A 56,107-nucleotide genomic window follows, 5' to 3' on the forward strand; every position below is an offset into this window, starting at 1 on the left:
GCACGAGGAACACGTAGATGGATCCGTTTTGCGCCATCCAGAACCCGAGGTCGGCGCCGCCGACGTGGATCCCCTTGAGCGCGGGCCGCAGAATGATGCCAAGGCCGAACGAACAGAAGAACCAGATCGCAAGCGATATCAAGATCACCCGCACGTTCGCTGCCCAGTAGGCGTTGGACGAAGATTTGTCCGCCATTTCCTTACTCCCTGAACTCCCTCGTTCACGTCCGGCACCCCGGGATGGGGAACCGGCCTCCCCTTACGCCGAGACGCGCCCGACGATGGTGCCAAGCCCTTCGGCGATCGACTCGATGGGACCCATCGCGTCGATTGTCTCCAGCACCCCCATCGCCCTGTAGTGCGCGATCAGCGGAGCCGTCTGGGCGTGGTAGGCCTGAAGCCGCGCACGCACCGTCTCGGCGTTGTCGTCGGCGCGGCGCTTGAACGCCGTGCCGCCGCATTTGTCGCAAGTGCCCGCCGTGGCGGGCAGCTTGAATTCGTCGTGGTAGCCTTCGCCGCATCCGGCGCAGGTGTAGCGGCCCGAAACCCGGCCCACCATCGCCGCGTCGTCGACCTCAAGGCTGATCGCCGCAGTGACACGTCCGCCAGCTTCGGCCAGAAGCCGGTCGAGCGCCTCGGCCTGTCCGGCCGTGCGCGGAAAACCGTCGAGGATGACGCCGCGCGCCGTGTCAGGCTCGGCCATGCGGTCCTTCAGGATGGCAAGAACGATCTCGTCGCTGACAAGGCCGCCCGCCTCCATCACCGTCTTCGCGGCAAGCCCCGCGGGTGTGCCGGCCGCGACCGCGGCCCGCAGCAGATCGCCGGTGGACAACTGCACGAGGCCGAACCGGTCCTCGAGCATTCGCGCCTGCGTGCCCTTGCCGGCCCCCGGGGGGCCGAGCAGGATCAGGACGGCGGGAACATTCGCGCCGCTCATTCCGTCAGGCCCGGTTCATGCGGTTGCCGATCAGATCGTCGACCACCGACGGATCGGCGAGCGTCGAGGTGTCGCCCAGCGCGCCAAAGTCGTTCTCGGCGATCTTGCGCAGGATGCGGCGCATGATCTTGCCCGAGCGGGTCTTGGGCAGGCCCGGCGCCCACTGGATCAGGTCGGGGCTGGCGATCGGCCCGATCTCGTTGCGGACCCACTTCACAAGCTCCTTGCGCAGGTCCTCGGTCGGTTCCACCCCGTTCATCAGCGTGACATAGGCATAGATGCCCTGGCCCTTGATCTCGTGCGGGTAGCCGACCACGGCGGCCTCGGCGACCTTTTCATGCGCGACGAGCGCGGATTCCACCTCGGCCGTACCCATGCGGTGGCCGGAGACGTTGATCACGTCATCGACGCGGCCGGTGATCCAGTAATAGCCGTCCTCGTCCCGGCGGCAGCCGTCGCCGGTGAAGTAATAGCCCTTGTACTGCTGGAAATAGGTTTCCTGGAACCGCTGGTGATCGCCCCAGACGGTGCGCATCTGCCCCGGCCAGCTGTCGGCGATGCAGAGCACGCCTTCGGCCGGGTTGCCTTCCTGCACGACACCGCTTTCGGCGTTCAGCACGACCGGCTTGATGCCGAAGAAGGGCAGTGTCGCCGATCCCGGCTTGGTCTCGGTGGCGCCCGGAAGCGGGGTGATCAGGTGGCCGCCGGTTTCGGTCTGCCACCAGGTGTCGACGATGGGGCATTTGCCCTTGCCCACATGCTTGTCATACCAGACCCAGGCTTCGGGGTTGATCGGCTCGCCGACCGTGCCCAGCACGCGCAGCGACGACAGGTCATGCTTCTCGACCCACTCGGCACCCTGCCCCATCAGGGCGCGGATCGCGGTCGGGGCGGTGTAGAACTGGTTGACCTTGTGCTTGGCGCAGACCTCCCAGAAGCGGCCCGCATCGGGGAAGGTCGGCACGCCCTCGAACATCACGGTCGTCGCGCCGTTGGCGAGCGGCCCGTAGACGATGTAGCTGTGGCCGGTGACCCAGCCCACGTCCGCCGTGCACCAGAAGATGTCGCCGTCCTTGTAGTCGAAGGTCAGCTGGTGGGTCATCGCGGCATAGACGAGGTAGCCGCCCGAGGTGTGCACGACGCCCTTCGGCTTGCCGGTCGACCCCGAGGTGTAGAGAACGAAGAGCGGGTCTTCCGCGTTCACCGGCTCTGCCGGGCAGTCGGCGCTGGCCGCGCGCATCTCGGCCAGGATGTCGATGTCGCGGCCGTCGACCCAGGTGGTCTGGTCGCCGGTATGCTTCACCACCATGCACTTCACCTTGTCGTCGCAGTGCAGCAGCGCCGCGTCCGCGTTGGACTTGAGCGGCGTGCGGCGGCCGCCCCGCGGCGCGGTGTCGGCGGTGATGACGATCTTCGCCTCGCTGTCGTTGACGCGGTTGGCCAGCGCATCGGGCGAGAAGCCGCCGAAGACGACGGAATGGATGGCCCCGATCCGGGCGCAGGCCAGCATGGCATAGGCGGCTTCGGGGATCATCGGCAGGTAGAGGACGACACGATCCCCCTTCGCGGCCCCATGCGCCTTGAGCACATTGGCCATCCGGCAGACGTTCTCGTGCAGTTCGGCATAGCTGATGTGGCGGGCCGGGGTCTTCGGATCATCGGGTTCCCAGATGATCGCGGTCTGGCTGCCGCGCCTGGCCAGATGACGGTCGGTGCAGTTCGCCGCGACGTTCAGCACGCCATCCTCGAACCAGTTGATCGACACCTGCCCGAAGGTGAAATCGGTGTTCTTGACGCGGGTGTAGGGCTTGATCCAGTCGATCCGCTTGCCCTGCTCGCCCCAGAAGGCGTCGGGATCGGCGATCGAGGCCGCATACATGGCGCTGTAGCTTTCGGGCGTGACCAGCGCACCCGCGAAGCCCGGCGGAACCGGATGCTTTGAGGTTGCCTCGGCTGAACCCTGATCTCTACCGGCCATCGTCTGCTCCTCCGCTTGTCGCATGCGCCCCTGCAGACACCCCGTCCGGGCCGCCCGATGCAGCCCCAGGATCGGGTGTCACACGTGCATTGTAAACCAATCGACGGTTTTTGCGTATCTTATTTTGCACGTTACGTTTTTTTGTAAACTTGTTCACAGGAATTGCAATTTACTTGTTAATTTTATCTGATATCGGCAAAAACCCGCTTGCTTTACCGCAGCATGGGTGTAGCGCCCGCAGCCTTGCCAAAGCGGGGCGCCGCCCGCCTTCCGCAAGCGTAACCTCGAAGCGCGGACAGGGCCCGGGAAGCGGGCGGATTCACCCGATCGAGCCTGCAAAACCTGTTAGCGATCACGCGATTCGGATGATTCGCCCATGTACGGCACGGGACATTTGACGGGCTTGCCGCAAGCGCGGCCTCCGTGCGATACCCCGTGGGGGAGGAGACGCGCAGCATGATCGAACGACCCTCTCCGATCCGCGAAACGGACGACCAGGCCCGCGAAATCGCCGCGTCCCTGATGCGGGCCGCGCGCTTCGCCGCCCTCGCGGTCATCCACCCCGAAACCGCCGGACCGCATGTCACGCGGGTGGGGTTCGGGATGTCGCCCGACGGCCGGCCGGTTACCCTGATATCAGACCTGGCCCTGCATACCCGTGCGCTTCGCAACCGGCCGCAGGCCTCGCTCCTCGTCGGCGAACCCGGACCGCGCGGCGACCCGCTGACGCATCCGCGCCTGACGCTTGCGGTTCAGGCCCGCTTTCTTCCGCGCGCGGACGCGAGCCATGCGGCCGTACGGGACCGCTGGCTGACCGATCATCCGAAGGCCGGCCTCTATGCCGATTTCGCGGACTTCAGCTTTGTCGTCTTCGACGTGACCGGCGGCGACCTGAACGCCGGTTTCGGCAAAGCCTTTCATCTTCTGCCAGAAGACCTTAGACTTGCCTGAAGGGCGGCGGCGCCGTGGCGGACTGAGGCCTGACGCGGTGGTCGGGTGCGTTTCGGGCGGATGGGGATGAGCAATCAGGCGATCTGGCAGGACGCCGTGCTGCGCCAGAAGGATCGTGTCTTTCGTGATCTGCCTGCGCGGCAGGCCGGGATCGCGTCGGCCTGCATCCTGTTCGGATTTTTCCTGCCCGGCGAGAGCGTCCTTTGGGTCTTTGCGGCTTGCCTGTTGTCCGAGGTCGCCCAGATCTGGCTGTTTCGCCTGTTCACCCGGCGCCCGATCCGCGCCGTGCAGGCGGCCATCCTGGGCAATACCTTCCTTGGGGTCAGTGCCTTCTGTACGATGCCCTACTGGGCCTGGCAGATCGACATGGCCTCCGCCAACACGATCGCGATCCTGGCGCTGATCGGCGCGCTTCTGAATGCGGCGACGGTGCGCACGATCGACATCACGCATGGGATCGCCGCGGCGATGCCGTCGGCGGGCGTGCTTCTGTGGCTGGCGCTTCAGGACTACGCCCGGAGCGGCAACCTCGCAGCGACCGCCATCACGACGATCAGCGTGCTGGTTCTGCTGGCCTATTTCCTTTACGCGATGCTTCAGAGCCACCACGCGGAAAAGGTACTGGCCGACGCGCGTAGGTCGGCCGAGGAGGCGAGCCGTGCCAAGACCCGGTTCCTTTCTGCAATGAGCCACGAGATGCGCACGCCCTTGAACACGATCCTGGGCCTCAGCCAGCTTCTGCGGGCCGAACCCTCGGTCGAGGCCGCGCGCGGTCATGCCTCCGACGTCGAGGAAGCGGGTCGCCGCCTGCACATGCTGATCAACGATGCGCTCGACCTCGCGGCCACGGCGGAGGGCGAGTTGAAGTACCGCCCGGTGACATCTTCGCTCCGACGCGAGCTGGAGGAGGCGCTGGCGCTCTCTGCGGCGCAGAGGCGCAATCCCGATGCGCGCGCGGTTGTCGAAATCGGGGATGATGTGCCCGAACTTGCGCGCATCGATCCGAACCTGCTGCGAAAATGCCTGGGCGGCCTGTCGGTCGCGGTTGCAGGGGCAAGTCTGGCACCGCAGATGCATCTTGACTGCCGCGCCGTGAAGGGCGCCCGCAACCGCCTTGTCCTGCGCTTGACGGCGACGACGCCGGGGCCGGTGGCCGCGGCCTCACCCTTCGTCGACACCGTGGGCCTGGACCTGGCACTCGCGTTTGTCGAGCGGATTGCCCGCACGATGGGCGGTCGCGTGCGCTTCGCCGCCGAAGCCGGCGCCCCCGCCGCGGCCGAGATCGAACTTCCCTACGGCCCGGTTGCGGAGCCGTCGGAGGGCGCGGGAACGGGTCGGCACGCGCTGGTCGTGGACGACATATCGACCAACCGCTTCGTGATCATCCAGTTGCTGCGCAGCCTGGGCATGAACGCGACCGAAGCGGACAGCGGCCCCGCGGCCCTGGCATTCCTGGCGGAAAAGTCAGTCGATGTCGTGCTTCTGGACATGAACATGCCGGGGATGGACGGGGTGGAAACCTTCCGCCGGATCCGCGCCACGGCGGGCTCCGGCGCGATCGTCCCGGTGATCGCCCTGACGGCCGATTTCCTCAGCGAGCAGCGCGACCGGTTGATGGACATGGGGCTTGACGGTTATGTCCCCAAGCCCATCGACCGGCGCGTGCTCTGGGCAGAGATCGAGGCCGCGGTGACACGGCCCCAGGTCGATCAGTTCGGATTGTCCATACGCACCCGGACGTGAACGCGACCCTTGGAAACGGCGGCCCAGTTCAACGTGACCTGCTGCTTTGCTGCCCCTTGCTCCACATTCACGAAAGGCATGTCCGACCGGCGCTCGCCCGAGTTGCCGGTGATCATGCCTTCGGCGACGATCGCCTCGACATTGCGGGCCCACCCGCCGAACGGCAGGAATGCCGAGGGGTTGACCGTCCAGGTGGTCGCGGCGGTGGCCTGGTTGTGCTCTATCGTGACCGGGTTCGCGATCGGCTGCCCCACCGACCGGAAGGTGTTGCCCTGGACAAGGACATTCACCATGCGGGAATTGTCCAGCGCGGCAAAGGTCGTGTCGACCTTGTCGACGCGGTCGATGGAACCGTTGAAGACCTTGAAGCTGTTGCCGGTGATACTCAGCCCGTCGATGAAATGCCCCGCACCGAAAGGCTTGAACACGATCCAGCTGAACCAGCTTGCCACGTCGGAGGCAACGAAGGTGTTGCCGGTGATCGTCAGACCGCCGAACGAGAACTGGTTGGCAAAGCCCGGATCGGCCTCATACTCGTTCGTCATCTCCAGAAAGCAGTTGTCGATGTAGTTGCCGGTCAAAGTCGTCGACAGGTTGCTGCCCGCAAGCACAAGTCCCGCCAGCCGGACGCCGTTCGACTGGTTGTCCCCCTGGAAGAAGTGATTGCCGATGAACAGGTTGTTGTTGCCGCCGATCACGCCGAAGTGCCGAAACCGCACCGCGCGGCATTCGCGCACCTTCACATCGTTGGCGTTGGTGTTGAACAGGATCGAAACGCGATCCTGCGCCGGCACCGAAACCTCGGCGGACAGGAACTGGCAGCGGTCGATCTCCATCCCCTGGCATCCATCCCCGTGCGAGGTGATGCCGCGGTTACGCGGCTGGTTGATGGCGCAGTCGCGGATCAGGAAGTTCTTTCCCGAGGGCGGAAGGAGAATTCCGCTCGCCAGGCCATTGCACTGGATTTCGACCTCGGCCAGAGACATCTTGTCCAGCGCGGAAAAGCCCGAGAAGTCGAGCACATACTTGAAGCGGGTGAAGGTGAAGGTCTGCGTCCCCGCCGCGTCATACAGGGGCTTGCTCAGCGTCAGTGTGCCCGCGCCGATGTTGACGGCGGTCACATAGACCTCGCGCCCCACGCCGTTGCCTTCGACCAGAGAGCCCGGCGCGATGTTGGCGATGTTGGCGACGGCCGTCAGCTGCGTATCGTTCGAGACGCTGTAGGTCGCGAGCGAGGTGACAACCACCGGATCCCAGGCCGGCCCGGCCTCGACCTCGAACTGGCCGTTGCGGATGACGCGGCGGGTGAAGAAGGTGGTCTTGTTGCTGACCGCCGCCTGCATGTCAATCGGAGCGGTCACGTTCACACGCCGCCCGCCCATGTCGAGCGAGTCATGGTCGGTGAAATTGATCAGTGCCTGAAAGGCCTTGCGGAACCCTTGCTCCTCATCCCCGAAGGCGTCGACATAGGCGTCGAGCGTGTAGTTCCGGGTGATCGCCAGCCGCCTGTTGACGGGCATGGACAGCTTCCCCTCGAACCGGACCGGCGCTTCGAGCGTCACATCGGCGTCCAGAAGGTAGGTTCCGGCAGACACCAGGAGCGAGCGGCCGGCGGCAAAGGCGGAGGCGTCGGCCGCCTCGAACGCGGCGGCATCGTTGGTGACGCCGTCACCCTTCGCGCCGTAGTCGCGCACATCCACCCAGTCCATCATCGTGCGCAGGAATGCCGAGGTGATGTCCTCGACCTCGATGTCGTCGATCCGCACCACCCCGCCATTCGTCCCGGTCAGATCAAGGCCGACATGGCCAAAGATCGCGGCGGTGCCCCAGGCCATGTCGACGCCCTGCCGCGCGCCGGTCCCGATGATCGCCTGCACGGTCTCGACCTTGCCATAGGCGGTCAGCGCCAGGCTCGCGCCGGTTTCGACGACGCCCGCCAGATGCGCGTTCCCCGCCGCCCCGGCCCAGGCCGCGATCCGCACGGAGGGCAGGTTGCCGCTGATCGCCTTCACGCGCGCGGTCACGCGCAGGTAGCAGCCCGGCAGTATCGGCGTTTCCCCCATGTAGCGCAGCTTCTGCGTCGCGGCGGTCTTGACCATCTCGATGCAACTGCCGAAGTCCTGATCCGCCAGGACCAGGGCGGCATTCGGCGCGCCCTCGTAGGTGGGCGAACCGGGCGTGCCATCCTCGCTAGACCAGACGCCAAGCCCGTTCTCGAAAGCGGGCGGCATCAGCACCAGCCCGTCGGTAATCGCCTTGTTCATTCCCAGAACCCCTTGTCGTTGCCAGGCCCCGGCCACACCATCGCCCGCCCCGAAAGCGGGGCTTCGCGCCCGTGGGCGGCGAATGGAATGCTCATGCCGGGGAAACGGGGCCATCGGCCCTCGGGGAACAGTGCTATCATCAAACGTCTGAGCGGGCGGTGAAGCCAGCGCGCGCTGAACTAGACCGAAGGCGCGGGCATCTGCACCGGGTAGACGCCGTTGATCCGCCACTCTCCGTCGACCACGACCATCTCGTAGTCGAACAGAAACGCCTCTCCCGCGCCATCCTGCACGCGGACCCGCTGGAAACGGCGCCCGTCAGCGTCGCGCAGATCGAGGAAATCGACCGCCCGCGGCCTCCAGATCATCGGGTAGCCGTTCGCGACCATGCGTCCGAAATTCTCGGGCGTCCCGAAGATCGTCCGGATCGTGGGAGAGGCGAAGCCGAAGGCGGTCCGGACGTCGTCTGCCAGAAAGGCATCGACCTGCGCGCGGATCACGCCCCGGATGTCCTCGGCCTCGCCGGCCAAGGCGGGCAGCGAGAGAAGCACGCCGAATATCGCCCCCATCCACGCTCCGCGCATTCCGCCCTCCTGTCATCAGCGCGTTACCGAAGTGTTGTTGAGTCGCCTCCTGCCGGCGCATCGCCTCATGACAGGTATCCTATGCCATTCGCATTCCCCGACAAGGACCGATCCGTCGCGAAATCGGTCCGCAAACTGGCCCGAAACCGCATCGAGGCGTCGCTCGCCCTGCTGGAGGACGACGCCCGCCCGCGCGCCGAGCGCGTGCGGGAGTTGCGCAAGAACATCAAGAAGATCCGCGCCCTGATCCGGCTTGTCCGCCCGAACTTCAAGGCCTTCGACCGCGAGGATGCCGCGCTGAAGGACGCCGGCCGGATCATCGCCGACCTGCGCGACAACGACGCGCTGGCCGAAAGCTTCGATACCCTGTCACGCCGTCTATATACCCCGCTCGCCGCGCGCGAGACCCTGCGCGAGGCGATCCTCCACCCCCGCGCAGCGCTCGTCGAGGAAGAGGCCGCCGACCGCCTTGCCGAGCATAGACGCCTGATTGCCGCGATCTTGGAGCGGCTTTCCGGGTGGAATATCTCCGGCACCGGCTTCGGCGCGCTTTCCCCCGGGCTGGAGCGGACCTGGTCGGCGGCCCAGAAGGCGATGACGGCGGCAATCTCTGACCCGAGCGGCGAGGCGCTTCACCAGTGGCGCAAGCGCGCCAAGGATCACTGGTACCATGCCCGCCTGCTCGCCCCGATCTGGCCGGAGATGATGGTGCATCACATCGCCGCGGCAGACGCGCTTGGCGAACGCCTGGGTGAGGCGCGCGATCTGGCCTTCCTGATCGAGGCGCTCGCCGGGGTCGAGGGCGGCGAGGAGTTTCGCGCCGCCGCCGCGGAGGAGGAGGCTCGCCTGCTCGCGGACGCGCGCCGACTTGGCGCGCGCTTCTTCAGCGAACCCGCGGGCGGGCTGTCGCGCAGGTGGCGGGGCTGGTGGCAGATCTGGCGTGACTAGCCGGTCAGTTCGCCGGCCAGCGCACGCTCGATCAGGGCGATCGTTTCCGCGACACCGTAAAGCGCGATGAAGCCGCCGAAGCGCGGCCCTTGCGACGCACCCAGCAGCACCTCGTAAAGCGCGGTGAACCAGTCGCGCAGCGGCTCGAACCCATGCTCCTTGCCGACCGCGAAGACCATCGACTGCAACGCCTCGGCGTCCAGCCCGCCGTCCCAGGTCCTGAGCCGGGAGACCAGATCCTCCATCGCCGCGCGTTCCGTGTCGGACGGCGCCCGGAAACTCCGCGATGGCGCAACGAAATCGTTGAAGTAGCGCACCGCAAACTCCGCCGCCTGATCAAGCTGCGGGTTCGCGTCGGGCGTCGCATTTGGCGCGTAGCGACGGATGAACCCCCACAGCCCCGACTTGTCCTTGGCACCGGCGACGCTCGCAAGGTTCAGAAGCATCGCGAACGGCACCACCATGTCCGAGGCGGGCGGCTGGCCGTTGTGGATGTGCCAGACCGGGTTCGCAAGCCTTGCGTCGATGTCCTGGTCGGGGAAGGCACGCAGTTGCTGGTGATATTCGTCGACCGCCTTCGGGATCACGTCCCACCAGAGCCGCTTGGCCGTCTTGGGCTTCTGGTACATGAAGTAGCCAAGGCTTTCCGTCGCGGCATAGGTCAGCCATTCATCGATGGTCAGGCCATTGCCCTTCGACTTGGAAATCTTCTGCCCGTGCTCGTCGAGGAAAAGCTCGTAAGTGAAATGTTCCGGCGCCCTGGCGCCCAGCGCCTCGCAGATGCCGTCGTAGATCGGCGTGTTGGTCGAATGGTCCTTGCCATACATCTCGAAGTCGACGCCGAGTGCTGCCCATCGCGCGCCGAAATCGGGCTTCCATTGCAGCTTTACCCGGCCGCCGGTGACCGGCAGCGTCCACTCGCGGCCCGTCTCGTCGTCGAAGGTGATCTCGCCCTTCGCCGCATCGACGTTCTTCATCGGGACATAGAGCACGCGGCCGGTTTCCGGGTGGATCGGCAGGAAGCAGGAATAGGTCTGCTGCCGTTCCTCGCGCAGCGAGGCGAGCATGATCTCCATGATCGCGTCATAGCGTTCGCAGCACCGCACCAGCGTTTCGTCGAAACGGCCAGACCTGTAGAAATCCGTCGCGCTGATGAACTCGTACTCGAACCCGAAGGTGTCGAGGAACCGGCGCAGCATCGCGTTGTTGTGGTGGCCGAAGCTTTCATGCTCGCCGAACGGATCGGGGACCGACGTCAGCGGCCGCTGAAGGTTCGCCTTCAGCATCTCCTGCTGCGGCACGTTGTCGGGCACCTTGCGCATCCCGTCCAGGTCATCCGAGAAACAGATGAGCTTGGTCGGAATGTCGCTGATGATCTCGAAGGCGCGGCGGATCATCGTCGTCCGCTGCACTTCCCCGAAGGTGCCGATATGCGGCAGGCCCGAAGGGCCGTAGCCGGTCTCGAACAGCACATACCCCTTCTCGGGCGCCTTCTTCTCATAGCGTTTGAGAACGCGGCGCGCTTCCTCGAAAGGCCAGGCTTTGGAGTTCATCGCGGCATCGCGCAAGGAGGACATGACAGAAATTCCCGAAAGGACGGCACCCCGTGTGCCGCAAGGTCCGTCTCCTATTGAACGGGGGGCGGATCGTCAATAATTTGCCCCGCACCACAGCGAGGACCCGAACGTGACCCACACCCTGCCCGCCTTCACCGCGCAAGACGCCCTTGTCGCCATCATGGTCACTGTCTCGGTCTCGGATGAATCGATCCGCACGTCCGAGCTTGTCGCCATCGAACGCCAGGTAAACCATCTTCCGGTCTTCGCCGATTACGATATCGACGCCATCAAGGAGGTCGCCCAGACCGTCTATCGTCTGATGGAAGACGACGACGGGCTCGACACGCTTTTCGCCATGGTCCGCGATGCGCTCCCGGAACGTCTTTGGGAAACCGCCTACGCGCTGGCCTGTGATGTTGCCGCGGCCGACGGCTCGCTCGGTCAGGATGAGTTGCGGCTTCTGGCCGAGGTTCGCCACGAGCTGAACATCGACCGGCTGCACGCCGCAGCCATCGAACGCGGCGCCAGGGCGCGGCACCTGACGCTCTGATCCCTCCTGGGGGAAGACCAGCCCCGGCCGCCGCAGAGGTCCGGCCACGGCGCTCGATTGCCGCGGCACTTCTGCTATGCTAGCGGCGCGCGAAACGTGAACGGGACATGCAGATGAAGATCGTCGTGATGGGCGCCGGAGTTATCGGCGTGACCACAGCCTACTATCTCGCGAAATCCGGCGCCGAGGTCACTGTGCTTGACCGCCAGCCGGGGCCGGGGCTCGAGACGAGCTATGCCAACGCCGGAGAACTCAGCTACGGCATGACCTCGCCCTGGGCCGCGCCGGGTGTGCCGATGAAGGCGCTCAAGTGGCTTTTCATGAAGCGACGGCCGCTGTTTATCTGGCCGCTCATCAGCCCACGGATGTGGAAGTGGGGGGCGCAGATGCTGATGAACTGCAACGACGCGTCCTATGCGATCAACAAGTCGCGCATGGTCCGGATTTCGAACTATTCCCGTGACGTTCTGCCGGACCTTATCGCCGAGACCGGGATCGAATACGACGGCCGCGCGCAGGGCACGCTCCAGCTTTTCCGAACGGAAAAGCAGCTCAAGGCCTCAAAGGCCGATCAGGATATCCTGGCCGAGTTCGACAGCCCGTTCGAGGTGCTCGACCCGGACGGCTGCATCGCCGTCGAACCCGCTCTGGCCCATGTGCGCGACAAGTTCGTCGGCGGGCTGCGCCTGACGGCGGACCGCACCGGCGACTGCCGCATGTTCACCATGGCACTCGCCGAGAAAACGGCGGCGCTCGGCGCGCGCTTCCACTATGGGCAGAAGATCGAGATGATCCGGGTCGAGGGCGACCGCGTTCTGGGCGTGCAGACGGACAGGCTCGGGCTCGTCCGGGCCGATGCCTATGTCTGCGCGCTGGGCAGCTACGCGCCCAACCTGCTCGACCCGATCGACCTCAGGCTGCCGGTCTATCCGGTCAAGGGTTACTCGGTCACGCTGCCGGTGACCGACGACGCGGGCGCGCCGCAATCCACGATCATGGACGAGACTCACAAGGTCGCCATTACCCGGCTTGGCGATCGCATCCGCGTTGCGGGCACCGCAGAGATCGCGGGCTATTCGAACCGGCTGGGCCCGAACGCGACCGCCACCGTGCGCCATGTGATCGGCGATCTGTTCCCGAACGGCGGCGATCTCGACAAGGCCGAGGGCTGGACGGGCCTGCGCCCGATGACGCCCGATGGCACGCCCATCCTCGGCCCGACGCGCTATCCGAACCTTTATCTCAACACCGGGCACGGCACGCTGGGCTGGACCATGGCGGCGGGCTCGGGCCGCGCGGTGGCCGACCTTGTGCTCGGGCGCAAACCGGACATCAGCTTTGAGGGGCTGACGGCGGCGCGCTACGGGCTCTAACCCACCGCCCTGCCGGAAAAGAAACACTACCCGGCGTGAACGTGCGACCAGCGCGCGATCAGGTCGTGCTGCAGACCACGCGCCCGCTTGACCCAGGCCTTGCCACCCTTGGGCCGCTCGCGTTCCGCCTCGCTCAGGGCGTCGCGCCGCGCGACATCGGCCGAGAAGATCGCGAAGGCCAATTCGCGCCCCTGCGGGGTGGTGAAGTATCCCGCCAGCGCCGAGACGAAATTCAGCGTCCCGGTTTTCGCGCGCACGGTCGCGGGCAACCTGACGCCGTCCTCCTCGACGCCGATCTCTTTCATCAGGGGGCCTAGCCGGGCACCCGGACCCAGCCGCACAAGGGCCGTTGCCATGGCCTCTGCCGAGATCCGCGATGCCCCGCCAAGACCGGAATGGTCCACGAAACGCGCGCCCTGTACCCCGGCGCGCGCGCCGACCCAGGCCGACATCGCCGGCCCCGAAGCCGCATGGCGCGCGACCCCGCGCCGCAGCGAGGCCGCCATCCCGACCGCCTCGGCTGTCATGTTGGTGGAATAGCGCATCATCTGGCGAAGGATCTCGTCGAGATCGTCACTGCCGCGCTCGGCCAGAACCTGTCCTTCCGGCGCGCGCTGCATCACTTCCGGGGCCGGCAATTTCAGCCCGGCAGCCGCCGCCAGCGTGCGGAACACATCGCCGGCATAAAGATCGGGGTGGCGCACCGGCAGCCAGCGGCTTCCCCCGCCGCCCAGCGCCTGACGCGACACGCTCCAGTCCTCGAACCCGCCCTTCTCGTCATAGGCATAGACCGGCAGGTCTCGCTCGGCGAGCCGGACACGCGCGACGGAGACCTCGGGCACATTGCGCCTGTCCTCGGCGTTCATGCCGACCGTGTAGCCCTGCCCCTCGCGCTTCCAGGTGAAGTTCACGCGGTTGAAGTTCAGGTTCAGGCCCGCCACGGCGGGGTTGTAGCCCAGCCACTCCGGCTGATCGGGGTCAATCTCGCGGATGTAGGGCAGGGCGCCGCCCCAGACGCGGAAACGCCCCTCGACCCCACGAACACCCAGCGCGGCAAGGGTGGCTGCCAGTTCCGCCAGCCCGTCCGTGGTCAGCGTGGGGTCGCCGCCGCCGACCAGCACCAGATCGCCCGCCACGCTCCCGTTCTGCACCGGGCCGGTCGCCACGACCTTTGTGACAAAGCGATAGCCCGCGCCCAGGTGTTCGAGCGCGTAAAGCGTGGTGATCGCCTTGGCCGTGCTGGCCGGCGGCATGGGCTCGCCAGGGTCGAGCGCCTCGATCATCCGTCCTGACTTCACGTCGAAAAGGGCGTAGGAGGTGCGCCCCGAAAGCTGCGCCGCAGCGACCAGGTCGAATGCGACACCTGCCGGGGCCGGACCCGCCGAGGCGACAGCGGGCCGGGCAACCGGTCGCGCCGAGGTCAAGGGCGCCTCGGCCCAGGCGCGGGTCACAAGACCCGACGCCAGCGTCCCCAGAAACAACCGCCGATCCATGCGCGACTGCCCCTCCCCGGCCCTGCGCCCGTCCTCTGCCGTCTCCCGACTATCCCCAAGCCGGGCGGGCCGATCAAGCCCCCGCGCGCCATTCCCCCCGCGCGCGGATCGCGCTTGAGGAGATGTCGACCATCGGCACGTCGAGAAAGCACCAGGCTGGCGCCTTGCGGAAGGGCAGCAGCCGCGCAGAAGGGCCCGGCAGGCGAAAGCGCGCGTATTCCTCGGCCGCGCGCGCGCCCAGCGCCGCCAGACGCGAGCCGGGGCGGGCGAAGACGCCGATCGGCACGTTCCGCATGATCCATTCCCAGTCCTGCCAGCGGTCGAACTGAACCAGGTTGTCCGCCCCCATCAGCCAGACGAAGCGCACGCCGGGATAAAGCGCCGTCAGGCGCCGCAGCGTCTGCGCGGTAAAGCGCGTGCCCAGCCGCGCCTCCAGATCGCTGACGACGACACGGGGATCGTCCATCACCGCCCGCGCCCGAGCCATCCGCTCTGCCATCGGCGCGGGCTGGCGTGCCTTCAGGGGATTGCCGGGGCTGACCAGCCACCAGACCCGGTCCAGCCCGATCCGCTTCAAGGCCTCGCCGGTGATGTGGGCATGGCCCTGATGGGCAGGGTCGAACGACCCGCCGAGAAGGCCGATGCTCATGCCGGGACAGGCGAAGGGAAAACCCTGCAAATCGCGCTCCTTGCTGCCCGCCCTTTGTTCCCGCCACCTGTGCCGCTGTCAACGCGGACTTCTGCGGGTGATGGCGCAGGACCCTGCGGCACAAATCGCCCCAGCCCGGTAGTTGCCTCGTCTCGGGCCGGCCAATCCGATGACTTCCGTCGCGGGCGTGGCCGACACGCAGTTGCCCCGGATTGCCCTTTGCCCCGCGCTTGTCTAGATGAAGCTCAAACCCGCACACACGAGGACTTCACCCATGGCTTCCTACCAGTTCGTCTATCACATGGATGGCGTCTCCAAGACCTATCCCGGCGGCAAGAAGTGCTTCGAGAACATCCGCCTGAACTTCCTGCCGGGCGTCAAGATCGGCGTCGTCGGCGTCAACGGCTCGGGCAAGTCCACGCTCCTGCGCATCATGGCCGGGATCGACAAGGACTTTGCCGGCGAGGCCTGGGCCGCCAAGGGCGCGACGGTGGGCTACCTCCCGCAGGAGCCGGAACTGGATCCCGCGCTCAACGTCCGTGGCAACGTGATGGAAGGCGTCAAGGCCAAGCAGGCCAAGCTCGACCGCTACAACGAATTGGCGATGAACTATTCCGACGAGACGGCGGACGAGATGGCCCGCCTGCAGGACGAGATCGACGCCGAAAACCTCTGGGACCTCGACAGCCAGATCGACGTCGCGATGGAGGCGCTGCGCTGCCCGCCCGACGACGCGCAGATCGACAGCCTGTCCGGCGGCGAAAAGCGCCGGGTCGCACTCTGCAAGCTGCTGCTCGAGGCGCCCGACATGCTGCTTCTCGACGAACCGACCAACCACCTCGACGCCGAAACCATCGCCTGGCTGCAAAAGCACCTGATCGAGTACAAGGGCACGATCCTGATCGTCACCCACGACCGCTATTTCCTCGACGACATCACCGGCTGGATCCTCGAACTCGACCGCGGCCGCGGCATTCCGTATGAGGGCAACTATTCCGCCTGGCTCGAACAGAAGGCCAAGCGGCTGGAGCAGGAAGCGCGCGAGGACAAGGCGCGCCAGAAGGTTCTGGAGAAGGAACTCGAATGGATCCGCGCCGGCGCCAAGGCCCGGCAGGCGAAGCAAAAGGCCCGGATCAACGCCTACGAGGAAATGGCCTCGAAGTCCGAGCGGGAAAAGATCACGTCGGCCCAGATCGTCATCCCGAACGGCCCGCGCCTTGGCGGCAAGGTGATCGAGGTCGAGGGGCTGAAGAAGCACATGGGCGACAAGCAGCTGATCGAGGACCTGACCTTCGCGCTGCCCCCCGGCGGCATCGTCGGCGTCATCGGCCCGAACGGCGCCGGCAAGACCACGCTCTTCCGCATGCTGACCGGGCAGGAGACGCCAGACGCCGGCACCGTCAGCTACGGCGACACGGTGAAGCTGTCCTACGTCGATCAGTCGCGCGACGCGCTCGACGCGGGCAAGACCGTGTGGGAGGAAATCTCCGGCGGGGCCGAGCAGATCGAACTGGGCGACATCACCGTCAACTCGCGCGCCTACTGCTCCTCGTTCAACTTCAAGGGCGGCGACCAGCAGAAGAAGGTCGGCCTCCTCTCCGGCGGTGAACGCAACCGCGTCCACATGGCGAAACTGCTGAAATCGGGCGGCAACGTCCTTCTCCTCGACGAACCGACCAACGATCTCGACGTGGAGACCCTGCAGGCACTCGAAGCCGCGCTCGACGACTTCGCCGGCTGCGCCGTCATCATCTCCCACGACCGCTTCTTCCTCGACCGCCTCTGCACACATATCCTGGCGTTCGAGGGCGACGCGCATGTGGAATGGTTCGAGGGCAACTTCGAGGCCTACGAGGAAGACAAGATCCGCCGCCTTGGGCCGGATTCGGTCGAGCCGAAGCGGGTGAAGTACAAGAAGTTCACGAGGTGAGGGTTCGTTCTCAAACGTTGAGCAGACGATGGCGATTGATCAGATCGAACTAGTAAGGCGACTTCTGGGGACTGCCACACAGCTATTCTTAGATGACGCCGATCCGTTGTCGGTTCATTGCTTAGCGTCTTCCGCGATTGAGCACGCTGAGCACATCGCCGAGACATACTCGGATAGAAGCTTCAAATCGCATGTAATGGGCACATTCCCGGACATGACGAAAATCGACTTCAAGCGCCTCCGAAACCGCCACTGGAAAGTCATCAAGCACAGTCACGATTTGAGTGGTAAGCCGTTTGAGGTGACCAAGGAGCTTGACGACTTCGACGACGCAGCAAACGACGCAGTCCTTTTTGCGGGCTGGTATGATTTTATGAAGTGCGGTCAACCAATTCCAATTGCCGCGCAGGTTTTTCAGCTCTGGTTTTTTCGCATGTACCCGAAAAGCCTGAATCAATCGAAAGAGTTTGAGTATCAGTATTTTTCTCAACTCGATAGCCTTGAAAGGCACGAGCAAAAACGGCGACTTCGGGCGGCAATTAAGAAAGAAAGCTTTTCAGACGAGCTTTTGAACCACCCAATGACAGATTCTCGACCACTAATTCTGCCTTTATTCTAACTGACCCTCCCCCACCGGCATTCCTCGTTCGTAATGAGAGTATGCTCGTTTGATTTTGTTAGCCGTCGGCTTCGTGTTGGGCAGGTGCGCTGGACGCGCAGCCCTACCCCTCCTCCCGCCCCGTCCCCTCGCGGTTGCGCTCATAGCTCCGATTGACCGGAAACGGCGGCAGCCAGCTTTCGCGGCGGATGGTCCAGAGCTCGTAGGTCGGGGTGAACCCATCGGGCGCGTCGAGCGTGCCGAGGTTCACCTCCACCTCGTCGCCGCTCCGGCCGAAGACGGACGATCCGCAGCGCGGGCAGAAGTGCCGCCCGGCAAAGGCCTGCGTCCGGCCCGTCACCGTCACCCGGTCCGCCGGAAAGATCGCCGAGGCGTGGAAGAGCGCGCCGTGGTGCTTGCGGCAGTCGAGGCAATGGCACAGTCCCACCCGCCAGGGCCGCCCCCGCGCCTCGATGCGGACATCGCCGCACAGGCACCCGCCGGTAACCGTTTCCATGCCGCGCCCCCTTCGATCCGACCGTCCGGGCCAGTCTATCCCCGCGCCCCTGCATTGCAACCGCGCCCCTGTCCCCCGCCCATTCCGGCCGCGCCAGCCCGGCCTTTTTTGCCGGATCGGCAGATTTTCCTTGCATTTTTGCCCGTTTCCCCCCATTTGGGTGCCGCGACGTTATTCATCTCGACCTGCTGTCTCCTTCTCGGCCACAGTCACTCGATCTTGCTCTGACTTAGCCGGGCGGCCGCGCTCCGTGGGCCGCAAACACGACAGGAGATACCACGATGGCCAATGGCACCGTGAAATGGTTCAACGCAACGAAGGGCTTCGGCTTCATCGAGCCCGAAGGCGGCCGCAAGGACGTGTTCGTCCACATCTCGGCGGTCGAGCGCTCGGGTCTGAGCACGCTCAAGGATGGCGCGAAGGTCACCTTCGACATCGAATCCGGCCGTGACGGCCGCGAAAGCGCGACCAACCTGAGCCTCGTCTGAGACGAAGCGCTGGAATTCATGGAACAGGGCGGGACATCTCCCGCCCTGTTTCATTTCAAGCCCCTCGCGACCGGGGGAAGCGCCGCCCGTTGATCCCAGTCAATGACATCGCGGGCGACTCGGCGCAGACTGCCGCCGTTCCATGAAACGGAGGGCAAACCATGCCGGACGATGACAGCACACCCGAAACCGGGGCCCAGAAGAAGCGCAACTGGACCGAAGAGATCGAGGTTGCGGGAGAGGAACTGGTGGCGCGGGTCAAGGAACTTGCCGCCGACGCGCAGGTCAAGCGGATCCGCATCACCGAACCCGATGGCGATCTCGTCCTCGAGGTGCCGCTGACGATCGGCGCGATCGCCGGGGGCGCGGTCGTTCTCGCCGCGCCGCTGCTTGCCGTGATCGGCGCGCTCGCCGCCTTCGTCACCAAGGTGAAGATCGAGGTCGTGCGGACCGACCCCGACGACCGGGACTGAAGGGCGAAAGGGGGGCGAGGCCAGATCCCGCCCCGTCCGCCTCAGCGCTCCGCCTCAGCGGGCCACCGTCACCGTGCAATGCGCCCGGGCCGCGACATCCGCCGCGACGGAGCCGAGGACCAGTCGCGAGACGCCGCGCTTGTCGCCAGTGCCCATCACGATGTGATCGATACCGTTCTGCTCGGCATAGGCGACGATGCCCGCCGCGGGTTCACGGCTGACGACATCCACGATCCTTGCATTGCCCGCGCCATGTTCGGCGGCCACGGCCTTGGCCCCGTCCAGGATCGCGGCAAGATCGGCGTCCGACCAGTGCGGGATGAGCGGGCCGCGCGCCCCGCCATGGGCGACGTTGACGGCACAGATCGTCAGTTCCGCCCCGAACTTCGCCGCCATTTCTGCAGCCGCAATGACGGCGACCTTCGAATGGTCGGCACCGTCGGTCGCGCAAAGTATCTTCCGTGTCATGGTTTCCTCCATCTGAGTCCATGAAACAAATTCCACTTTAATGAAATAGCGTCCTTGACCTGTGTCAACCGCCTTCACTTCCCGCGTCGGAAAAACCGGGCGCGCGCGTAAAGTTCCTCAAGCCGCTTCATCCGCGCCTGCGTCTCTTCCCAGGTCAGGCTCTGGATCGCGGCCATCAGCGTCTCGATCAGCACCTGGATCGCCACGGTGGAGTCCCAGGCGGAAGGCACCTCGATATGCGCCGAAAGCCGGTAGCGCGCGCGCTCGGCCGCGGGCGAAACCCACTGGTCGGTGATCAGAACAACCTCTGCCCCCTGGTCGGCGGCCATCTCGACCAGGCTCAGGACGTTGTTCTCATAGCGGCGGATGTCGAAGGCCAGCAGGACGTCCCCCGGCACCATGTCGATCAGCGCCGGCGGCCAGGCGTTCGACATGTCGGAGATCAGCGTCACGTTCTGGCGGATCACCTTCATGTGGGTGACGAAGTAATCGGCCATCGCATGGGTGATGCGCCCGCCCATGGCAAAGATCTTGCGGTTGCTGTCGGCCATGAGGCCCGCCACGGCATCGAAATCGGCGTGGTCGATCTGGCCGAGCGTCGCCTGGAGGTTGCCGACGACCGCATCGGCAAACCGGTTCAGGATATGCGTATCCGGCACCCCGCCGGCCCAGCGGTCGTGCTTGGCGATGGGCGAGATCAGGCGCTCCTCGACCTCCAGCCTGACCACGGCCTGAAAGTCGGGATAGCCCTTGTATCCCAGCTTCTGGACCAGCCGCACCACCGTGGGGGTGGAGACCTCGGCCTCCTTCGCAAGCGCGGTGATCGAGCCCAGGACCGAGACCGGATAGTGCCGCGTGATATGCGATGCAAGTTGCCGCTCGCTGCGTGTGAGCGCATCGAACCGAGCACGGATCTGCTGTTCCACCGTCAGCGCCGAAGCTGGCATGATTGTCATCCTCCCCACACGGCCCGCGGCATCATGGAATCCGAACAAAGGCAACGGATCGACGCTCTTGGAAAAGATTGTAACAGAAATTTCATTCAGGAAAATATCTTGACAGAAACGCGCTCCTCGGAGGAGCCTTCGGGTAATGAATCAGGGGGGCGCCGGACAATGACGGCAACGGAGGCGGCTTTGCCAGTCGTGTCGATCGAGAACCGCGACGGGCGCGGCCCGTTCCTGATCGTCTGCGAGCATGCCTCGAATCACTTCCCCGCGGCGTTCGGCACCCTCGGACTTTCGGCCGAGGCGCGGAGCGCGCACATCGCCTGGGACCCAGGCGCGCTTGGGCTTGCGCGCGGGCTGTCGCGCGCCCTTGACGCCCCGCTGGTCGCGGCAGGGATCTCGCGCCTCATCTATGACCTCAACCGGCCTCCACATTCCGCCGGCGCGATGGCCGCCGAAAGCGAGATCTATGACATCCCCGGCAATGCCGCGATCGGCCCGGCCGAACGCCTGCGCCGGACCGAGCAGATATACCTGCCTTTCCACGGTGCGCTTCACGCCGAAATCGCGCGGCGGCTCGCGGCCGGGCATCCTCCGGTCGTGGTGACGGTCCATAGCTTCGCGCCGGTCTACTTCGGCAAGCGGCGCGATGTCAAACTGGGGGTCATCCACGATGGCGACCCGACCTTCGCCAACGCCGTCCTGGCCGAGGCATCCGCGCGCACGGGCCTTGTCTGCCGCCTGAACGAGCCGTACTCGGCCGCCGACGGCGTCACCCACACACTCAGGCTGCAAGTCTCGCCCTACGGGCTGCATCACGTAATGCTGGAAGTTCGGAACGATCTGATCGCCGGTGCCGACGCGGAAGAGGCGATGGCCGCGTCGCTCGCGCCCGTTCTCAAGGCGGCGCTCGCCGCAATTGCACCGCCAGTCAAGCAGAAGGCAACGGGCTGAGATGCCGAACTGGATCAAGACCTACGTGAAATTTGTGGACGCACTGAACTACCGGGTCGGGCGGTTCGCGATGTATCTTCTCTACCTGCTGATGGGAGTCCTGCTCTATTCGGTCGTCAGCAAGGGCGTCGGGACGCCGGCGAACTGGCCGATTGAGATGGCTCAGTTCACCATGGTCGCCTACTACATGCTGGGTGGACCCTACTCGCTGCAGCTTGACAGCAACGTGCGGATGGACCTGCTGTACGGCCGCTGGTCGGATCGCACGAAGGCCTGGGTGGACGCCTTCTCTATCTTTGCGATGATCTTCTACCTCGTGATCCTTCTGTGGGGCGCCTACGATTCCACCGTCTATTCGCTCGGCTTGAAATGGGTCGACAAGGAGGTCCTCGGCGTCACGCTCCCCTGGCCGCAGACCGGGTTCCTAGAGCGTAACCCGTCACTCTGGCGGCCGGTCATCTGGCCGATCAAAGTGATCATGATTGTCGGCATCTTCCTGATGCTCCTTCAAGCAATCGCGTTCTTCTTCAAGGACGTAGCACGTGTTCGCGGGGAAGAACTCTGATGTCCTACGACATGATCGCCATCATGATGTTTTCGACCATGATGGTCATGATGATCACCGGCCAGCGCGTCTTTGGCGCGATCGGTTTTGTCGCCGTGCTGGCCGCGGTGCTCCTGTGGGGGGACGGCGGCTCTAACCTTGGTTTCTCGGCGACGATCAAGCTGATGAACTGGTACCCGCTGCTGACCCTGCCGATGTTCATCTTCATGGGTTATGTGCTGAGCGAGGCACGGCTGGCCGACGATCTCTACCGGATGTTCCACGTCTGGTTCGGACCGGTTCCGGGCGGCCTTGCCATTGGCACCATCGGGCTGATGATCATCATCTCGGCGATGAACGGTCTGTCCGTGGCTGGTATGGCAATCGGCGCGACCATCGCCCTGCCCGAGCTGATCAAGCGTGGCTACGACAAGCAGATGATATCCGGGGTGATCCAGGCGGGATCGTCCCTTGGGATCCTGATCCCGCCCTCGGTCGTGCTGGTTCTCTACGCGATGATCGCGCGCCAGCCGGTCGGCCAGCTCTGGCTGGCCGGCGTTTTCCCGGGCCTCCTGATGGCGACGCTTTTCATCCTATACATCTGGATCCGATGCCGGCTGCAGCCGCACCTGGGACCAGTCATCTCGGCCGAGGAACGGGCCTCGATCCCGCGGTCCGAGAAGATCCGGCTGCTCTCGGCCGGTTTGCTGCCGCTGGGGATCTTCCTCATCATGATGGGGCCCTTCGTCACTGGATACACCTCGCTCGTCGAAAGTTCGGTGGTGGGGGCGCTGGCCTCGGTGCTTGCCGCGATCATCAAGGGACGTTTCACCCGCGCGGTGTTCGAAGAATCGACCCGACAGACGCTGGCGATCTCGTGCATGTTCATGTGGATCATCCTCGCGGCGCTGGCGTTCGGCGCGGTGTTCGACGGGCTGGGCGCGGTGAAGTCGATCCAGGGCCTCTTTATCGAGGACATGGGTCTGAATCGGTGGCAGATCCTCATACTGATGCAGCTTTCTTTCCTGATCATGGGCACCTTCCTGGACGATACCGCCATGCTGGTGATCGTCGCGCCGCTTTATGTGCCGCTGGTGAAGGCGCTGGAATTCGACCTCATCTGGTATGGTGTTCTTTACACCATCACCTGCCAGATTGCCTACATGACGCCGCCCTTCGGCTACAACCTGTTCCTGATGAGGGCGATGGCGCCAAAGGACTATTCCATCGTCGATATCTACCGCTCGATCATTCCCTTCGTCGGGGTGATGATCGTGGCGCTCGTGCTGGTCGCGGCCTTCCCCGAGATCGCGCTCTGGCTGCCCAACCATGTGTACAACAAGTAACCAAGAAGCCAGCCAACAAGGAGAAGAAGCCATGACATCAAGACGCAAGTTCCTTGCCGCCGCCGGACTAGGGGCTGCCGGCTCACTGGCAGCGCCCTCGATCGTCCGCGCGCAATCGGGCATCAAGTGGCGGATGCAGACCTATGCCGGCAGCGCCATCGGCCAGTTCGTGTCCAAGCCGATCGTCGACATGGTTAACAACGCCTCTAACGGGGAGCTCGAGATCGAGCTGTTCTACTCCGACCAACTCGTGCCCACGGGCGAGTTGTTCAGGGCGCTGCAGGACGGCACAATCCAGGCCGTCCATTCCGACGACGACTCGATGGCCGCTCCGGTCGATATCGCCATCTTCGGCGGCTACTTCCCGCTGGCGACCAAATACGCGCTCGATGTCCCGGTTCTGTTCAACCAGTACGGCCTCGCCGATATCTGGCGCGAGGCCTACCAGGAGGCCGGCGGCGTGGTCTGGCTGTCCTCGGCCGGCCAGGATCCCTGCAACTTCAACACCAAGAAGGAAGTGAAATCGCTTGCAGACCTCGATGGCCTCAAGCTCTACACCTTCCCGACGGCCGGCCGCTTCCTTTCCCAATTCGGGGTGGTGCCGGTGACGATCCCTTACGCGGACGCCGAGGTCGCGGTGCAGACTGGCGAGCTCGACGGCATGGCCTGGTCGGGCATCACCGAGGATTACACGGTCGGCTGGGCCAACGTCACCAACTACTTCCTGACCAACAATATCTCGGGCGCCTGGATCGGAAGCCACTTTGTGAACGAGAAGGCCTGGGCCGACCTGCCCGATCACCTCAAGAACGTCTATATGTCCTGCCTCGAAGCCAGCCACACCTTCCGCAACCAGTGGTACTGGGGCGGCGAGGCCAAGCTGCGCGCCACAGGCGACAAGCTGCAACTCCGCACGATCCCGGCGGCGGAATGGCAGGCGGTCGAGGACGCCGCCTTGTCGTTCTGGGACGAGATGGCCCAACAGTCGGAACGGTCGGCGAAGGTCGTCAAGATCTTCAAGGAATACAATGAGGTTCTGAGGAAAGCCGGTCCTCCGTACAGCTTCGGCTGACCGCATCAATGGGGCGGTGAGTCTTTCGCCGCCCCTTCCAATTTCGGAAAAATTTGATCAAATATACAGCAGAACGGTAGAGGGCCCGATTCCGGGCCTGCAAGAGAAACGAGGAGTGGCTCAATGCCCGCCAATCTGACATTCGACGCGCTGAAGAAGGCCGTCGCTTCCGGTGAAATCGACACGGTTCTTGTCTGCATCGTGGACATGCAGGGCCGCCTGATGGGCAAGCGGTTCGTCGCGCGGCACTTCGTCGATGGCGGATGGGAAGAAACCCACTGCTGCAACTATCTCCTGGCGGTCGACGTGGAGATGTTCACCGTTCCGGGCTACAAGTCGGCCAGCTGGTCGAAGGGCTACGGCGACTACACGGTGAAGCCGGACCTGTCGACGCTGCGCCGCGTGCCGTGGCTGCCCGGTACCGCGATGGTCATGTCCGACCTGCTCGACCACCACACGCACGAAGAGGTTGCCGTGTCGCCGCGCGCCATCCTCAAGCGTCAGGTCGCGCGCGCGAAGGCCATGGGCTTTGACGCCATGATGGCGACCGAGCTGGAATTCTACCTGTTCGCAAACAGCTATGATGCGATCACCGACTCCGGCTATCGCAACATCCAGACGCTGGGCCGCCACAACGTCGACTACGCGATCTTCGGCACCACCAAGGAAGAAGGCGTGATGCGCGCGATTCGCAACGGCCTTTGGGACGCGGGCGTGCCGATCGAATGCTCCAAGGGCGAGGCCGAGGTCGGGCAGGAAGAGGTCAACGCGAAGTATTCTGACGCCCTCGACACCTGCGACAACCACGCGATCATCAAGAACGGCGTCAAGGAAATCTGCCACCAGCACGGCCACGCCGCGACCTTCATGGCCAAGTACCACCACGAACGCGCCGGATCGTCGAGCCATGTGCACCAGTCGCTCTGGAAGGACGGCAAGCCCGCCTTCCTCGACAAGAACGCGCCGCACGGCATGTCCGACCTGATGAAGCACTACGTCGCGGGACAGCTTGCCTACGCGCGCGAGATCACGCCCCTGCTTGCCCCCTACATCAACAGCTACAAGCGCTATGTCGTCGGCATGTTCGCGCCCACCAAGGCGGTCTGGAGCCTCGATAACCGCACGGCAGGCTTCCGGGTCTGCGGAGAGGGTACGAAAGGCATCCGGGTCGAATGCCGGATCGGCGGCGCCGACCTCAACCCCTACATGGCCTGCGCCGGACTTCTTGCCGCCGGCCTTGCGGGGATCGAGCAGAAGATGGACCTGGAGCCCGCAATCTCCGGCGACATCTACAGCGCCCGCCGGGTGCGCGAGATCCCGAAGACGCTCGGCGAGGCAGCCGATCTGATGTCGAAATCGAAGATGCTGCGCGCGGCCTTCGGCGACGACGTGGTGGACCACTACGTCCACGCCGCGCACTGGGAAATCTCGGAGCAGAACCGTGTCGTGACCGATTGGGAGCTGAAGCGGGGCTTTGAGCGGCTCTGAAGAAATGACCGGCGCCATCGGGCGCCAAGCGAGGACCAGATGACCAAGATGATCCAATGTATCTCGCCCGTCGACGGGCGGGTCTATGCCGAGCGGCCGGCGCTATCGCCCGAGGCCGCGGCGGCTTGCGTCGCACGTGCGAAAGCTGCTCAACCGGCCTGGGCCGCGCGCCCGCTCGACGAACGCATCGCGCTCGTCCGCGAAGGGGTGGCCAACCTCAACGCCGACAAGGCCCGCATCGTCGAGGAACTGGCCTGGCAGATGGGCCGCCCGACGCGCTTCGGCGGCGAATTCGGCGGCCTGAACGAGCGCACCAACTACATGGCGGGAATCGCCGCCGAAGCCCTCGCGCCGATGATGGTCGAGGAGACGGACCGCTTCGCCCGCCGGATCGAGTTCGCGCCCCACGGCGTCGTTTTCGTCGTGGCCCCCTGGAACTACCCCTACATGACCGCGATGAACACCATCGTGCCCGCGCTCATCGCCGGGAACTCGGTCATGCTCAAGCATGCCAGCCAGACGCTCCTGGTGGGCGAACGCATCGCCGAGGCGCTGCACAAGGCGGGCGTGCCGTCCGACGTGTTCCAGAACGTCGTCCTTGACCACGCGGGCACCGAAAAGCTGATCGCCGACCGTTCCTTCGGCTTTGTCAACTTCACCGGCTCCGTCGGCGGCGGGCAGGCCATCGAACGGGCCGCCGCGGGGACCTTCACCGGGCTCGGGCTGGAACTTGGCGGCAAGGACCCCGGCTACGTGATGGACGATGCCGACCTCGACTGGGCGGTTGACGTGCTGATGGACGGCGCCATGTACAACGCCGGCCAATGCTGCTGCGGGATCGAGCGCATCTATGTCGCCGAGAAGCTTTTCGACGGCTTTGTCGAAAAGGCGGTGAACTGGGCCAACGGCCTGAAGCTTGGCAACCCCTTCGACGCCGAGACGACGCTTGGCCCGATGGCCAATGTCCGCTTCGCGAGAACCGTGCGTGACCAGACCGCCGAGGCCGTGGCGAAGGGCGCGAAACCCCTGATCGAAAAGCAGAACTTCCCGGCCGATGATGGCGGCGCCTACCTGATGCCGCAGATCCTCGTCAACGTCGACCACTCCATGCGGGTGATGACCGAGGAAAGCTTCGGCCCCGTCGTCGGCATCATGCCCGTCAAAAACGACGCCGAGGCGCTGCGCCTGATGAACGACAGCCCCTATGGCCTGACCGCAAGCCTCTGGACCCAGGACCCCGACCGCGCCTGGGCGCTGGCCCGGCAGATCGAGACCGGCACCGTCTTCATGAACCGCGCGGACTACCTCGATCCGGCGATCTGCTGGACCGGCTGCAAGGACACCGGCCGCGGCGTCGGCCTCTCGAAGCTCGGCTACCAGTCCGTCACCCGTCCCCGCTCCTACCACTTCCGCAAGGTGAAACCATGACCGCCCCCACCGCCAACTGGTCCTATCCGACCGCCGTCAAGTTCGGCCCCGGCCGTATCCGCGAGCTTGCCGACCACTGCAAGGCGGTCGGCATGAAGAAGCCGCTGCTGGTGACCGACAAGGCACTGGCTAGCCTGCCGATCACCGCCCAGGCGCTGGATATACTCGACGCCGCCGGTCTGGGCCGCGCGATCTTCTCCGAGGTGGACCCGAACCCGAACGAGAGGAACATGGAGGCCGGGCTCAAGGTCTATCGCGCCGGCGGGCATGACGGCGTCGTCTGCTTCGGCGGCGGCTCGGCGCTCGACCTCGGCAAGATGGTCGCGCTCATGGTCGATCAGAAGGTCAGCGTCTGGGAGCTTGAGGATATCGGCGACTGGTGGACCCGCGCCGATGCCTCGAAGATCGCTCCCATCGTTGCGGTGCCGACCACCGCCGGGACCGGGTCCGAAGTGGGGCGCGCCGGGGTGCTGACAAACTCCGCCACCCACAAGAAGAAGATCATCTTCCACCCGAAGCTGCTGCCCGCGGTCACGATCTGCGACCCGGAACTGACGGTCGGCATGCCGCGCTTCATCACCGCCGGCACCGGCATGGACGCGCTCGCCCACTGCCTCGAGGCCTATTCCTCGCCCTTCTACCACCCGATGAGCCAGGGCATCGCGCTCGAAGGCATGCGCCTCGTGTTCGAGAACCTGCCGAAGGTCTATTCAAACCCGAACGACCTCGAGGCCCGCGCCCACATGATGAGCGCGGCGGCCATGGGAGCCGTCGCCTTCCAGAAGGGGCTGGGCGCGATTCATTCGCTCAGCCACCCGGTCGGCGCGGTCTACAACACTCACCACGGCACCACGAACGCGGTGGTCATGCCCATGGTGCTCGACTTCAACCGCCACGCGATCGAGGACCGGATCGGCATGGCCGCCGCCTATCTTGGGGTCAAGGGCGGTTTCGACGGCTTCCGCGCCCGGGTGATGGAGCTTCGCGCTGAACTCGCGATCCCCGCGAACCTCACCGCAATGGGGGTAGAGGCGTCGCGCCTCGACGAACTGACCGAAATGGCGCTTGAGGATCCGTCCTGCGGTGGCAACCCTGTTGCCATGACGCGCGAAAACACCCGCGCGCTTTACGACGCCTGCATGTGAAGCAACGCGGGGAAGCGGGGGGCCGCCTGCCCCCCGCACCCCCCGGGAGTATTTTCACCAGAATGAAGACGGGCTCTTTCATTCTGGTAAAAAATACTCCGGGGTGAATTTGGCCGCAGGCCAAAGAGGGGCAGAGCCCCTCTGACCGGGGGAGCGACATGGCGGAAGCGATCGAGATCGCCGTGATCGGCGCGGGTGTCGTCGGGCTCGCCATCGCGCACAGGCTGGCGACCGAAGGCCGGGAGGTCGTGGTGATCGATCCGGCGCCCCCCGGTTCAGGGGCGTCCTACGGAAACGCCGGGACGGTCGCGGACTACGCGATTCAACCGGTCGGAACGCCAGCGGTCCTGAAATCGCTTCCGTCCCTGCTCTTCGACCGGAACTCACCGCTTGCCATCCGCACGATGGCCTTTCCGTCGCTCGTGCCATGGCTCCTGCGCTTTGCCCGTCAATCCCTGCCCGGGGCCGCGCGCGGCAACGCACTGGCGCTGACCGAGCTCCTGTCTGATGCCTTGACGCGCTGGCAGGCGCTGGCCGAGGCGATCGGGGCGGCCGGCTTGCTCCGCAATCATGGCTGCCTCTACTGGTACCGGAGCGACCGGGCTTTCGCGGACGCGCGTGCGGACATCGCATTCCGGCGTGCCTGCGGCGTCAGGGTGGAACTGCTTGATCCGCGCGAAATCTCTGCGCTCGAACCCGGACTTCCCGTCGAAGGCGGCGGCGGCGCTTTTTTCCCGGGCGCGCTGTTCATGACCGATCCGGGTCGCGTCGTCTCCCTCCTCGCGGAAGCGGTGTCCGCACGGGGCGCAAGACTGCTCACCGCGCGCGTGACGGACCTTACGCGGCGGGATGGCGGCGCGCGCCTGACAGGCCCCGGCCTGGACATCCAGGCCCGCCGCGTGATCATCGCCGCAGGGGCGCATTCCCGCCCGCTCGCGCGGCAGGCCGGCGATGCCATCCCGCTGGATACCGAGCGCGGCTATCATCTGGAATGGGACATGGAGCACCTGCCGATCACCCGGCCGATCTGCCCGACGGCGCAAGGCTTCTACTTGTGCCCGATGGCCGGCCGGCTTCGTGCCGCGGGCACGGTCGAGCTGGGCGGGCTCTCCGCGCCCCCTTCGCCGCACCGCATCGCCAGGCTTCTGGAAGGCGCGCGCAGCGTCTTTCCGGACCTTCCGGAGCCGGACCGCGAATGGATGGGGTTTCGCCCCTCCATCCCGGACAGCCTGCCCGTCATCGGCCCCTCTCGCGGCGGTCCCGAGGTGCTATTCGCCTTCGGTCACGGGCATATTGGGCTGACGCTTGCCCCCCGGACGGCGGCGATGATCGCCGCGCAGGTGCTTGGCCAGCCCTCACTGCCGGGTTCGGAGGCCGTCCGGGCCGACAGGTTCTGAACTGCGGGCCGCTTCGGTCAGCGCCGCCCCGATGCGTAGCGTTCCCAGAGCCAGATCAGCAGCATCGCGCCCAGGACCGCGCCCACGAACCCGGCCGCGAACCCCGTGACCGCGATCAGAAAGCGGAGGACCAGCCCGCCGATCAGGGCGCCAAGGACGCCGATCGCGATGGTGGTCACGATGTCGGTCTCGATCCGCATGATCCGCGTGGCCAGAAACCCGGCGGCGGCTCCGATGATGATCAGGGCAAGGATATGCATGCTGTCCTCCGTTGCGCCGAGTATGGCGCGGCCGCGCCGAATTGGAAATGGTCAGGACAGACGGGCCGGCAGATCCCATCCGCGCAAGAGCTCCCCCGCCGGCATCGGTCGCTTTCCCTCGCGCTGCGCCTCGACGATCTCGACCGCACCCATGCCGCAGGCCACGACAAAGCCGCCAAGAACCTCTCCGGGCGTGCCCGCGCCGGCAACCACGCGCGATCTCAGAAGCTTCACGCGTTCGCCGGCGATGTCCGTCCAGGCGCCTGGAAACGGGGACAGCCCCCGGATCAGCCGGTCAACCTCCTCGGCCGGGCGTGTCCAGTCCACCCGGGCCTCGGCCTTGTCGATCTTGGAGGCATAGGTCACGCCGGCCTCGGGCTGCGGCACCGCGGGCAGTTCCGCCAACCGAGCGAGCGCCTGAAGGATCGCGCGCGCGCCCATCGCAGCCAGCCTGTCGTGCAGGTCGGCGGTCGTGTCCTCCGCCCCGATCGGCGTCCTTGTCTCCAAAAGTACCGGGCCGGTATCCAGCCCCGCCTCCATCCGCATGATCGAGATGCCGGTCTCCGCATCGCCGGCCATGATGGCCCGCTGGATGGGCGCGGCCCCCCGCCAGCGCGGCAGCAGCGAGGCGTGGATGTTCAGGCAACCCTTCGCCGGCGCGTCCAGAACCGCCTGCGGCAGGATCAGGCCATAGGCGACCACCACCGCCACATCGGCCATCAGCGCAGCGAATTCCGCCTGTGCCGCTTCACCCTTCAGCGAAACCGGATGCCTGACGGAAAGCCCCAGCGCCTCCGCCCGCGCCTGCACCGCGGAAGGCCGGTCCCGCTTTCCGCGTCCGGCGGGCCGGGGTGGCTGGGTGTATACACAGACGACCTCGTGCGCCGCATGAAGCGCGTCCAACGCCGGCACCGCGAATTCCGGTGTTCCCATGAAGATCACGCGCATGCACCGACCCTTCTTCGGTGCGCAAATGCTCCGAAGCGGGTCCGAGGGATGCAAGATTCCCCGGCCGCGCAGGGTCATTCGCGCCGTTTCAGCTTTTCCGCCTTTGCCACCAGCATCTTCCGGCGCAGCGGCGACAGGTGATCGACATACATCCTGCCGTTCAGGTGGTCGATCTGGTGCTGCACGCTCGTGGCCCAGAGGCCGACGAAGTCCCGCTCCTCGACCTCCCCCGCCTCGTTTAGATATTGCACGGTAACCGCCCGCGGGCGCTCGACCACCGCCGACACGCCGGGCAGGTTCGGGCTCGCCTCCTCATGCCGGCGCATCTGGACCGAGGCATGCAGGATCTCGGGATTGGCCATCTTCACCGCCTGCCCGCGCTTTTCCGAACAGTCGACGACCGCCAACCGCAGCATGATCCCGATCTGCGGCGCCGCCAGACCGTAGCCCGGCATCGCATCCATGGTCTCCACCATGTCGTCCCAGATCATGCGGACGGTTTCGTTCACGCCCGCCACCGGCTCCGCAGCCGTGCGAAGCCGCTTGTCGGGCCAGGGAACGAAGGCGCGAACGCTCACGCCCGCGCCCGCTCGCGCTTCAGCTTTTCCATCCTGCGCGTGATCAGCTGGCGCTTGAGCGGCGTGAGGTAATCGATGAACAGCTTGCCGTCGAGATGGTCGATCTCATGCTGGGCGCAGGTTGCCCAAAGCCCCGCGAAGTGTTCTTCCTGCGTCCGCCCATCCAGCCCGAGCCAGCGGACCCGGACCTCGGCAGGCCGCGTCACTTCGGCATACTGTTCGGGGATCGACAGGCATCCTTCCTCATGCACGTTCACCTCGTCCGAGGTCCAGGTGATCTCGGGGTTGAGTAGGACCATGGGCCGGGGGGTCGCGCCTTCTTCCTTGACGCAATCCATCACGAAGATGCGCTTCATCAGTCCGACCTGCGGCCCGGCGAGACCAACACCGGGGGCATCGTACATCGTTTCCAGCATGTCTTCGGCGATGCGGTGCAACTCGCCCGTGACCTCCGTCACGGGATCGCAGCGCTTCTTGAGACGCGGGTCGGGATGGATCAGGATCGGGCGAATGCTCATGCGCGTGATTTAGGGCATGGCCTGCCTGCGCGCAATGCCCCCCGCCATACCTCCGGCGGGGGCCCCCTTGCACCCGGCGCCCCTTCGGCTACGGTGCGCCCGATGCAACCGGAGGTATTTCATGTCGTTCGACGACATCATCGACTTTCACGGCACCCATTCCAACAAATGGGACATGATGGAACAGAACACTGGTGTACCCTCCGCCGAGGGCCTCGCCATGTGGGTCGCCGACATGGATTTCCGCCCGCCAGAGGGGATGATCCGCGCCGTCACCGACGCTGCCGGGCGCGGGCTCTTCACCTATTTCGGCGATCTGGGAGAGTATGAGGCATCCATCGTCTGGTGGATGAAGACGCGTCACAGCTGGGACGTGGCCCCGGCCGAGATCATGACCACGCACGGCATCGTCAACGCCGTCTCCATGGCGCTCGAGGCCTACACCCGCCCCGGCGACGGCGTCATCCTGATGACGCCGGTCTACCACGCCTTCGCCCGCGTCATCCGCGCCAACGACCGCCGGCTGGTCGAATGCCCCCTGTCCCTGAAGGACGGCATGTATGCGATGGATTTCGACACGTGGGAGGGGATGATGACCGGGGATGAGCGGATGCTCATCCTCTGCTCCCCCCACAATCCCGGCGGCCGGGTCTGGACGCGGGACGAACTGCGGGCGGTGGCCGATTTCGCCCGCCGCCACGACCTGATCCTGGTCTCGGACGAGATCCACCACGACCTCGTCTATCCCGGCCGCAAGCACCTGCCCATGCCGGTCGCGGCGCCCGAGGTGCGCGACAGGACGGTGGTGATGTCGGCCACGTCGAAGACCTTCAACGTCGCCGGCATGCATTGCGGCAATGTCATCATCCACAACCCTGCCTTGCGCTCCGCCTACCAGAAGCGGCTCTCCCAGTTGTCGATCTCACCGAACTCCATGTCATTGCGCATGACGCCCGCGCTCTACTCGCCCGAGGGTGCTGCCTGGGTCGATGCGCTCTGCGTCTATCTCGACAACAACCACCGGATCTTCGTCGATGGCATCAACGCGATCCCCGGCCTCAGAGCGCAACCGATGCAGGGAACCTACCTCGCCTGGGTCGACTTTGCCGGAACCGGCATGACGCGCGAGGAGTTTTCGGCCCGCGTCGCGCAGGGTGCAAAGATCGCGGCCAACTCCGGTCCCGCCTTCGGCGCGGGCGGCGAAACCTTCCTGCGCTTCAACCTCGGCACCTCCCGCGCCCTGGTCGAGGAAGCCGTCGCACGCATGCGCCACGCCTTCCGCGACTTGCAATGACACACGCCGCCTGACGCGCCTGCGCTTCTTCTTTTTCCAAGTATCCCGGGGGTCCGGGGGTGGAGCCCCCGGCCGGTCAGCCCGCGCGGGCAGCCCGGGATCTAGTGCCGCGGCAGGTATCCCACCGGCGCATTCTCGTCCCGGACATAGTCGAGCGGTGCGCGCTCGGCTGCGGCGGTCGACCGCTTCATGACGCAGATCAGTTCCCCCGCCTCGACCTCAGACGCGATGATCAGCGATTGCCAAAGGTGCCGTGACCCGTCGTAGATATCGACCAGCCCCCGGAGATGGGCGACCTGATCGGCGTCCAGCGCGAAGCCGTCCTCCCAGAATCGCAGGATCGGATAGACCTCGTCGCCAACCAGAACCCTGAGTCGGGACCGCTTCCGCAAGTCACGCTTGCGCGCCTCCTCAAGCCCGGCGCGCACCTCCTTCGGCAGGAAATCAGACATCCCGTGTACTCCCCCAGCACCCCACCAGCCTCGCCCCGATCCTGAAACAGATCAAGTTAAGGTTTGATGACGCGGCAATATCGCACCAATCAAGGGGCTCGAACGCCCTTCCTTGCCAAATCGCGAACAATCAGGGTCAGCTTCGCGCGCCGTAATGTTCGACGACCGAGGCCAGGTCATCCGGCGGGGTGCCCTTGGGCAGGCACGCGCAGGCATTCGCCGCCAGTTCGAAGATCGATCCATCGGAAAAGAAGCTTGCCGAGGTGACGAAGATCACCCGCGCCTCCGGATGCCGATAGCTGGCATAGTCGGCAACCGCCAGTGCGCTGCCTTCGGTCAGGACAAGGTCAAGCACGATCACATCCGGTTCTGCCTCGGCGATGGCGGCAGCGGCCTCATCCTGGCTGGCAGCCCGCATCACTTCAAGGCCCCGACGCTCCAGATGGCGTTGCCAGAGCCAGCCCAGACTGGCGTCGCTCTCGACGATCAGCACGCGCATCGGAATCCCCTCGCGGCACCGGCGCGATGACCGGGCAACCACCTGAGGCAATCATTCCTCAACAATGGTTAAGCCATGGTTAACACAATTTCGCCCTGAAACCACCATGTTGCCATCCCCGGTGCGAACGCTAATCTGGCCTCGCCCGAAGGGAGGGAGCGATGCGTCTTGTACCCGTACTGATTGTCGCGGTCTGTCTTGCCCCGGCGACATCTCGCGCCCAGTGCGGCGGAGAATTTTCGAGCTTCGTCAAATCCTTGAAGGCCGAAGCCATGGCCATGGGCCACAGTGCCGCGACGGTCGATGCCTTCTTCGCGCCGATCCGTCAGGATCCGAAGGTGCTCAGGGCCGACCGGGCGCAAGGCGTGTTCAGGAAGACGTTCATCGACTTCTCGCAGGCCGTGATCAGCAAGAACCGGCTCGATCACGGGCGAAACAATGCGCGGCAATACGCCGACATCTTTGCCCGCATCGAAAGGGAGCACGGAATCGCAAGGGGCGTGCTTCTGGCCTTCTGGGCGCTCGAGACGGACTATGGCGCCGTGCAGGGCGATTTCAACACCGCCAACGCCCTTGTCACCCTCGCCCATGACTGCCGCCGCCCCGAGCTATTCCGCCCCCAGGTGCTGGCGGCGATACGCCTGTTCGAACGCGGGGACTTCGACCCCGCCCGCACCACCGGCGCCTGGGCAGGGGAGATCGGGCAGGTCCAGATGCTGCCCGAGGACATCCTGCGCAACGGCGTGGACGGCGACGGCGACGGCCATGTGCAGCTCAAGGCCTCCGCTGCCGACGCGCTGATGAGCGGGGCGAAGATGCTTCGCGGGCTAGGCTGGCGCGCGGGCGAGCCCTGGCTGCAGGAAGTGACCCTGCCCGCCGACCTCGACTGGTCGCTGACCGGGCTGAACCACGAACTGCCGGTCTCCGACTGGGCAGGTCGCGGCGTCAGGGCACGCACCGGGGAACTGGCACGGGGGCTGAAGGGTTCCATCCTGCTGCCGATGGGGCGCAAGGGGCCCGCCTTCATCGCCTACCCCAACTTCCGCGTCTATTTCGAGTGGAACAAGAGCTTTGTCTATGTCACCACCGCCGCCTACTTCGCCACCCGCCTCGAGGGTGCGCCGGTCTACGATCCGGGCAATCCCGATCCCGGTTTGGGAGACAGCGACATGAAAGCGCTACAATCGAAACTGGCCGCGCGCGGGCACGATGTCGGCAAGATCGACGGTATTCTCGGAGAGAAGACGCGCGAGGCGGTGCAGAAGGAACAGATGCGCCTGGGGCTGCCCGCTGATGCCTGGCCCACGCGCGATCTGCTCGACCGGCTCTGAGGATCCGGAAACGAAAAAGGGGCCGGCATCACCGGCCCCTTCTCCATTTCTGCGGCATGGTCAGGCCACGGCGCGGACGCCTGCCGCCCCGAGGGGTGCCATCCGGGTCCACAGCGTCTGGGCCTCACGCCCTGTCAGGGTCCGGCGCGCGGTCGGACCATAGAACGCCCAGTCGCCCGCGAATTCGGGGAAGGCGCGCTCCATCTCGGCGCGGGCCTCTGCGGTCAGGCTGGCGATTGCCGTATCGCCGGGGAACAGACTTTCGGTCGCGATCCCGTTCGACAGGACGATGTCGTGCCGGTCGAGCATCAGGTGGACATACTCCACCGTCTCGGGCTGCACGGGCGCGACGGCGGCGATCCTCAGGTGCTTGGCCGGAACCAGCACTTCGTTCTCGCCGAAGAGCATCTCTGCCTCCCATCCGCGCACAAGCACCCGGTGCTGGGGAGAAACCCAAAGGTCCGCATTGGGCAAACCATCGCCAAGCGCGCTGGCCGGGATGCAGACGGGCCGCATGTCGGGGCGGAAGACCAACTCGGCGTCGCTGACCCTGCGAGAGGCCACGAACCGCACCTTCGCGACGTCGCCTGAGGCCGTCAGAACCTCATCCCCTGCCTTTAGATCCTCCACCGGCACCTCGCCCCGCGGCGTCGCGATCAGCGTGCCGCGCAGGAAGCAGACGGGCGGAGGCGGATTCGTGGTAAATGTCGTCAGAGGAACAGCACCGTTGCCGAAGCTTTCGATGTCGGCCTGCGTGACGGTCGGGTCCGGCAGGAAGAACAGGCGAATGTTGCTCCCACCAGGACCGGCGCCCAGTACGGTGATCACGTAGACCGGATCGCCTTCGTACTGGTCGGGCACCTTGCCATTACCGGCGGGCCAGGTGCCCTGAAGTTCATAGATGAACTGGTATTCCGTCCCGTTGATCCAAACCGTCGTGTCCGGGTCCGGGACGCCCGCAGCCGTATCGTCCAGCACCAGATCGCCCGTCGTGTTGGCCCCAAGGGTTCCGGATTCGAACTGAATCTGGACCGAGCTTTGCTGGTTCAGTGGCCGGATGTTGATCTCGGCGTTCGCGGCCGTGCTGCTGTCACCGCGCGCCCAGAAAAAGTCGGAAGTCGCCATGCTTCTTTCGCCTCCACAATAGTGATGCCCCGGCGGCCCGCTCACGCCTCACGGGAAAACTTCGTTTGCCCATTCCACTTCGCATTCGTCCCGACCTGGTCCCCGGTGCCCGCGTGACTGCAGCGCTTCGCCGGTTTCCGACGCCAGGGAAACTGTGCGCAGGCTACCATTTCCGGCAACCTCTCCAAGGCTCCTGAAAGCGGATTCGGGCTTTTGTAGGACGTGAAACGAGAGTGTGAGGAAAAAACATCAGAACAATCACCCTTAGGTTGTTTCTGCAAAAACGCACTCCCGCCATGCGGTCATGCCACCAGCGCCTCGGCCCGCTTCAGGTCCACGCTGACCAGTTGGCTGACGCCCTGTTCCTGCATCGTGACGCCGAACAACCGGTCCATCCGCGCCATCGTCACCGCGTGGTGGGTGATGATCAGGAAGCGTGTGTCGGTCCGCCGTGTCATCTCGTCCAGAAGGTCGCAGAACCGCGTCACGTTCGCATCGTCCAGCGGCGCGTCCACCTCGTCCAGCACGCAGATCGGCGCCGGATTCGCGAGGAACACCGCGAAGATCAGGGCAAGCGCGGTCAACGTCTGCTCCCCCCCCGACAGAAGCGACAGCGTGGCCAGCTTCTTGCCCGGCGGCTGGCACATGATCTCAAGCCCCGCCTCGAGCGGATCGTCGCTTTCGACCAGCACAAGGTTCGCCTCCCCCCCGCCGAAGAGATGGGTGAAGAGGGTGCGGAAATTCGCGTTGACCTGCTCGAAGGCGGTCAGCAGGCGTTCGCGCCCTTCGCGGTTCAGCCCGGCGATACCCGACCGGAGCTTCTTGATCGCCTCCTCCAGATCGGCCTTTTCCTTGACCAGCGTGTCGTGCTCCTCCTGAACCTCGCGCGCGTCTTCCTCGGCGCGCAGGTTGACAGCGCCCAGCGCATCCCTCTGCCGGCGCAGGCGGTGGACATCCGCATCGAGCGTCTCTGCATCGGGCATCGCGGCGGGATCGACGCCAAGGCCCTGCAGGAGCGTGCCGGGGGTGTTGTCGGTCTCCTCCCGGATGCGGTCCGCCGCCGCCGTGACCGCTTCACGCGCGCCATCGGCCCGCGCCTCGGCCCGCGCCCGTTCCTCGCGCGCCTCGGATGCGGCCCGCTCGGCCTCGCGCTCCTGCTCGGCGACCTGGCGCAGCAGGCTCTCACCCTCGGCCAGCCGGTCCGCGGCCGCGCGGCGGCGGGCTTCCGCGACCTCGATCGCTTCGTTCAGTTCCGCCCGTTTCGCGGCAATCTCCTCGGGCGCGGCGCGGGCCTCGGCCAGCTCCTGTTCGCTGGCGGCCTTGCGCTCGGCCAGTTCGGCGCTGCGCTTCTCGGCCGTCTCCAGCCGGTGGCGCCAGCCTGACAGCTCCTTTGTGATCTCCTGCCGGCGGCGCAGGCGCGCCTCGCCTTCCCGACGGATTTCATCGTGCTGGGCGCGCCGTGCCAGCATCGTGACCCGCGCGGCCTCCACCGTCAGCTTGACATCCTCGACCTCTGCCCGTGCCGCCGCCAGATCCGGCAGCTCTACCACAGTGGCCTCCGCCTCCCTGAGGCGGGCGCGGGCGTTCATCGCCTCCTCCTCGTGGCGTGCGACCGCAAGCCGCGCGCTTTCCAGCTTCCCGCCCGCGATGGACCTGTCCGCCTCCGCCTTCGAAAGGGCGCGGGACGCCTCGGCCATCCGCCGGTCGGCATCGCGCCGGGCCTCGCGCGCGGCACGGTCGGCCTCGGTCGCCTGGGCCAGTTGCCGTGTCAGATGTTCGTGCGCCTGGCGCGCGCCTTCGGCCCGTGCGGCCACCTCCTCCAGATCGCGCTTGAGTTCGACAAGGCGGTTCAACTGCTGCAAGCGCAAGGCCGAGGCCTGCGGAGCATCCTCTGCCGCGGCGCGGAACCCGTCCCAGCGCCACAGATCGCCCTCAGCCGACACCAGGCGCTGGCCGGGTTTCAAAAGCGGTTGCAGCCGCGCGCCATCGTCGCGGCCGACAAGCCCGATCTGCCCGATGCGACGCAACAGCACGTCCGGCACCGCCACCACATCGGCGAGCCGGCGCACCCCCTGCGGCAGGTCGTGCGCCCCGTCATAATCGGGCAGCACCGCCCAGCCCGACCCGGCATCGGCGGCAACCTCGGGCGCGCGCAGATCGTCGGCCAGCGCGGCGCCCAGAGCCTTCTCGTATCCCTTTTCAACCCGCACCCGGTCCAGCAGTTGCCGGCCCGTTGCCGTTTCCCGCTCCACCAGCCTTGCCAGTGCGGAGACCTCGGCGCGCAAGGCGCCCGCCTCGCCCTCGGCCTCCGACCGTGCCGCGCGGGCTTCCGCCTCACGCCCCTGCGCCTCGTTCCGGGCCTCATCGGCACGGACAAGCTGCGCCTCGGCCCCTTCCGCGGCCCTTGTCGCCTCCTCCTGTGCCGCGCTCGCACCCTCATGGTCGCCGCGCGCCCGGTCCAGCGCGCCTTGAGCCTCTGCCGCGGCGGCGCGTGCGCGTGCAGCCTCAGCCTCGTTCCGGTCCAGTGTCGCCCGGCTGTCGGCCAGCAGGCGCTGCGCTGACTGGTGTCGGGCGGCCAGGCGCGCCACATCCTCGTTCAGTTCCGAAAGTGCTGCCTCGCGTTCCGTCAGGACCGCAGCGGCCGCCTGTGCCGCCTCAAGCGCATCGGTCAGCCGCGCCTCATGCCCTTCGGAGGCCTTGGCGATCTGGCCCTGCTCCCAGTCGAGCCGGGCGATCATCTCTCCCGCGTCGCGGTTCAGCCCCGCCTCGCGCTCGATGTCGTGGCCAAGCTGGCCGATCCGGGCCACCAGCGCGTCGATGGTCTGGCGCGCGCGGGTTTCCTGGTCGGACAGCGCATCGCGCTGCACCCCAAGCCGCTGCAGCACGGCGCTGGCAATCGCCTCCTCCTCCCTCAGGGGCGGCAGGAGCGTGTCTGCCTCCGCCCTCGCCTTCGCGGCAAGGCGTGCGGCGGTTTCTGCCGCGGCGGCGGCACGGGTGCGCTCCGTCTGATCAGCCTCGGCGCGCGCGCGGGCCTCGTCTGCCTCGCGCCAGCGCCGGTAAAGCAGCATGCCTTCCGCCCGGCGCAGTTCGGCGCCGATCTCGCGGTAGCGCGCCGCCTGCCGCGCCTGCCGGGCAAGCTGGGCCAGTTGCTGGGCCAGCTGCTCCACCACATCGTCGACCCGCGCCAGGTTCTGCTCGGCCGCGTTCAGCTTCAGTTCCGCCTCATGCCGGCGCTGGTAAAGCCCGGAAATGCCAGCGGCTTCTTCCAGGATGCGGCGACGGTTGCGGGGCCGCGCGTTGATCAGTTCGGCAATCTGTCCCTGCCGCACCAGCGCCGGGGAATGCGACCCGGTGGACGCGTCGGCAAAAAGCATCTGCACGTCGCGAGCGCGAACGTCCTTTGCGTTGGCCTTGTAGGCCGATCCGGCGTCACGGGTGATCCGGCGCGTGATCTCGAGCAGGTCCTGGTCGTTGAAGCCCGAAGGCGCCAGCCGCTCGGTGTTGTCGATGGTCAGCGCGACCTCGGCAAAGTTCCGCGCCGGGCGCGTCGCCGCCCCCGCGAAGATCACGTCCTCCATTCCGTCGCCGCGCATCGCCGTGGGCCGGTTTTCGCCCATGACCCAGCGCAGCGCCTCCAGCAGGTTCGACTTGCCGCAGCCGTTCGGCCCCACGACGCCGGTCAGGCCTTCGTGGATGACAAGGTCCGTGGGGTCCACGAAGCTCTTGAAGCCGTTCAGTCGGAGGCGGGTGAAGCGCAAGAGGCGCACCTGTGTCTGATTCCCGGGGTCTGCAATCCTTGGGCCATGCGCCCGGCGAGTCAATCCGGCCACCCCGCATCTCGGTTCCGAACGGCAGTTTTCCACAAGATATGGCCGCACTCCCGGGTCATGCGCCGGTCATGGAAGGGTGCCGATGCCGCCGGCATGCCGGGTGTTGACCCCTGGCCTGTCCCGGCGCCAAATCGTCACGACAATGGGGAGGGATGCCGATGGGATGGACTTCGGGGCGCTGCCTGTGCGGCGCGACAAGGTTCCGGTTCGAGGGGGCGCCAAACTGGCAGGGGCATTGCCATTGCGAAAGCTGCCGGCGCGCCACCGCGTCCCCGTTCACCAGCTTTCTCGGCGTCGCCCGCACAGGCTTCCAATGGCAGGGCGCAAGGCCGGCCAGCCGCGAAAGTTCCCCCGGCGTCCGGCGCTTCTTCTGCGCCGCGTGCGGGACGCCGATGGCCTACCAAAGCCCGACCCGCACCCACGAGATCGACCTTTATGCCGCCACTCTGGACGACCCGTCGGTGTTTCGCCCAAACTTCCACGCCCACTGGAACGAGCGTCTGCCCTGGATCGAACTGGCCGACGCGCTGCCCCGGCATCGCACACCCAGGCGCCTGTCGCCTGAGGAGGACATGACGCCAGTGCTCGCGCTCATCCGGCGCAGCTTTGCCTTCATGGACGGGCGGATCGATCCGCCCTCGTCGATGCACCGCCTGACCGTGGACGCGATCGCCCGGCAGGCCGCCGAGGGAGAAGTCTGGCTGCTCGAGGAGGTGGGCGCACCCGTCGCCTGCGTGTTCCTGACGCCGAAGCCTGAGCGGCTTTACATCGGCAAGCTGGCGGTGGACGACGCCTTCCGCCGCCAGGGTCTGGCCCGGCAACTGATCGGGCATGCGGAGGCGCGCGCCCGGGCGCTGGATCTGGGCCTGCTCGAACTGGAATCGCGAATCGAGCTGACCGAGAACCACCGGGCCTTCATCGCCATGGGGTTCGAGAAGGTCGGGGAAACCGCACACCCGGGGTATGACAGGACGACCGGCTACACCTTCCGGCGCGTGCTGCCGCCGCAGGGGCGAAACACCGGCTAAAGGTTGTCTTCCACCCGGAACCCTTCCGGGATCGCATCCCGGCCTTCCAGCACCAGATCGGCCATCACCTCAGCCACCTTCGGCGCCATTCCGAAGCCGATCTTGAAGCCGCCGTTCGCGACGAAGTGGCCGGGCCGGCCGGGCCAGGGACCAAGGATCGGCGCGCGGCTTCGGGCGCGCGGGCGCACGCCGGCCCAGCGTTCGATCACCCGCGCATGGCGCAGGACGGGTACTGCCGCCTCGGCCCTTGCGATGACCGCATCCAGCGAGGCGTCGGTGCTTGCCGGATCGGCAAAGCCGCGTTCGGTGGTCGAACCGACACCCACGGTTCCGTCGGCATGGGGCACCACATGCAGCCCGTCCGCGAAGATCTGGGGCAGGCCCCGCGCATCCAGCGCAAGCAGCGCCGACTGCCCCTTGACGCCGACACCCACCGGCGCGGACAGGTCCCCGGACAGCGCCGCCAGCCCCGCATGCCCCGTCGCCCAGACCACCGCACCCCGCGGCTCCGCGGCGCCGGTCACGATCTCCACCCCGCGCCGCCGCAGCGCCGCGGCAAGGCTCTCGACCGCCCGGCGCGGGTGCAGGCGCGCGCTCAGGCTGTCGCGGACCAGAAAGCCTGACGGGCTGAGCGGCGCCCAGTCAGGATGGGCCGATGCCTCGACCACGCGCCAGTCCGCCTGCCCCCGCCACAGCGTCGCGGCGGAGGCCATGCGCGCACGGGCCAGCGCCAGCGCCGCCGCGTCCGCGGCGACGGGCTGAAGCCGGCCGGTGCGGCCATAGCCCGACGACAGGCCGGACACCTCGTCCACCTCGGCCCAGAACCGCCCGGCGAGCAGAAGGCTGTCCAGTTGAAACTGCTTCTTGGCGTTCCAGTTCTCGGGCGTGTGGGGCGACAGTGCGCCGACCGTGCCGCCGCTTGCCCCGGCGCCGGGACGATAGGGGTCGATCACCCTGACGGCGGCGCCCTGCGCCCGGCAGGCCCAGGCCACCGACAGGCCGAACACCCCCGCGCCCATCACCGTCACATCGACCATTGCCATCGCCGCCGCCCTTCGCCTATCTCGGCGCGTCAGGGTTAGAGCAGATGCCGTCTGAGGACCAGAGCGAACGGGTGGACTGGAAGGACGGCGGCACGCCGGTGTCGGCGCTGTTCGACGATCCCTATTTCTCGCTCGCCGACGGGCTGGCCGAAACGCGCCATGTCTTTCTGGCCGGAAACGGACTGCCGGCACGATTCCGCGACGGTTTCCAGATCGCCGAGACGGGGTTCGGCACCGGGCTGAACCTTTTGGCCACGCTGATCGCCTGGACGGAGGCGGGACTGACCGGCACCCTTCGCTACACCAGCTTCGAGGCCTACCCGATGCCGCCCGCCGACATGGACCGCGCGCTGGCAGCTTTCCCGGAGGCGGCAGACCGGGCGGCACCCCTGCTTGACGCCTGGCGCGCGGGGCAAAGGCGCTTTGCCCTCGGTCCGATCGCGGTCGAGATCATCGAAGGCGATGCCCGCGCGACCCTGCCGGCCTGGCCCGGCCGTGCGGACGCCTGGTTCCTGGACGGCTTTTCCCCGGCGAAGAACCCCGAACTCTGGGGCGCGGACCTGCTGGCGGAGGTTGCCCGCCACACCGCCCCCGGCGGCACCTTCGCGACCTACACGGCGGCGGGGTTCGTCCGCAGGGCCTTGCAGTCGTCGGGCTTTCAGGTAGAGCGCGCGAAGGGCTTCGGCCGCAAACGCCACATGAGCCGGGGCAGGCTTTGCACAACGCCATGACATCGTCGAACCTGCGCGCCGGCATCCTTCTGATGACCGGGGCGGCGATCGTCTTTTCGACGCAGGACGCGATGTCGCGCCATCTGGCGGGCACCTACAACGTCTTCATGGTGGTGATGATCCGCTACTGGTTCTTCGCCGCGTTCGTGCTCTGGATCGCGCAACGCCAGCCGGGCGGTCTGCGCGCAGCCGTGCGATCGGGCTATCCGGCCCTCCAAATCTTTCGCGGCGTCCTGCTGGCGGCCGAAATCTGCGTCATGGTCGCGGCCTTCGTCGTCCTCGGGCTTGTGGAAAGCCACGCGATCTTCGCCGCCTATCCGCTGCTTGTCGCGGCCCTTTCCGGCCCGGTGCTGGGCGAAAGGGTCGGCTGGCGCCGCTGGGCGGCGATCGGCATCGGTTTCCTCGGTGTCCTCGTCATCCTGGAACCCGGCGTGACGGTGTTTTCGCCGGCCGCGCTTATCCCCGTCGCATCGGCCACGATGTTCGCCCTCTACGGGCTGCTCACCCGCTTCGTGGCCCGGCGAGACAGTGCCGCGGTCAGCTTCTTCTGGACGGGCGTCAGCGGGGCGGTGGTGATGACGGCCGCCGGGATCTGGTTCTGGGAACCGATGGCGGTGGCAGACTGGGGCTGGATGGGTCTTCTGTGCATCTGCGGGGCGACGGCGCACTACCTGCTGATCCGCGCCTACGAGGCGGCCGAGGCAAGCGCGATCCAGCCCTTCGCCTACCTGCAACTGCCCTTCGCCGCCTTCCTCGGGATCACGATCTTCGGCGAAACCCTCCGGGTGAACGTGCTGATCGGGGCGGGGATCGTGGTTCTGGCGGGCCTTTTCACCCTCTGGCGCGCGCGCGTCAGGGGCAGCCCGCCGGCGCCGCTGACCTGACCGCGCGCCCGCCCCGCCGGGCTGCGCCTCAGCGCCCCTTCAGCATCGCGCCGAAGCCCTGCGCGCCACCGCCAAGCCCCAGCCGCATCCGGTAGACGGGCAGGCTTTCAGCCACGCGCATCACGTAGTTCCGGGTTTCCTCGAACGGAATGGCCTCGATCCAGTCCACCACGTCGACGCCGTCGGTCCGGGGGTCGCCGAAGGCCTCGATCCACTGCCGGGGCCGCCCCGGCCCGGCGTTGTAGCCCGCCGCAACCAGCACCGGCGAGGGGCCGAACTCCTCGACCAGACCCGCAAGATAGGCGCTGCCGATCTGCGCGTTGTACTGCCAGTCCGAGGTCAGCTTTCCTTCGTCGTAGCTGACACCGATCTGGCCTGCGACCTTCTTCGCTGTAGCCGGCATCACCTGCATCAGACCGCGCGCCCCGGCATGGGACACAACGCGCGGATTGAACTCGCTTTCCCGCCGCGCGATCGACAGGGCAAGCTCCGGCGCGACCGGAAGCTTCAGCTTCTCGATCCCGTTCGTCGGGAAATAGGCCGTGGGCAGGATCACGCCCCGTTCCGCCGCCGCCTTGGCCAGAAGCAGGGCGGTATTCGCATCGCCCCATTCGAGAGCGAGGCCCGCAAGCCGCGCGATATCCTCACCGCCCAGCCCCTCGCCCAGATGCAGCAGGAACCGCAGCGCAAGGTCACGATCCCCCGCCGCCTGAAGCAGCTGCGCCGCCTGAAAGACGCTCGACCGCGCAAAGCCCGCCCCGCGCCAGTCGGGATAGCGTTCGCCCCCCGCCATCGCGGGCGGCATCGGCAGGCCTACCTTCTCGGCCGACAAGAGCCCGTAGAACGCGGTCTGGTAGCGCGCGCCTTCGGCATAGGCGGCCTGCGCCTTGCCCCGGTCGCCCAGCACGTCCCAGGCCCGGCCTTCCCAGTAATTCGCACGCGACAGGCTGATCGGCCCGCTCACCGCCGCCTCGAACCGCGCGAAGTGCTTCAACGCGGTTTCCGCATCGCCCAGCTTCCTCAGCGCGATATAGCCCGCCAGCCATTCGAGGTCGGCATAATCGCTGCCGCCGTCCAGATGGTGGCCCGCCGCCATCCGGTAGGCACGGCGCGCGTCGCCCTCGCGCATTTCCTTGCGGGCCAGGCGCCGACGCCAGTCGGCCCATTGTTCGGGGTCGCCAAGCGCCTCCGCACTGGCCGACCGCTCCAACAGCAGTTCGTCCGCGCTGTCGTAAAGATCGCGCCGAATGCGCCAGCGGAATCGGTCGTAGGCGAGCCCGCCCGAGTTCACCGCCTTGTCCGGCAGCGCCGCGATCAGCCCGTCGATGCCTTTCTCGTCGTCCTGAAGCGCAATCCGCGCGGCGGCAACGGCGCGGGTATAGGGGCTGGCAAGCGGCAGCATGCGCCGCGCGTCCGCCGTCAGGCCCGCGCGCAGCAGGCTTGCCACGCGGCCGTCGTGATGGTCCCCCAAAAGCGCGCCGTGACGGCCGACGAAGGCCGCGTGTTCATCCGCGGTCAGCGGAAGGCTTCGCCAGGCGCGCACGATCTCCTTCGCGGCCGCCTGTTCCTGGCCTAGTGCCGACAATGCGGCGGCAAAGGCAAGGCTGCCCGTGCCGGTCTGCGGCGACTGGGCGGCGAAATAGGCGACGACGGCCGCAGGGTCCTGCCCGGCCGCCTTTTCCTCGCCCTTCTTCCGCAGAAGCGGCAGGCCGGGCCAGTCGGGGTGGGTGTCGAGAAAGCCGCGATAGTCGGCAAAGCTTCCCTCGCCATCGCGCAGCCGCTGCCATTCGATCACCGACTGCGCCAGCGGGCCCGACCGCGCCGCCTGACCCAACGCAGCCGGCCAGTCGCGCGCCGCCGCCGCACGCAGCGCCACGGCAAGCGTGCCGGGGTCATCGGCACGGGCGGGAAAGCTGGCAACGGCTGCCAGCAGGGCGGAAAGGGCAAGGCTTCGGATCATCGTTTTCTGTGACTGCTTCGGTTTTTTCCTGATCCTACCCCACCCTTGCCCAGCCGCAACACACAAACTTGGCAATCCGTCCGACTGCGGCTAGGTTCCGCGCGCATTCAACCGGGCGAGTCTGCCCAGAAATCAAGGAGCGTGTCATGTTCAAAGGGTCCTTCCCAGCCCTCGTCACGCCGTTCAAGGACGGCGCGCTGGATCTGGACACGCTCAAGAAACTCGTGGACTGGCACGTGGCCGAAGGCAGCCACGGCCTTGTGCCGGTGGGCACGACCGGCGAAAGCCCGACGCTCAGCCACGAGGAACATGTGCGCGTGATCGAAGAGGTCGTGAAGGCCGCCGCGGGCCGCATTCCCGTCATCGCCGGGGCCGGGTCGAACTCGACCGAGGAAGGGATCTTCCTCATTCGCGAGGCGGAGCGCGTCGGCGCGAACGCGGCCCTTGTTGTCACGCCCTACTACAACAAGCCGACCCAACGCGGCCTCTACGCCCATTTCAAGGCGATGCACGACGCCTCGGCGCTGCCGATCATCATCTACAACATTCCCGGCCGGTCGGTCGTGGACATGACGCCCGAGACGATGGGGGAACTGGCGAAGCTGCCCCGGATCATCGGCGTGAAGGACGCCACCGGCAAGATCGAACGCGTCAGCCAGCAACGCGCCGCCTGCGGGCCGGACTTCGTTCAGCTCTCGGGCGAGGACGCGACGGCACTCGGCTTCAACGCGCACGGGGGCGTGGGCTGCATCTCGGTCACGGCGAACGTCGCGCCCCGCCTTTGCGCAGAGTTCCAGGAGGCGACTTTGCGCGGCGACTTCGCGGCGGCGCTGTCCTACCAGGACCGGCTGATGCCGCTGCACGAGGCGATCTTCATCGAGCCGGGCCTGTGCGGCGCGAAATACGCGCTCTCGCGGCTCGGCCTGTGCTCGGAGGAGGTGCGCCTGCCGCTTACCGGCCTTCTCGATGCGACGAAGTCGAAGATCGACGCCGCGATGCGCCACGCGGGCATCATCAACTGACCCGACCGCCGGCTGACCGCCGGCGGAACGCATTTCCGGCGCGGGAAAGCCGCGAACCGTGCTAACCTTCCCCGACTGCCGCCGGCATCAGGGGGAGGGCGCCGCATTGACCATTTTCACAAGCCCGTTCAAGAACATCACCCTGCGCGATGTCACCATCACCGAACGGGTGCTCGAGGGACTGACCGAGCGCGGCCGCGACGCGATGATCGACGGCCCCAGCGGACGGCGCGTGACGGCGGGCGAACTGACCGACGGCACCCGCGCGGTCGCCGGCGGCCTTCGCCAGCGCGGCATCGGGCCGGGCAGCGTCGTCGCCATCCTGTTGCCGAACCTGCCGGAATACTTCCTGTGCTTCCACGGCGCCGCCTGGGCCGGCGCCACCGTGACGACGGTGAACCCGACTTACACCGCAGCAGAACTGCACCACCAGCTGCAGGATGCGGGGGCGGATATCCTGATTACCCTGCCGGCCTTCGCCGAGACCGCCCGCGCCGGGGCCGAAGGCACCGCCGTGCGCGAGATCTTTACCCTGGGCGAAGCGCCCGGAACCACGCCCTTCGCCGAACTCATGGGCCCGCCGCTGGCCGAACAGGTGCGTGTCGATGTCGCACGCGACTCGCTGGTGCTGCCCTATTCCTCGGGGACGACGGGCCTGCCCAAGGGCGTGATGCTGACGCACCGCAACCTTGTCGCCAATGTCGACCAGGCACTCTCTGTCCGGGCGATCGAACCGGGGGAATGGACGGTGGGATTCCTGCCCTTCTTCCACATCTACGGCATGACGGTCCTGATGAACCTTTACCTTGCCGCCGGCGGCGGGGTCGTCACGATGCCGCGCTTCGATCTGGAGCTGTTCCTCCGCCTCATCCAGGATCACCGCACGAAACAGGTCTACGTCGTGCCGCCCGTGGCGCTTGCGCTGGCCAAGCATCCCCTTGTCGAGCGATACGACCTTTCCGCGCTCCGCTTCGTCTTTTCCGGCGCGGCGCCCCTCGGCGCCCCTCTTTCGAATGCGGTCGAGGCGCGGCTGGGCGCGCGCTGCGAGCAGGGCTACGGCATGACCGAGATGAGCCCGGTCAGCCATGTGACCGCCCCGACGCGCGGACGGGCCGGATCGGCGGGCCAGACCGCCCCTTCGACCGAATGCCGTATCGTCGACCCCGCAACCGGCCGCGGCCTAGGCGCTGGCGAGGAGGGCGAGCTGTGGGTGCGCGGGCCGCAGGTGATGACGGGCTACCTGAACAACCCCGGCGCCACCGCCGCCTCGCTTTCACCCGACGGCTGGCTCCGGACCGGGGACATCGCCGCCTTCGATGACGACGGCTATCTCTTCATCCGCGACCGGTTGAAGGAGCTCATCAAGGTAAAGGGCTTCCAGGTCGCCCCGGCCGAGGTCGAGGCCGAGCTTCAGTCCTGCCCGGGCCTGGCCGACGCCGCGGTGGTCGGCATCCCCGACGAGGAGGCCGGAGAGGTTCCGGTGGCGTTCATCGTCCTCGCCCCCGGGGCCACGATCGGCGCCGATGAGGTCATTGCCCACCTCTCCTCGCGCCTTGCGCATTACAAGCTGCCCCGCGCGCTCCATGTCGTGGACGCCATCCCGAAGTCAGCCTCTGGCAAGATCCTGCGCCGGGTGCTCAGGGCGGGGCTGGTCGGATAGGGCCTGCATATCCCTTTTGGGGAATGGCCGGGGGCAGCCGTTGGCGCTACCCCTGTCCTGTCCAAGACGGAGGCCCCCGATGACGCCGCATCTCATCCTGACCAATGCCCGCATTCTGACGATGGACCCCGCGCGGCCCACGGCGCAGGCCATTGCCCTTGCCGGCGAACGGATCGCCGCCGTCGGCAGCCGGGCCGAGGTCGAGGCGCTTGCGGGCCCCGCGACCGAGGTCATCGACTGCAAGGGTGCAACCCTGATGCCCGGTTTCGTCGAAAGCCACCTGCACCTCGTTCTCGGCGGCACGGAACTGGCGCACCTGCAACTGACCCATGTGGATGGAGAAGAGGCGCTGACCCGCGCCTTCCGCGATTTCGCCGCGCAGAATCCCGACCAACCGCTCCTGATGGCGCAGGGCGGGCATTACGCGATCCTCGATCATCCGATGACGCGCCACGACCTTGACCGCGTCATCGCCGACCGCCCTATCGCGATCACCGCGCACGACCACCACACCGTCTGGGCCAACACCGCGGCGCTCAGCGCAGCCGGCATCCTGCACGGGGCCCCCACCCCGCCCGGGCACGAGATCGTCATGGGGCCGGACGGCACCGCAACCGGAGAGCTGCGGGAGTTCGAGGCCTTCGCGCCCGTGGTCGCGATCGGCGGGGAATCGCGGATCTATCTCGGCATCGCGACGGGCGGCGAACCCTCGCCCTGGCCGAATTCGGCCGAACAGGCGATGGACCGCACCAAGGCGGCCCGCGGGCTTGCCCATGCCGCGCGCCACGGCATCACCTCGATGGTGAACATGGACGGAAACCGCTACACGCTCGAGATCCTGCGCGGGTTGCAGCGCGACGGGGGGCTGACCGCGCGGGTCAAGGTGCCGTTCCACTTCAAGCCGCACATGGAGCTTTCCGAACTGGACCGGGCCGACGAAATGACCCGCGACTTCGACGACGACTGGCTGTCCTGCCGCTTCGTGAAGATGTTCATGGACGGCGTGACCGACAGCCGCACCGCCTACATGCTGGCCGACTACCCCGGCTGCCCGGGCCACAGGTCGGAGCCGCTGTTCCCCGCCTCGCGCTTCAACCAGATCGCGACCGAGGTGGACCGGCGCGGCATGCAGATCGCGGTACACGCCATCGGCGACGCGGCCGTGCGCGCCACCATCGACGGCTACGAGGCGGCGCAGAGGGCCAACGGCCGCCGCGACAGCCGCCATCGGGTCGAACATATCGAACTGATCGATCCGGCGGACGTGCCGCGCCTGGCCGCCCTTGGCATCACCGCCTCGATCCAGCCCGTCCATGCGCCGGGGGCGATGGATTTCGACCTGCAGCCGACGCTCGACACGCTGGGCCGCGAACGCTGGCCGAACTACTTCCTCTGCCGCACCTTGGCCGAGGCGGGCGCCCATATCGCCTTCGCCTCGGACTGGCCGGTGACGGACATCTCGGTCCTGCGCGGGATCGGCGCGGCAATGACCCGTCCAAGCTATGACGGTGGCACCGACCAGCGTATCCCGCTGGCCGACGTGCTGCGCGCCTATACCGCCGGCGGCGCCTTTGCCGCGCACTGGGAAAACCTGACCGGCACGCTGAAACCCGGCATGGCAGCGGATGTCGTCGTCCTTTCGCGGGACATCGAAGCCACGCCGCACGACGAGATCGCCGCGATGACCGTGGCTCTGACGATCTGCGGCGGGCGCATCACCTGGCAGGGCTGACGCCTAGAGCCCGCCCCAGAAGGCCCGCGCAGTCATCGCCGCCCCCATCGCGATGACGGCCCAGCGCAGGATCGCCTGCGGTATCGCTCGCGAGCCTGCCCCGCCCAGGAACCCGCCAAGGGCGGCACCCGCGGCGACGGCGGCGGCGTGCGGCCAGGACACCGCGCCGCCGAACACGTAGATGACCGAGGCGATCAGGCTCAGCGCCCCGATCACCGCGTTCTTCAGCGCGTTGGCCTGAAGGAAGTCGCCGTACCCCACCAGGATCAGCGCCGCGAGCATGATCTGGCCCAGCCCGGCGCCGAAGTAGCCGCCATAAACCGACATCAGGAACAGCCCCAGCCCCGCCAGCCACCGCCGACCGGGGCGCGGCTTCAGGAACCTGAGCGCAAGCCGACGGAGCGTCGGCGCCAGCGCGAAAAGCGCGGTCGCGGACAAGAGCAGCCAGGGCACCGCCGCCTCGAAGGTCGCGGCCCCCATCGCGGTCAGCAACAGGGCACCGGCAGCCCCGCCCAGCGCCCCGAGCATGAGCGGCGGCCAGAGCCCGCGCCCGATCTCTCCAAGCTCTGCCCGATAGGCGGGCAGCGCCGCGAGGTTCGAGGGGATCAGCGCCACGAAGTTGGTGGCGTTCGCGGCCAGCGGCGAGAGGCCCGACAGGATCAGGACCGGAAACGTGAAGAAGGATGCCCCCCCAGCGACCGCAGAGACAGCCCCGGCAAGGGTTCCGACAGCGAACAGGGCCAGCACCCCGCTCAGGCCGACCTCAAGGCTCATGCGCCGCCCTCGCCGAGGATCCTGGCCCTTGCAGCCGCCGCATCGAGCCCTTCGGAAATTGCCCGCGCAAGCCCGGCGGCCTCCATCGCGGCGATGCCCGCTGCCGTGGTTCCCGCGTAGTCGACCATGGCCCGCACCTGTTCGGCCGGGCTTTCGTGCGACGCGGAAAGGATCCTGCCGCTGGCAAGGAACAGTTGCCGGATCGCCCGCTCCGCCACCTCGGGCGCGATTCCGCGGGCGGTGGCGTGGCGGATCATCGCGTCGGCGAACAGGGCAACGAAACCGGGCACCGGACCCGTCATCGCGGTGAACTGGTCGATCTGGTCCTCCTCGGCCAGTTCGTCGGTCAGCCCGCAGGCGTCGAAGATCGCCCGGACGGTGCCGCGATCCTGCGCTGTCACCCCGGAGGCGGCAACCCAGGGCGAATATGCCAGCCCGTGCTCGGCCGCGGGGCTGGACATCGCCCGCACGATCCGCGCCGACCCCGTCAACGCGGCCAGCCGCGCCAGCGAAACCCCGGCCATGACCGAGATGACAAGCCGGCCGGGGGCGGCAATCGCGATCGACGCCGCGGCGGCGGGCGGGACCGACAGGATGACCGTATTGCAAGCCGCAACCAGCGCCTGGTTGTCGGCCCCCACGATCACGCCCCGCGGCACCTCCGCACGCCCCGACCGGCAGGAAATCCAGAGATCGCCATCCCCGACCGCCCCGACCGAGAGAAGCCTGCGCGCGATCGCACCGCCAAGCTGGCCATTGCCGCCGATGATGCCGATCCGGCCCGATATCGCCATGGCCTAGTCCTTTTTCCGCTTCACTTCGATCTGGCTCAACCGGATGTGGCGCAGCACCTCGACCAGCATCGCCGTCAGCAGCCCCATGTTCAGAAGTCCGTTCGCGGCGGCCATCCCTCCGAGCAATCTCCACTGTTTCGGCAGAAGAATGTCGCCGAATCCGAGCGTCGTGAAGGCGACGAGCGAGAAATAGACGGATGTTTCGATGGTGATGAAAATCCCCAGCGCCCAAAGCGCGATGGCCCAGATCCACACCCCGGCCGTCACCATTCCCAACACCCAGACCGCCGCGACGCCCAGAACCAGCGCCAGTTTCGGCCGGTGCGGTTCGCGCACCAGCCAGTGGTGATGCCGGACAAGCAAAACCTCGAACGCCCAGAACGCCAGACCGGAGACCATGACCGAAAGAAGCATCAGCGAGGTCCCCAACGCGATCTGAACGAACATGATCACCCTCACCTTGCGTCAGCGATGGCAGAACGGTCCCCGGCATGCCCCGACGCGCGCCATCCGTGGGCGATGTTAGCGAAGGATCGGCGCGGCGCAACGGGAAGCGGGGGGAACACCCCGCGCCTTTCGTCGCGCAGTGCTACCGACGCGCGGGCACCCGCGGCACCGCGTCTGGACTTGTTCGCGCCGCTCGCCTATCTCGGACGGATCATGGCCGAGAAATCCGACCCCAACTACAAGGTAATCGCCGAAAACCGTCGCGCGCGGTTCGATTACTTCATCGAGAACGACCTCGAGGTGGGGATCGTCCTCTCCGGGTCCGAGGTCAAGGCTCTGCGCACCGGGCAGTCGAACATCGCCGACAGCTACGCCTCGGTCGAGGGGGGCGAGCTGTGGCTCATCAACAGCTACATCGCCGCCTACAAGGAGGCCGGCGTCTTCGGCCATGAGGAACGCCGCCGCCGCAAGCTGCTGGTGTCGAAGCGAGAGCTTTCGCGGCTCTGGCAGGCCGTCGGGCGCGAGGGGATGACGCTTGTGCCCCTGGTGATGTATTTCAACCACAAGGGCCGCGTGAAGCTGAAGATCGGCGTCGCCAAGGGCAAGAAGGTTGCCGACAAGCGCGCGACCGAGGCCAAGCGCGACTGGAACCGGCAGAAGCAGCGCCTGCTCAAGCAGGGATGAGCAGTGCTCACCCCGCCGCGGGGCGGGGGACCAGCGGCGGCTCCACCCCGTCGGGAATCGGGCAGACGTAGGGTTCCCGCGCCAGGCGTTCGCGATGCTCGGCCTGCGCCGCCTTCAGCAGGGCCCCGTCCGTGAACAGCTTTTCCGCGCAGGCCGCCATGGCCTTGCCAGCATGGACCATTCCCTTGTGCGCCGCCGGCGCCTTTCCCTGCGCGGTGATCTGCCAGCTGTGGGCGGGCGTGCCGATGGCATGGGTCGCGACCAGCACCTGCACGAGCGGCACCGCCCAGCTGACATCGGCCACGTCGGTCGAGCCAACCATGACCTCGCCCTGAGGATAGAGCCCGACCACGTAATCACACAGGGATTCGCCTGCGCGCGGCGCCATGCCGACACATCGATAGGGCTGCTGAATGTCGGCCTCGCCCAGCGTCGCCTGGATGCGGCTGGCGTAGCCCCTGTCACCGGCGTCGAAGGGAACGCCGCCAAGCTCGTCGAGCGCGGCCTGCATGGTCCGCTCCATCACCGTGTTGCCCAGCATGTTTGAGACCGCCGAAAAGACGCGCATGTCAACCTGCGTGCCGGTCATCAGCGCCGCCCCGCGTGCGACGTCCTTCACCCGTTCCACGATGGCGAGCATGTCGGAAAGCCGGAGCGCACGGATGGAATAGCGCACCTTCGCCCGCGCCTGCACCACGTTGGGCGCCGTGCCGCCCGCCTCCAGATAGGCGTAGTGGATGCGCGCGTCCTGCGGAACATGTTCGCGCAGGTAGTTCACCCCGACCGACATCAGTTCGACCGCATCGAGCGCCGACCGGCCGAGGTGCGGCGCGGCGGCGGCATGGGCGGCCCGGCCGGAAAAGGTGAAGTCCATGCGCGTGTTCGCAAGGCTCCGCGCGTCGTCCACGCGCGTCATGCAGTCGGGGTGCCAGGTGATCGCGGCATCGACATCGGCGAAGGCGCCATCACGCACCATGAAGGTCTTGGCGGCTCCACCCTCCTCGGCCGGGCAGCCGTAGTAGCGCACCCGTCCGGGCGTTCCCGTCTCGGCCAGCCAGTCCTTGAGCGCGGCCGCCGCAAGAAGGGCCGCCGAACCGAGAAGATTGTGGCCGCAGCCATGACCGTTTCCGCCCGGCTCCAGTTCCTCGGGGTAGTCCACCCCCGCCACCTGGCTGAGCCCCGGAAGCGCGTCGTACTCGCCCAGGATCGCGATGACGGGGCCGCCCTCGCCCGCCTCTCCCATCACGGCGGTGGGAATGCCGGCCACGGATTCCGTCACGCGAAACCCCTTGTCGCGCAGCATCGCCGTGTGTTCGGCGCAGGACCGGTATTCGTTGTAAAGCGTCTCGGGCATCGCCCAGACCCGGTCTGAAAGGCCGATCAGGTCGGGCGCGTGGGCGTCGACCACGCTCCAGATCGTCGCTTCGTTTCGCATCCTGACCTCCGCTGTCCGCGCGCCCATGAATGACGCGCGGCCGCGCCGGGTGCAAGCGGCTGATCGGAACTGGCCTTGCGCGGTCTCCACACGGCGCGTATCTCGGGGAAGACAGGATCAAGGGGGACCCGAGGTGCAGAACGATCCGAAGACGCTCGTTTCGACCGAATGGCTTGAGGCGCATCTGAAGGACCCCGACCTGAGGATCCTCGATGCCTCGTGGTACATGCCCGACTCCGGGCGGGACGCGAAGGCCGAATACGCAGCCGCCCACATTCCCGGTGCGCGGTTCTTCGACATCGACGAGATCTCAGATCAACGGTCGTCGCTTCCGCACATGGCGCCGACGCCCGAGAAGTTCATCAGCCGGATGCGGGCGATGGGCGTGGGTGACGGGCACCAGGTTGTCGTCTATGATGGCGCGGGCCTCCTGTCCGCGGCGCGCGTCTGGTGGACCTTCCGCCTGATGGGCAAGACCGACGTGGCGGTTCTGGACGGCGGCTTTCCAAAGTGGCAGGCCGAGGGGCGCCCGGTCGAGGACATGGCGCCCATCCTGCGCGATCGCCACATCACCGTCAGCCGCCAGGCGCATCTGGTCCGGGACGTGACGCAGGTGGCCGCCGCGGCGAAGCTCGGCGATCACGAGATCATCGACGCCCGATCGGCCGAACGCTTCCGCGGCGAGGCGGCGGAACCGCGCCCCGGGCTGCGGGCAGGCCATATTCCGGGCTCGAAGAACCTGCCCTTCGGCCGGCTTCTCAATGCCGACAAGACGATGAAGGACCCGGCCGAACTGCGTCTGGCGTTCGAGGAGGCCGGCGTGGACCTCGGAAAGCCCGCGATCACCACCTGCGGCTCCGGCGTGACCGCGGCGATCCTGAGCCTGGCACTGGAGCGCCTCGGCAAGAGCGATCACTCGCTCTACGACGGGTCCTGGGCCGAATGGGGCATGTACGGAGACCTCAAGGTCGCCAAGGGGTAGGAGCCTTCGGATGTTCGGCAACCTCAAGGCCCAGCCCGCGGACAAGATCCTTCAGCTTATCGGTCAGTTCCGGGCAGACCCGCGCAGCGACAAGATCGACCTTGGCGTCGGCGTCTACAAGGACGCAACCGGCCTGACCCCGGTCATGCGCGCGGTGAAGGCCGCCGAAAGGCGGCTGTGGGAGACCGAGACCACCAAGACCTATACCGGCCTCGCGGGGGAGCCGGAGTTCAACGCCGCGATCGCCGCGCTTGTCCTTGGCGGCACGATCA

At 66.7% G+C, this 56,107-nt stretch carries 53 protein-coding genes and 1 pseudogene (2 of these 54 running past the window's edge); 29 read left to right on the top strand and 25 right to left on the bottom strand.

Going from position 1 to position 56,107, the window contains the following annotated elements; all coding sequences use genetic code 11:
• The 3 genes from N5I32_RS10680 to acs all read right to left on the bottom strand — a co-directional run.
• Positions 1-196 carry the 5' portion of a DUF4212 domain-containing protein gene (locus tag N5I32_RS10680; protein ID WP_261495594.1) on the bottom strand. Its footprint begins 62 nt before the window's first position, so 196 of the gene's 258 nt are visible here — the first part of the coding sequence; it begins with the start codon at positions 194-196; the stop codon falls past the left edge of the window.
• A gap of 63 nt (positions 197-259) precedes the next feature.
• Entirely contained in the window at positions 260-937 is a 678-nt protein-coding gene (locus tag N5I32_RS10685; protein WP_261495595.1) for an adenylate kinase, read from the bottom strand.
• 4 nt (positions 938-941) lie between these two features.
• Positions 942-2,915, bottom strand: coding sequence for an acetate--CoA ligase (acs, locus tag N5I32_RS10690; RefSeq protein ID WP_261495597.1), 1,974 nt, complete (start codon positions 2,913-2,915; stop codon positions 942-944).
• A 456-nt stretch (positions 2,916-3,371) separates the two neighbouring features.
• Between acs and N5I32_RS10695 the strand changes: the two genes are divergently transcribed.
• On the top strand, positions 3,372-3,866 hold the full coding sequence (locus N5I32_RS10695; protein WP_261495598.1) for a HugZ family pyridoxamine 5'-phosphate oxidase: 495 nt from the start codon (positions 3,372-3,374) through the stop codon (positions 3,864-3,866).
• A 66-nt stretch (positions 3,867-3,932) separates the two neighbouring features.
• Positions 3,933-5,609, top strand: a complete 1,677-nt coding sequence (locus N5I32_RS10700) for a response regulator (RefSeq protein ID WP_261495599.1) — start codon at positions 3,933-3,935, stop codon at positions 5,607-5,609.
• On the opposite strand, the gene N5I32_RS10705 is transcribed toward N5I32_RS10700, so the two are convergent.
• Positions 5,576-7,873 (bottom strand): right-handed parallel beta-helix repeat-containing protein, encoded by a 2,298-nt coding sequence (locus tag N5I32_RS10705; RefSeq protein WP_261495601.1) that lies wholly within the window; start codon positions 7,871-7,873, stop codon positions 5,576-5,578. The genes N5I32_RS10700 and N5I32_RS10705 overlap by 34 nt on opposite strands.
• A gap of 179 nt (positions 7,874-8,052) precedes the next feature.
• Positions 8,053-8,457, bottom strand: coding sequence for a DUF4864 domain-containing protein (locus tag N5I32_RS10710; RefSeq protein WP_261495603.1), 405 nt, complete (start codon positions 8,455-8,457; stop codon positions 8,053-8,055).
• Between the two features lie 81 nt (positions 8,458-8,538).
• Between N5I32_RS10710 and N5I32_RS10715 the strand changes: the two genes are divergently transcribed.
• Positions 8,539-9,405, top strand: a complete 867-nt coding sequence (locus tag N5I32_RS10715; protein ID WP_261495604.1) for a CHAD domain-containing protein — start codon at positions 8,539-8,541, stop codon at positions 9,403-9,405.
• Here N5I32_RS10715 and N5I32_RS10720 read toward each other — a convergent pair.
• Positions 9,402-10,982 (bottom strand): lysine--tRNA ligase, encoded by a 1,581-nt coding sequence (locus N5I32_RS10720; RefSeq protein ID WP_261495605.1) that lies wholly within the window; start codon positions 10,980-10,982, stop codon positions 9,402-9,404. The two genes, N5I32_RS10715 and N5I32_RS10720, sit on opposite strands and share 4 nt — an antisense overlap.
• A gap of 109 nt (positions 10,983-11,091) precedes the next feature.
• Between N5I32_RS10720 and N5I32_RS10725 the strand changes: the two genes are divergently transcribed.
• Both N5I32_RS10725 and N5I32_RS10730 read left to right on the top strand, forming a co-directional pair.
• Complete coding sequence (locus tag N5I32_RS10725; protein ID WP_261495606.1) at positions 11,092-11,514, top strand: tellurite resistance TerB family protein; 423 nt, start codon at positions 11,092-11,094, stop codon at positions 11,512-11,514.
• Between the two features lie 113 nt (positions 11,515-11,627).
• The gene (locus N5I32_RS10730; RefSeq protein ID WP_261495608.1) at positions 11,628-12,887 is read left to right on the top strand and encodes a D-amino acid dehydrogenase; all 1,260 of its coding nucleotides are present in this window, start codon (positions 11,628-11,630) and stop codon (positions 12,885-12,887) included.
• 26 nt (positions 12,888-12,913) lie between these two features.
• On the opposite strand, the gene N5I32_RS10735 is transcribed toward N5I32_RS10730, so the two are convergent.
• Together N5I32_RS10735 and N5I32_RS10740 are read right to left on the bottom strand one after the other, a co-directional pair.
• Positions 12,914-14,380, bottom strand: a complete 1,467-nt coding sequence (locus tag N5I32_RS10735; RefSeq protein WP_261495609.1) for a D-alanyl-D-alanine carboxypeptidase/D-alanyl-D-alanine-endopeptidase — start codon at positions 14,378-14,380, stop codon at positions 12,914-12,916.
• Between the two features lie 73 nt (positions 14,381-14,453).
• A complete protein-coding gene (locus tag N5I32_RS10740) occupies positions 14,454-15,059 on the bottom strand; it encodes a nicotinate-nucleotide adenylyltransferase (protein ID WP_439648187.1) in 606 nt (201 codons plus the stop codon).
• 244 nt (positions 15,060-15,303) lie between these two features.
• Between N5I32_RS10740 and ettA the strand changes: the two genes are divergently transcribed.
• Both ettA and N5I32_RS10750 read left to right on the top strand, forming a co-directional pair.
• A complete protein-coding gene (gene ettA / locus N5I32_RS10745) occupies positions 15,304-16,959 on the top strand; it encodes an energy-dependent translational throttle protein EttA (RefSeq protein ID WP_261495611.1) in 1,656 nt (551 codons plus the stop codon).
• A gap of 28 nt (positions 16,960-16,987) precedes the next feature.
• On the top strand, positions 16,988-17,578 hold the full coding sequence (locus tag N5I32_RS10750; RefSeq protein ID WP_261495613.1) for a hypothetical protein: 591 nt from the start codon (positions 16,988-16,990) through the stop codon (positions 17,576-17,578).
• Positions 17,579-17,681: 103 nt separating this feature from the next.
• On the opposite strand, the gene N5I32_RS10755 is transcribed toward N5I32_RS10750, so the two are convergent.
• On the bottom strand, positions 17,682-18,074 hold the full coding sequence (locus tag N5I32_RS10755) for a GFA family protein (protein ID WP_261495615.1): 393 nt from the start codon (positions 18,072-18,074) through the stop codon (positions 17,682-17,684).
• 281 nt (positions 18,075-18,355) lie between these two features.
• Between N5I32_RS10755 and N5I32_RS10760 the strand changes: the two genes are divergently transcribed.
• The gene (locus N5I32_RS10760; RefSeq protein ID WP_261495616.1) at positions 18,356-18,562 is read left to right on the top strand and encodes a cold-shock protein; all 207 of its coding nucleotides are present in this window, start codon (positions 18,356-18,358) and stop codon (positions 18,560-18,562) included.
• A gap of 161 nt (positions 18,563-18,723) precedes the next feature.
• A complete protein-coding gene (locus N5I32_RS10765; RefSeq protein ID WP_261495618.1) occupies positions 18,724-19,035 on the top strand; it encodes a DUF4342 domain-containing protein in 312 nt (103 codons plus the stop codon).
• A gap of 54 nt (positions 19,036-19,089) precedes the next feature.
• Here N5I32_RS10765 and N5I32_RS10770 read toward each other — a convergent pair whose 3' ends face one another.
• Together N5I32_RS10770 and N5I32_RS10775 are read right to left on the bottom strand one after the other, a co-directional pair.
• Positions 19,090-19,503 (bottom strand): universal stress protein, encoded by a 414-nt coding sequence (locus N5I32_RS10770; RefSeq protein ID WP_261495619.1) that lies wholly within the window; start codon positions 19,501-19,503, stop codon positions 19,090-19,092.
• Between the two features lie 74 nt (positions 19,504-19,577).
• Entirely contained in the window at positions 19,578-20,450 is an 873-nt protein-coding gene (locus N5I32_RS10775) for a MurR/RpiR family transcriptional regulator (protein ID WP_261495620.1), read from the bottom strand.
• 168 nt (positions 20,451-20,618) lie between these two features.
• On the opposite strand from N5I32_RS10775, the gene N5I32_RS10780 reads away from it, so the two are divergent.
• The 8 genes from N5I32_RS10780 to N5I32_RS10815 all read left to right on the top strand — a co-directional run bounded on the left by N5I32_RS10780 (position 20,619) and on the right by N5I32_RS10815 (position 29,824).
• Entirely contained in the window at positions 20,619-21,404 is a 786-nt protein-coding gene (locus N5I32_RS10780; protein ID WP_261495621.1) for an N-formylglutamate amidohydrolase, read from the top strand.
• 1 nt (position 21,405) lies between these two features.
• Complete coding sequence (locus N5I32_RS10785; protein WP_261495623.1) at positions 21,406-21,969, top strand: TRAP transporter small permease subunit; 564 nt, start codon at positions 21,406-21,408, stop codon at positions 21,967-21,969.
• The gene (locus N5I32_RS10790; RefSeq protein WP_261495625.1) at positions 21,969-23,294 is read left to right on the top strand and encodes a TRAP transporter large permease; all 1,326 of its coding nucleotides are present in this window, start codon (positions 21,969-21,971) and stop codon (positions 23,292-23,294) included. The genes N5I32_RS10785 and N5I32_RS10790 overlap by 1 nt, the downstream gene beginning before the upstream one ends.
• 31 nt (positions 23,295-23,325) lie before the next feature.
• On the top strand, positions 23,326-24,366 hold the full coding sequence (locus N5I32_RS10795) for a TRAP transporter substrate-binding protein (RefSeq protein ID WP_261495626.1): 1,041 nt from the start codon (positions 23,326-23,328) through the stop codon (positions 24,364-24,366).
• Between the two features lie 123 nt (positions 24,367-24,489).
• On the top strand, positions 24,490-25,854 hold the full coding sequence (locus N5I32_RS10800) for a glutamine synthetase family protein (RefSeq protein WP_261495629.1): 1,365 nt from the start codon (positions 24,490-24,492) through the stop codon (positions 25,852-25,854).
• Between the two features lie 39 nt (positions 25,855-25,893).
• The gene (locus N5I32_RS10805; RefSeq protein WP_261495630.1) at positions 25,894-27,282 is read left to right on the top strand and encodes an aldehyde dehydrogenase family protein; all 1,389 of its coding nucleotides are present in this window, start codon (positions 25,894-25,896) and stop codon (positions 27,280-27,282) included.
• Positions 27,279-28,427, top strand: a complete 1,149-nt coding sequence (locus tag N5I32_RS10810) for an iron-containing alcohol dehydrogenase (protein WP_261495631.1) — start codon at positions 27,279-27,281, stop codon at positions 28,425-28,427. The genes N5I32_RS10805 and N5I32_RS10810 overlap by 4 nt, the downstream gene beginning before the upstream one ends.
• A 158-nt stretch (positions 28,428-28,585) precedes the next feature.
• Entirely contained in the window at positions 28,586-29,824 is a 1,239-nt protein-coding gene (locus N5I32_RS10815; RefSeq protein ID WP_261495632.1) for an NAD(P)/FAD-dependent oxidoreductase, read from the top strand.
• A gap of 17 nt (positions 29,825-29,841) precedes the next feature.
• On the opposite strand, the gene N5I32_RS10820 is transcribed toward N5I32_RS10815, so the two are convergent.
• From N5I32_RS10820 to def (N5I32_RS10835), 4 genes are all read right to left on the bottom strand, one after another.
• Positions 29,842-30,084, bottom strand: a complete 243-nt coding sequence (locus N5I32_RS10820; protein WP_261495634.1) for a GlsB/YeaQ/YmgE family stress response membrane protein — start codon at positions 30,082-30,084, stop codon at positions 29,842-29,844.
• Between the two features lie 51 nt (positions 30,085-30,135).
• Positions 30,136-31,032: a methionyl-tRNA formyltransferase gene (fmt, locus tag N5I32_RS10825; protein WP_261495635.1), complete on the bottom strand. Its 897-nt coding sequence runs from the start codon at positions 31,030-31,032 to the stop codon at positions 30,136-30,138.
• Positions 31,033-31,106: 74 nt separating this feature from the next.
• Positions 31,107-31,610: a peptide deformylase gene (gene def, locus N5I32_RS10830; RefSeq protein WP_261495636.1), complete on the bottom strand. Its 504-nt coding sequence runs from the start codon at positions 31,608-31,610 to the stop codon at positions 31,107-31,109.
• Positions 31,607-32,128, bottom strand: a complete 522-nt coding sequence (gene def, locus N5I32_RS10835; protein ID WP_261495637.1) for a peptide deformylase — start codon at positions 32,126-32,128, stop codon at positions 31,607-31,609. The genes def (N5I32_RS10830) and def (N5I32_RS10835) overlap by 4 nt, the downstream gene beginning before the upstream one ends.
• 121 nt (positions 32,129-32,249) lie before the next feature.
• Between def (N5I32_RS10835) and N5I32_RS10840 the strand changes: the two genes are divergently transcribed.
• Entirely contained in the window at positions 32,250-33,422 is a 1,173-nt protein-coding gene (locus N5I32_RS10840; RefSeq protein ID WP_261495638.1) for a MalY/PatB family protein, read from the top strand.
• A gap of 101 nt (positions 33,423-33,523) precedes the next feature.
• Here the strand turns inward: N5I32_RS10840 and N5I32_RS10845 are convergent, their stop codons facing one another.
• Both N5I32_RS10845 and N5I32_RS10850 read right to left on the bottom strand, forming a co-directional pair.
• Entirely contained in the window at positions 33,524-33,874 is a 351-nt protein-coding gene (locus N5I32_RS10845) for a hypothetical protein (protein WP_261495639.1), read from the bottom strand.
• Between the two features lie 136 nt (positions 33,875-34,010).
• Positions 34,011-34,373: a response regulator gene (locus tag N5I32_RS10850; RefSeq protein WP_261495640.1), complete on the bottom strand. Its 363-nt coding sequence runs from the start codon at positions 34,371-34,373 to the stop codon at positions 34,011-34,013.
• A gap of 161 nt (positions 34,374-34,534) precedes the next feature.
• Here N5I32_RS10850 and N5I32_RS10855 point away from each other — a divergent pair, with 161 nt between their 5' ends.
• Positions 34,535-35,704 carry a lytic murein transglycosylase gene (locus tag N5I32_RS10855; RefSeq protein ID WP_261495641.1) on the top strand — a complete coding sequence of 390 codons (1,170 nt, stop codon included), beginning with the start codon at positions 34,535-34,537 and terminating at the stop codon, positions 35,702-35,704.
• Positions 35,705-35,764: 60 nt separating this feature from the next.
• Here N5I32_RS10855 and N5I32_RS10860 read toward each other — a convergent pair whose 3' ends face one another.
• On the bottom strand, positions 35,765-36,829 hold the full coding sequence (locus N5I32_RS10860) for a Hint domain-containing protein (RefSeq protein WP_261495643.1): 1,065 nt from the start codon (positions 36,827-36,829) through the stop codon (positions 35,765-35,767).
• A gap of 302 nt (positions 36,830-37,131) precedes the next feature.
• A complete protein-coding gene (smc, locus tag N5I32_RS10865; protein ID WP_261495644.1) occupies positions 37,132-40,587 on the bottom strand; it encodes a chromosome segregation protein SMC in 3,456 nt (1,151 codons plus the stop codon).
• 230 nt (positions 40,588-40,817) lie between these two features.
• On the opposite strand from smc, the pseudogene N5I32_RS10870 reads away from it, so the two are divergent.
• Both N5I32_RS10870 and N5I32_RS10875 read left to right on the top strand, forming a co-directional pair.
• Positions 40,818-41,138 (top strand): annotated as a pseudogene (locus N5I32_RS10870) (GFA family protein); the annotation flags it as partial.
• Positions 41,139-41,231: 93 nt separating this feature from the next.
• Positions 41,232-41,687, top strand: coding sequence for a GNAT family N-acetyltransferase (locus N5I32_RS10875; protein WP_369414299.1), 456 nt, complete (start codon positions 41,232-41,234; stop codon positions 41,685-41,687).
• Here N5I32_RS10875 and N5I32_RS10880 read toward each other — a convergent pair.
• Positions 41,684-42,730, bottom strand: coding sequence for an NAD(P)/FAD-dependent oxidoreductase (locus N5I32_RS10880; protein ID WP_261495645.1), 1,047 nt, complete (start codon positions 42,728-42,730; stop codon positions 41,684-41,686). The genes N5I32_RS10875 and N5I32_RS10880 overlap by 4 nt on opposite strands.
• 44 nt (positions 42,731-42,774) lie before the next feature.
• Here N5I32_RS10880 and mnmC2 point away from each other — a divergent pair, with 44 nt between their 5' ends.
• Together mnmC2 and N5I32_RS10890 are read left to right on the top strand one after the other, a co-directional pair.
• Positions 42,775-43,461 carry a tRNA (5-methylaminomethyl-2-thiouridine)(34)-methyltransferase MnmC2 gene (mnmC2, locus tag N5I32_RS10885; RefSeq protein ID WP_261495646.1) on the top strand — a complete coding sequence of 229 codons (687 nt, stop codon included), beginning with the start codon at positions 42,775-42,777 and terminating at the stop codon, positions 43,459-43,461.
• Positions 43,458-44,345: a DMT family transporter gene (locus N5I32_RS10890; protein WP_261495647.1), complete on the top strand. Its 888-nt coding sequence runs from the start codon at positions 43,458-43,460 to the stop codon at positions 44,343-44,345. The genes mnmC2 and N5I32_RS10890 overlap by 4 nt, the downstream gene beginning before the upstream one ends.
• Positions 44,346-44,373: 28 nt before the next feature.
• Here the strand turns inward: N5I32_RS10890 and N5I32_RS10895 are convergent, their stop codons facing one another.
• Positions 44,374-46,305, bottom strand: coding sequence for a lytic transglycosylase domain-containing protein (locus N5I32_RS10895; RefSeq protein ID WP_261495649.1), 1,932 nt, complete (start codon positions 46,303-46,305; stop codon positions 44,374-44,376).
• Between the two features lie 146 nt (positions 46,306-46,451).
• On the opposite strand from N5I32_RS10895, the gene dapA reads away from it, so the two are divergent.
• The 3 genes from dapA to N5I32_RS10910 all read left to right on the top strand — a co-directional run bounded on the left by dapA (position 46,452) and on the right by N5I32_RS10910 (position 50,719).
• Positions 46,452-47,327, top strand: coding sequence for a 4-hydroxy-tetrahydrodipicolinate synthase (dapA, locus tag N5I32_RS10900; protein WP_261495651.1), 876 nt, complete (start codon positions 46,452-46,454; stop codon positions 47,325-47,327).
• Positions 47,328-47,433: 106 nt separating this feature from the next.
• A complete protein-coding gene (locus N5I32_RS10905) occupies positions 47,434-48,987 on the top strand; it encodes an AMP-binding protein (RefSeq protein ID WP_261495652.1) in 1,554 nt (517 codons plus the stop codon).
• A gap of 79 nt (positions 48,988-49,066) precedes the next feature.
• Entirely contained in the window at positions 49,067-50,719 is a 1,653-nt protein-coding gene (locus tag N5I32_RS10910) for an amidohydrolase (RefSeq protein ID WP_261495653.1), read from the top strand.
• A gap of 3 nt (positions 50,720-50,722) precedes the next feature.
• Here the strand turns inward: N5I32_RS10910 and N5I32_RS10915 are convergent, their stop codons facing one another.
• Genes N5I32_RS10915 through N5I32_RS10925 form a run of 3 tightly spaced genes read right to left on the bottom strand, consistent with a single transcriptional unit; the run spans position 50,723 to position 52,734 of the window.
• Positions 50,723-51,493, bottom strand: a complete 771-nt coding sequence (locus N5I32_RS10915) for a sulfite exporter TauE/SafE family protein (RefSeq protein ID WP_261495654.1) — start codon at positions 51,491-51,493, stop codon at positions 50,723-50,725.
• The gene (locus tag N5I32_RS10920; protein WP_261495655.1) at positions 51,490-52,287 is read right to left on the bottom strand and encodes a pyrroline-5-carboxylate reductase family protein; all 798 of its coding nucleotides are present in this window, start codon (positions 52,285-52,287) and stop codon (positions 51,490-51,492) included. The genes N5I32_RS10915 and N5I32_RS10920 overlap by 4 nt, the downstream gene beginning before the upstream one ends.
• A 3-nt stretch (positions 52,288-52,290) precedes the next feature.
• Positions 52,291-52,734, bottom strand: coding sequence for an ion channel (locus tag N5I32_RS10925; RefSeq protein ID WP_261495656.1), 444 nt, complete (start codon positions 52,732-52,734; stop codon positions 52,291-52,293).
• 213 nt (positions 52,735-52,947) lie between these two features.
• On the opposite strand from N5I32_RS10925, the gene smpB reads away from it, so the two are divergent.
• Positions 52,948-53,418, top strand: a complete 471-nt coding sequence (smpB, locus tag N5I32_RS10930; RefSeq protein WP_261495658.1) for an SsrA-binding protein SmpB — start codon at positions 52,948-52,950, stop codon at positions 53,416-53,418.
• A 7-nt stretch (positions 53,419-53,425) separates the two neighbouring features.
• Here smpB and N5I32_RS10935 read toward each other — a convergent pair whose 3' ends face one another.
• Positions 53,426-54,853 (bottom strand): amidohydrolase, encoded by a 1,428-nt coding sequence (locus tag N5I32_RS10935; RefSeq protein ID WP_261495660.1) that lies wholly within the window; start codon positions 54,851-54,853, stop codon positions 53,426-53,428.
• Between the two features lie 133 nt (positions 54,854-54,986).
• Between N5I32_RS10935 and sseA the strand changes: the two genes are divergently transcribed.
• Together sseA and N5I32_RS10945 are read left to right on the top strand one after the other, a co-directional pair.
• The gene (gene sseA, locus N5I32_RS10940; RefSeq protein WP_261495661.1) at positions 54,987-55,835 is read left to right on the top strand and encodes a 3-mercaptopyruvate sulfurtransferase; all 849 of its coding nucleotides are present in this window, start codon (positions 54,987-54,989) and stop codon (positions 55,833-55,835) included.
• A 10-nt stretch (positions 55,836-55,845) separates the two neighbouring features.
• A protein-coding gene (locus N5I32_RS10945; RefSeq protein WP_261495662.1) for an amino acid aminotransferase crosses the window boundary here: on the top strand, positions 55,846-56,107 show its beginning. The gene runs 920 nt beyond the window's last position; the window shows 262 of its 1,182 coding nt (coding positions 1-262); its start codon is at positions 55,846-55,848; its stop codon lies beyond the right edge, outside the window.

The organism is Albidovulum sediminis (assembly GCF_025380365.1).
Taxonomy (GTDB): domain Bacteria; phylum Pseudomonadota; class Alphaproteobacteria; order Rhodobacterales; family Rhodobacteraceae; genus Albidovulum; species Albidovulum sediminis.

Bases quoted from the DNA above. Each gene is read 5' to 3' on its own strand.
- smpB (WP_261495658.1), top strand. From the start codon at position 52,948: ATGGCCGAGAAATCCGACCCCAACTACAAGGTAATCGCCGAAAACCGT.
- N5I32_RS10775 (WP_261495620.1), bottom strand. From the start codon at position 20,450: ATGCCAGCTTCGGCGCTGACGGTGGAACAGCAGATCCGTGCTCGGTTC.
- N5I32_RS10920 (WP_261495655.1), bottom strand. From the start codon at position 52,287: ATGGCGATATCGGGCCGGATCGGCATCATCGGCGGCAATGGCCAGCTT.
- N5I32_RS10855 (WP_261495641.1), top strand. From the start codon at position 34,535: ATGCGTCTTGTACCCGTACTGATTGTCGCGGTCTGTCTTGCCCCGGCG.
- N5I32_RS10735 (WP_261495609.1), bottom strand. From the start codon at position 14,380: ATGGATCGGCGGTTGTTTCTGGGGACGCTGGCGTCGGGTCTTGTGACC.
- N5I32_RS10730 (WP_261495608.1), top strand. From the start codon at position 11,628: ATGAAGATCGTCGTGATGGGCGCCGGAGTTATCGGCGTGACCACAGCC.
- N5I32_RS10695 (WP_261495598.1), top strand. From the start codon at position 3,372: ATGATCGAACGACCCTCTCCGATCCGCGAAACGGACGACCAGGCCCGC.
- N5I32_RS10880 (WP_261495645.1), bottom strand. From the start codon at position 42,730: ATGGCAATGGTCGATGTGACGGTGATGGGCGCGGGGGTGTTCGGCCTG.
- N5I32_RS10750 (WP_261495613.1), top strand. From the start codon at position 16,988: ATGGCGATTGATCAGATCGAACTAGTAAGGCGACTTCTGGGGACTGCC.
- ettA (WP_261495611.1), top strand. From the start codon at position 15,304: ATGGCTTCCTACCAGTTCGTCTATCACATGGATGGCGTCTCCAAGACC.
- N5I32_RS10910 (WP_261495653.1), top strand. From the start codon at position 49,067: ATGACGCCGCATCTCATCCTGACCAATGCCCGCATTCTGACGATGGAC.
- N5I32_RS10850 (WP_261495640.1), bottom strand. From the start codon at position 34,373: ATGCGCGTGCTGATCGTCGAGAGCGACGCCAGTCTGGGCTGGCTCTGG.
- N5I32_RS10805 (WP_261495630.1), top strand. From the start codon at position 25,894: ATGACCAAGATGATCCAATGTATCTCGCCCGTCGACGGGCGGGTCTAT.
- acs (WP_261495597.1), bottom strand. From the start codon at position 2,915: ATGGCCGGTAGAGATCAGGGTTCAGCCGAGGCAACCTCAAAGCATCCG.
- N5I32_RS10715 (WP_261495604.1), top strand. From the start codon at position 8,539: ATGCCATTCGCATTCCCCGACAAGGACCGATCCGTCGCGAAATCGGTC.
- N5I32_RS10685 (WP_261495595.1), bottom strand. From the start codon at position 937: ATGAGCGGCGCGAATGTTCCCGCCGTCCTGATCCTGCTCGGCCCCCCG.
- N5I32_RS10875 (WP_369414299.1), top strand. From the start codon at position 41,232: ATGACGCCAGTGCTCGCGCTCATCCGGCGCAGCTTTGCCTTCATGGAC.
- N5I32_RS10770 (WP_261495619.1), bottom strand. From the start codon at position 19,503: ATGACACGGAAGATACTTTGCGCGACCGACGGTGCCGACCATTCGAAG.
- N5I32_RS10720 (WP_261495605.1), bottom strand. From the start codon at position 10,982: ATGTCCTCCTTGCGCGATGCCGCGATGAACTCCAAAGCCTGGCCTTTC.
- fmt (WP_261495635.1), bottom strand. From the start codon at position 31,032: ATGCGCGTGATCTTCATGGGAACACCGGAATTCGCGGTGCCGGCGTTG.
- N5I32_RS10890 (WP_261495647.1), top strand. From the start codon at position 43,458: ATGACATCGTCGAACCTGCGCGCCGGCATCCTTCTGATGACCGGGGCG.
- N5I32_RS10925 (WP_261495656.1), bottom strand. From the start codon at position 52,734: ATGTTCGTTCAGATCGCGTTGGGGACCTCGCTGATGCTTCTTTCGGTC.
- N5I32_RS10845 (WP_261495639.1), bottom strand. From the start codon at position 33,874: ATGTCTGATTTCCTGCCGAAGGAGGTGCGCGCCGGGCTTGAGGAGGCG.
- N5I32_RS10795 (WP_261495626.1), top strand. From the start codon at position 23,326: ATGACATCAAGACGCAAGTTCCTTGCCGCCGCCGGACTAGGGGCTGCC.
- def (WP_261495637.1), bottom strand. From the start codon at position 32,128: ATGAGCATTCGCCCGATCCTGATCCATCCCGACCCGCGTCTCAAGAAG.
- N5I32_RS10895 (WP_261495649.1), bottom strand. From the start codon at position 46,305: ATGATCCGAAGCCTTGCCCTTTCCGCCCTGCTGGCAGCCGTTGCCAGC.
- N5I32_RS10790 (WP_261495625.1), top strand. From the start codon at position 21,969: ATGTCCTACGACATGATCGCCATCATGATGTTTTCGACCATGATGGTC.
- N5I32_RS10705 (WP_261495601.1), bottom strand. From the start codon at position 7,873: ATGAACAAGGCGATTACCGACGGGCTGGTGCTGATGCCGCCCGCTTTC.
- N5I32_RS10810 (WP_261495631.1), top strand. From the start codon at position 27,279: ATGACCGCCCCCACCGCCAACTGGTCCTATCCGACCGCCGTCAAGTTC.
- N5I32_RS10840 (WP_261495638.1), top strand. From the start codon at position 32,250: ATGTCGTTCGACGACATCATCGACTTTCACGGCACCCATTCCAACAAA.
- N5I32_RS10815 (WP_261495632.1), top strand. From the start codon at position 28,586: ATGGCGGAAGCGATCGAGATCGCCGTGATCGGCGCGGGTGTCGTCGGG.
- N5I32_RS10800 (WP_261495629.1), top strand. From the start codon at position 24,490: ATGCCCGCCAATCTGACATTCGACGCGCTGAAGAAGGCCGTCGCTTCC.
- N5I32_RS10710 (WP_261495603.1), bottom strand. From the start codon at position 8,457: ATGCGCGGAGCGTGGATGGGGGCGATATTCGGCGTGCTTCTCTCGCTG.
- N5I32_RS10860 (WP_261495643.1), bottom strand. From the start codon at position 36,829: ATGGCGACTTCCGACTTTTTCTGGGCGCGCGGTGACAGCAGCACGGCC.
- N5I32_RS10820 (WP_261495634.1), bottom strand. From the start codon at position 30,084: ATGCATATCCTTGCCCTGATCATCATCGGAGCCGCCGCCGGGTTTCTG.
- dapA (WP_261495651.1), top strand. From the start codon at position 46,452: ATGTTCAAAGGGTCCTTCCCAGCCCTCGTCACGCCGTTCAAGGACGGC.
- N5I32_RS10760 (WP_261495616.1), top strand. From the start codon at position 18,356: ATGGCCAATGGCACCGTGAAATGGTTCAACGCAACGAAGGGCTTCGGC.
- N5I32_RS10915 (WP_261495654.1), bottom strand. From the start codon at position 51,493: ATGAGCCTTGAGGTCGGCCTGAGCGGGGTGCTGGCCCTGTTCGCTGTC.
- N5I32_RS10785 (WP_261495623.1), top strand. From the start codon at position 21,406: ATGCCGAACTGGATCAAGACCTACGTGAAATTTGTGGACGCACTGAAC.
- N5I32_RS10935 (WP_261495660.1), bottom strand. From the start codon at position 54,853: ATGCGAAACGAAGCGACGATCTGGAGCGTGGTCGACGCCCACGCGCCC.
- N5I32_RS10780 (WP_261495621.1), top strand. From the start codon at position 20,619: ATGACGGCAACGGAGGCGGCTTTGCCAGTCGTGTCGATCGAGAACCGC.
- mnmC2 (WP_261495646.1), top strand. From the start codon at position 42,775: ATGCCGTCTGAGGACCAGAGCGAACGGGTGGACTGGAAGGACGGCGGC.
- N5I32_RS10765 (WP_261495618.1), top strand. From the start codon at position 18,724: ATGCCGGACGATGACAGCACACCCGAAACCGGGGCCCAGAAGAAGCGC.
- N5I32_RS10700 (WP_261495599.1), top strand. From the start codon at position 3,933: ATGAGCAATCAGGCGATCTGGCAGGACGCCGTGCTGCGCCAGAAGGAT.
- N5I32_RS10755 (WP_261495615.1), bottom strand. From the start codon at position 18,074: ATGGAAACGGTTACCGGCGGGTGCCTGTGCGGCGATGTCCGCATCGAG.